General features: G+C 37.2%; 51 protein-coding genes, 1 other RNA gene, 2 riboswitches and 2 other annotated features (2 of these 56 running past the window's edge). Of the genes, 9 read left to right on the top strand and 43 right to left on the bottom strand.

From position 1 onward, the window contains the following. From alaS to ACFVT8_RS02150, 4 genes are all read right to left on the bottom strand, one after another. Window positions 1-2,272 carry the 5' portion of an alanine--tRNA ligase gene (alaS, locus tag ACFVT8_RS02165; protein ID WP_387082154.1) on the bottom strand. Its footprint begins 389 nt before the window's first position, so 2,272 of the gene's 2,661 nt are visible here — the first part of the coding sequence; the start codon lies at window positions 2,270-2,272; its stop codon lies off the left edge, out of view. A gap of 110 nt (window positions 2,273-2,382) precedes the next feature. After that, window positions 2,383-2,596, bottom strand: a binding site (T-box leader). 109 nt (window positions 2,597-2,705) lie between these two features. After that, window positions 2,706-3,659 carry a magnesium transporter CorA family protein gene (locus ACFVT8_RS02160; RefSeq protein ID WP_387082155.1) on the bottom strand — a complete coding sequence of 318 codons (954 nt, stop codon included), beginning with the start codon at window positions 3,657-3,659 and terminating at the stop codon, window positions 2,706-2,708. Between the two features lie 42 nt (window positions 3,660-3,701). Continuing rightward, the gene (locus ACFVT8_RS02155; RefSeq protein WP_387082156.1) at window positions 3,702-4,652 is read right to left on the bottom strand and encodes a magnesium transporter CorA family protein; all 951 of its coding nucleotides are present in this window, start codon (window positions 4,650-4,652) and stop codon (window positions 3,702-3,704) included. A 21-nt stretch (window positions 4,653-4,673) separates the two neighbouring features. Beyond that, a complete protein-coding gene (locus ACFVT8_RS02150; RefSeq protein ID WP_387082157.1) occupies window positions 4,674-5,603 on the bottom strand; it encodes a magnesium transporter CorA family protein in 930 nt (309 codons plus the stop codon). Between the two features lie 229 nt (window positions 5,604-5,832). Further along, window positions 5,833-6,007, bottom strand: a riboswitch (M-box (ykoK) riboswitch). Between the two features lie 643 nt (window positions 6,008-6,650). After that, a riboswitch (M-box (ykoK) riboswitch) is annotated at window positions 6,651-6,824 on the top strand. 366 nt (window positions 6,825-7,190) lie between these two features. Here ACFVT8_RS02150 and ACFVT8_RS02145 point away from each other — a divergent pair. Together ACFVT8_RS02145 and ACFVT8_RS02140 are read left to right on the top strand one after the other, a co-directional pair. After that, window positions 7,191-7,895 carry an MgtC/SapB family protein gene (locus ACFVT8_RS02145; RefSeq protein ID WP_387082551.1) on the top strand — a complete coding sequence of 235 codons (705 nt, stop codon included), beginning with the start codon at window positions 7,191-7,193 and terminating at the stop codon, window positions 7,893-7,895. A gap of 18 nt (window positions 7,896-7,913) precedes the next feature. Further along, window positions 7,914-8,687, top strand: a complete 774-nt coding sequence (locus tag ACFVT8_RS02140) for a magnesium transporter (protein ID WP_387082158.1) — start codon at window positions 7,914-7,916, stop codon at window positions 8,685-8,687. 75 nt (window positions 8,688-8,762) lie between these two features. Here ACFVT8_RS02140 and hpaB read toward each other — a convergent pair whose 3' ends face one another. After that, entirely contained in the window at window positions 8,763-10,199 is a 1,437-nt protein-coding gene (gene hpaB, locus ACFVT8_RS02135) for a 4-hydroxyphenylacetate 3-monooxygenase, oxygenase component (protein WP_387082159.1), read from the bottom strand. Window positions 10,200-10,542: 343 nt separating this feature from the next. Here hpaB and ACFVT8_RS02130 point away from each other — a divergent pair, with 343 nt between their 5' ends. Next, window positions 10,543-10,731 carry a hypothetical protein gene (locus ACFVT8_RS02130; RefSeq protein ID WP_387082160.1) on the top strand — a complete coding sequence of 63 codons (189 nt, stop codon included), beginning with the start codon at window positions 10,543-10,545 and terminating at the stop codon, window positions 10,729-10,731. Between the two features lie 56 nt (window positions 10,732-10,787). On the opposite strand, the gene ACFVT8_RS02125 is transcribed toward ACFVT8_RS02130, so the two are convergent. Further along, window positions 10,788-12,524 carry a polysaccharide deacetylase family protein gene (locus ACFVT8_RS02125; RefSeq protein WP_387082161.1) on the bottom strand — a complete coding sequence of 579 codons (1,737 nt, stop codon included), beginning with the start codon at window positions 12,522-12,524 and terminating at the stop codon, window positions 10,788-10,790. Window positions 12,525-12,600: 76 nt separating this feature from the next. Beyond that, the gene (recD2, locus tag ACFVT8_RS02120) at window positions 12,601-15,033 is read right to left on the bottom strand and encodes an SF1B family DNA helicase RecD2 (protein WP_387082162.1); all 2,433 of its coding nucleotides are present in this window, start codon (window positions 15,031-15,033) and stop codon (window positions 12,601-12,603) included. A 188-nt stretch (window positions 15,034-15,221) separates the two neighbouring features. Here recD2 and hisA point away from each other — a divergent pair, with 188 nt between their 5' ends. Beyond that, window positions 15,222-15,989: a phosphoribosylformimino-5-aminoimidazole carboxamide ribotide isomerase gene (gene hisA, locus ACFVT8_RS02115; RefSeq protein WP_387082163.1), complete on the top strand. Its 768-nt coding sequence runs from the start codon at window positions 15,222-15,224 to the stop codon at window positions 15,987-15,989. Continuing rightward, a complete protein-coding gene (locus tag ACFVT8_RS02110; protein WP_387082164.1) occupies window positions 15,986-16,279 on the top strand; it encodes a hypothetical protein in 294 nt (97 codons plus the stop codon). The genes hisA and ACFVT8_RS02110 overlap by 4 nt, the downstream gene beginning before the upstream one ends. A gap of 192 nt (window positions 16,280-16,471) precedes the next feature. On the opposite strand, the gene ACFVT8_RS02105 is transcribed toward ACFVT8_RS02110, so the two are convergent. After that, window positions 16,472-16,990: a DUF3841 domain-containing protein gene (locus ACFVT8_RS02105; protein ID WP_387082165.1), complete on the bottom strand. Its 519-nt coding sequence runs from the start codon at window positions 16,988-16,990 to the stop codon at window positions 16,472-16,474. Between the two features lie 225 nt (window positions 16,991-17,215). Here ACFVT8_RS02105 and ACFVT8_RS02100 point away from each other — a divergent pair, with 225 nt between their 5' ends. Beyond that, complete coding sequence (locus ACFVT8_RS02100) at window positions 17,216-17,968, top strand: GTP pyrophosphokinase (RefSeq protein ID WP_387082166.1); 753 nt, start codon at window positions 17,216-17,218, stop codon at window positions 17,966-17,968. A gap of 559 nt (window positions 17,969-18,527) precedes the next feature. Here the strand turns inward: ACFVT8_RS02100 and ACFVT8_RS02095 are convergent. The 4 genes from ACFVT8_RS02095 to cymR all read right to left on the bottom strand — a co-directional run bounded on the left by ACFVT8_RS02095 (window position 18,528) and on the right by cymR (window position 22,342). Further along, complete coding sequence (locus tag ACFVT8_RS02095; RefSeq protein ID WP_387082167.1) at window positions 18,528-19,187, bottom strand: tetratricopeptide repeat protein; 660 nt, start codon at window positions 19,185-19,187, stop codon at window positions 18,528-18,530. Between the two features lie 82 nt (window positions 19,188-19,269). Further along, entirely contained in the window at window positions 19,270-20,394 is a 1,125-nt protein-coding gene (mnmA, locus tag ACFVT8_RS02090) for a tRNA 2-thiouridine(34) synthase MnmA (protein ID WP_387082168.1), read from the bottom strand. Between the two features lie 300 nt (window positions 20,395-20,694). Next, a complete protein-coding gene (locus ACFVT8_RS02085) occupies window positions 20,695-21,843 on the bottom strand; it encodes a cysteine desulfurase family protein (RefSeq protein ID WP_387082169.1) in 1,149 nt (382 codons plus the stop codon). Between the two features lie 79 nt (window positions 21,844-21,922). After that, window positions 21,923-22,342 carry a cysteine metabolism transcriptional regulator CymR gene (cymR, locus tag ACFVT8_RS02080; protein WP_053484768.1) on the bottom strand — a complete coding sequence of 140 codons (420 nt, stop codon included), beginning with the start codon at window positions 22,340-22,342 and terminating at the stop codon, window positions 21,923-21,925. 202 nt (window positions 22,343-22,544) lie between these two features. Here cymR and ACFVT8_RS02075 point away from each other — a divergent pair, with 202 nt between their 5' ends. After that, the gene (locus tag ACFVT8_RS02075) at window positions 22,545-23,834 is read left to right on the top strand and encodes a replication-associated recombination protein A (RefSeq protein ID WP_387082170.1); all 1,290 of its coding nucleotides are present in this window, start codon (window positions 22,545-22,547) and stop codon (window positions 23,832-23,834) included. Between the two features lie 102 nt (window positions 23,835-23,936). Here ACFVT8_RS02075 and ACFVT8_RS02070 read toward each other — a convergent pair whose 3' ends face one another. The 19 genes from ACFVT8_RS02070 to hisS all read right to left on the bottom strand — a co-directional run bounded on the left by ACFVT8_RS02070 (window position 23,937) and on the right by hisS (window position 40,895). Next, a complete protein-coding gene (locus tag ACFVT8_RS02070; RefSeq protein ID WP_387082171.1) occupies window positions 23,937-24,653 on the bottom strand; it encodes a hypothetical protein in 717 nt (238 codons plus the stop codon). 424 nt (window positions 24,654-25,077) lie between these two features. After that, window positions 25,078-25,638, bottom strand: a complete 561-nt coding sequence (locus ACFVT8_RS02065) for a hypothetical protein (protein ID WP_387082172.1) — start codon at window positions 25,636-25,638, stop codon at window positions 25,078-25,080. Window positions 25,639-25,810: 172 nt separating this feature from the next. After that, the gene (locus ACFVT8_RS02060; protein WP_387082173.1) at window positions 25,811-26,200 is read right to left on the bottom strand and encodes a hypothetical protein; all 390 of its coding nucleotides are present in this window, start codon (window positions 26,198-26,200) and stop codon (window positions 25,811-25,813) included. A 390-nt stretch (window positions 26,201-26,590) separates the two neighbouring features. Beyond that, the gene (locus ACFVT8_RS02055; protein WP_387082174.1) at window positions 26,591-27,352 is read right to left on the bottom strand and encodes a tRNA threonylcarbamoyladenosine dehydratase; all 762 of its coding nucleotides are present in this window, start codon (window positions 27,350-27,352) and stop codon (window positions 26,591-26,593) included. A 333-nt stretch (window positions 27,353-27,685) separates the two neighbouring features. After that, window positions 27,686-28,660, bottom strand: coding sequence for an N-acetylglucosamine kinase (locus ACFVT8_RS02050; protein WP_387082175.1), 975 nt, complete (start codon window positions 28,658-28,660; stop codon window positions 27,686-27,688). Window positions 28,661-28,802: 142 nt separating this feature from the next. Next, a complete protein-coding gene (locus ACFVT8_RS02045; RefSeq protein WP_387082176.1) occupies window positions 28,803-29,885 on the bottom strand; it encodes a DUF871 domain-containing protein in 1,083 nt (360 codons plus the stop codon). Between the two features lie 25 nt (window positions 29,886-29,910). Continuing rightward, a complete protein-coding gene (locus ACFVT8_RS02040; protein ID WP_387082177.1) occupies window positions 29,911-31,239 on the bottom strand; it encodes a PTS sugar transporter subunit IIC in 1,329 nt (442 codons plus the stop codon). A 45-nt stretch (window positions 31,240-31,284) separates the two neighbouring features. After that, window positions 31,285-31,605, bottom strand: coding sequence for a PTS lactose/cellobiose transporter subunit IIA (locus ACFVT8_RS02035; protein ID WP_049667708.1), 321 nt, complete (start codon window positions 31,603-31,605; stop codon window positions 31,285-31,287). Window positions 31,606-31,618: 13 nt separating this feature from the next. Next, on the bottom strand, window positions 31,619-31,930 hold the full coding sequence (locus ACFVT8_RS02030) for a PTS sugar transporter subunit IIB (protein WP_387082178.1): 312 nt from the start codon (window positions 31,928-31,930) through the stop codon (window positions 31,619-31,621). Between the two features lie 318 nt (window positions 31,931-32,248). Next, window positions 32,249-33,424, bottom strand: a complete 1,176-nt coding sequence (locus ACFVT8_RS02025; RefSeq protein ID WP_387082179.1) for a GNAT family N-acetyltransferase — start codon at window positions 33,422-33,424, stop codon at window positions 32,249-32,251. Window positions 33,425-33,461: 37 nt separating this feature from the next. After that, window positions 33,462-33,731 (bottom strand): HPr family phosphocarrier protein, encoded by a 270-nt coding sequence (locus ACFVT8_RS02020; RefSeq protein WP_387082180.1) that lies wholly within the window; start codon window positions 33,729-33,731, stop codon window positions 33,462-33,464. 17 nt (window positions 33,732-33,748) lie between these two features. Next, on the bottom strand, window positions 33,749-34,468 hold the full coding sequence (locus ACFVT8_RS02015) for a sugar isomerase domain-containing protein (RefSeq protein WP_387082552.1): 720 nt from the start codon (window positions 34,466-34,468) through the stop codon (window positions 33,749-33,751). A gap of 4 nt (window positions 34,469-34,472) precedes the next feature. Further along, complete coding sequence (locus ACFVT8_RS02010) at window positions 34,473-35,195, bottom strand: GntR family transcriptional regulator (protein WP_387082553.1); 723 nt, start codon at window positions 35,193-35,195, stop codon at window positions 34,473-34,475. A 31-nt stretch (window positions 35,196-35,226) separates the two neighbouring features. Beyond that, window positions 35,227-36,384, bottom strand: coding sequence for an N-acetylglucosamine-6-phosphate deacetylase (gene nagA / locus ACFVT8_RS02005; RefSeq protein WP_387082181.1), 1,158 nt, complete (start codon window positions 36,382-36,384; stop codon window positions 35,227-35,229). 394 nt (window positions 36,385-36,778) lie between these two features. Next, window positions 36,779-36,952: a GrpB family protein gene (locus tag ACFVT8_RS02000; protein WP_387082182.1), complete on the bottom strand. Its 174-nt coding sequence runs from the start codon at window positions 36,950-36,952 to the stop codon at window positions 36,779-36,781. 32 nt (window positions 36,953-36,984) lie between these two features. After that, entirely contained in the window at window positions 36,985-37,149 is a 165-nt protein-coding gene (locus ACFVT8_RS01995) for a GrpB family protein (RefSeq protein WP_387082183.1), read from the bottom strand. Window positions 37,150-37,269: 120 nt separating this feature from the next. Continuing rightward, window positions 37,270-37,469, bottom strand: a non-coding RNA gene (gene ssrS / locus ACFVT8_RS01990) — 6S RNA. 139 nt (window positions 37,470-37,608) lie between these two features. Beyond that, window positions 37,609-39,378: an aspartate--tRNA ligase gene (aspS, locus tag ACFVT8_RS01985; RefSeq protein WP_387082184.1), complete on the bottom strand. Its 1,770-nt coding sequence runs from the start codon at window positions 39,376-39,378 to the stop codon at window positions 37,609-37,611. 254 nt (window positions 39,379-39,632) lie between these two features. Next, entirely contained in the window at window positions 39,633-40,895 is a 1,263-nt protein-coding gene (hisS, locus tag ACFVT8_RS01980) for a histidine--tRNA ligase (RefSeq protein ID WP_387082185.1), read from the bottom strand. 94 nt (window positions 40,896-40,989) lie between these two features. After that, window positions 40,990-41,231, bottom strand: a binding site (T-box leader). Between the two features lie 162 nt (window positions 41,232-41,393). Between hisS and ACFVT8_RS01975 the strand changes: the two genes are divergently transcribed. Next, complete coding sequence (locus tag ACFVT8_RS01975; protein ID WP_387082186.1) at window positions 41,394-42,980, top strand: N-acetylmuramoyl-L-alanine amidase family protein; 1,587 nt, start codon at window positions 41,394-41,396, stop codon at window positions 42,978-42,980. 250 nt (window positions 42,981-43,230) lie between these two features. On the opposite strand, the gene ACFVT8_RS01970 is transcribed toward ACFVT8_RS01975, so the two are convergent. From ACFVT8_RS01970 to ACFVT8_RS01945, 6 genes are all read right to left on the bottom strand, one after another. Next, window positions 43,231-43,446, bottom strand: coding sequence for a DUF2642 domain-containing protein (locus ACFVT8_RS01970; RefSeq protein WP_387082187.1), 216 nt, complete (start codon window positions 43,444-43,446; stop codon window positions 43,231-43,233). A 73-nt stretch (window positions 43,447-43,519) separates the two neighbouring features. After that, a complete protein-coding gene (dtd, locus tag ACFVT8_RS01965; RefSeq protein WP_387082188.1) occupies window positions 43,520-43,960 on the bottom strand; it encodes a D-aminoacyl-tRNA deacylase in 441 nt (146 codons plus the stop codon). Window positions 43,961-44,046: 86 nt separating this feature from the next. Continuing rightward, the gene (locus ACFVT8_RS01960; RefSeq protein WP_387082189.1) at window positions 44,047-46,242 is read right to left on the bottom strand and encodes a RelA/SpoT family protein; all 2,196 of its coding nucleotides are present in this window, start codon (window positions 46,240-46,242) and stop codon (window positions 44,047-44,049) included. Window positions 46,243-46,457: 215 nt separating this feature from the next. Beyond that, window positions 46,458-47,366, bottom strand: coding sequence for a pseudouridine-5'-phosphate glycosidase (locus ACFVT8_RS01955; RefSeq protein WP_387082190.1), 909 nt, complete (start codon window positions 47,364-47,366; stop codon window positions 46,458-46,460). Window positions 47,367-47,370: 4 nt separating this feature from the next. Continuing rightward, a complete protein-coding gene (locus ACFVT8_RS01950) occupies window positions 47,371-48,462 on the bottom strand; it encodes a carbohydrate kinase (RefSeq protein ID WP_387082191.1) in 1,092 nt (363 codons plus the stop codon). Window positions 48,463-48,822: 360 nt separating this feature from the next. Next, on the bottom strand, window positions 48,823-50,079 hold the full coding sequence (locus ACFVT8_RS01945) for an MFS transporter (RefSeq protein WP_387082192.1): 1,257 nt from the start codon (window positions 50,077-50,079) through the stop codon (window positions 48,823-48,825). 240 nt (window positions 50,080-50,319) lie between these two features. Between ACFVT8_RS01945 and ACFVT8_RS01940 the strand changes: the two genes are divergently transcribed. Continuing rightward, window positions 50,320-50,760 carry a MarR family winged helix-turn-helix transcriptional regulator gene (locus ACFVT8_RS01940; protein ID WP_387082193.1) on the top strand — a complete coding sequence of 147 codons (441 nt, stop codon included), beginning with the start codon at window positions 50,320-50,322 and terminating at the stop codon, window positions 50,758-50,760. A gap of 756 nt (window positions 50,761-51,516) precedes the next feature. Here ACFVT8_RS01940 and ACFVT8_RS01935 read toward each other — a convergent pair. The 6 genes from ACFVT8_RS01935 to trpC form a co-directional block, all read right to left on the bottom strand. Continuing rightward, window positions 51,517-52,029, bottom strand: a complete 513-nt coding sequence (locus ACFVT8_RS01935) for an adenine phosphoribosyltransferase (protein WP_053484790.1) — start codon at window positions 52,027-52,029, stop codon at window positions 51,517-51,519. Window positions 52,030-52,062: 33 nt separating this feature from the next. Further along, complete coding sequence (gene recJ, locus ACFVT8_RS01930; RefSeq protein WP_387082194.1) at window positions 52,063-54,381, bottom strand: single-stranded-DNA-specific exonuclease RecJ; 2,319 nt, start codon at window positions 54,379-54,381, stop codon at window positions 52,063-52,065. A gap of 442 nt (window positions 54,382-54,823) precedes the next feature. After that, complete coding sequence (gene trpA, locus ACFVT8_RS01925; RefSeq protein ID WP_387082195.1) at window positions 54,824-55,615, bottom strand: tryptophan synthase subunit alpha; 792 nt, start codon at window positions 55,613-55,615, stop codon at window positions 54,824-54,826. After that, window positions 55,615-56,823: a tryptophan synthase subunit beta gene (gene trpB / locus ACFVT8_RS01920; RefSeq protein ID WP_387082196.1), complete on the bottom strand. Its 1,209-nt coding sequence runs from the start codon at window positions 56,821-56,823 to the stop codon at window positions 55,615-55,617. Before trpB ends, trpA begins: the two co-directional genes overlap by 1 nt. Next, entirely contained in the window at window positions 56,823-57,437 is a 615-nt protein-coding gene (locus ACFVT8_RS01915) for a phosphoribosylanthranilate isomerase (protein ID WP_387082197.1), read from the bottom strand. Before ACFVT8_RS01915 ends, trpB begins: the two co-directional genes overlap by 1 nt. Beyond that, window positions 57,434-57,671: the 3' portion of an indole-3-glycerol phosphate synthase TrpC gene (trpC, locus tag ACFVT8_RS01910; protein ID WP_387082198.1), read on the bottom strand. 554 nt of this gene lie beyond the right edge of the window; the window shows 238 of its 792 coding nt (coding positions 555-792); its start codon lies off the right edge, out of view — the gene reads right to left on this strand; it ends in the stop codon at window positions 57,434-57,436. The genes ACFVT8_RS01915 and trpC overlap by 4 nt, the downstream gene beginning before the upstream one ends.

The raw sequence follows: 57,671 nt of genomic DNA, 5'->3' as shown, positions 1-57,671 counted from the left end.
CATTTTCGCGTTGTAAATCTTTGTAGTCAGCTTGTAATGCTTGGACTTTTGTCACAATATCTTTTGGATTTGCTTTTAATAATGCTGCTGCTTCGTTTAATAGAGCTTCTTCCTCTTTTACTGCTTCATAAGCAACTTTACCTGTCACAGCCTCGATACGACGTGTACCTGCACCGATACCACCTTCTGAAACAATTTTGAAGAATCCAATTTCAGAAGAACGTTTTACGTGAATACCACCGCAAAGCTCAATAGAGTAGTCACCAATCGAAACAACGCGAACGATATCGCCATATTTCTCACCGAATAGTGCCATTGCTCCCATAGCTTTCGCTTCATCGATGCCTTTTTCTTCAATAACGACCTCTATATCATCCCACACTTTTTCATTTACAATACGTTCAATTTGTTGTAATTCCTCTTTTGTCACTTGTCCGAAGTGAGAGAAGTCAAAACGTAAACGATCAGGACCTACATATGATCCGGCTTGGCTAACATGGTCACCTAGTACATCTTTTAGCGCACGTTGCATAATATGTGTTGCTGTATGGTTTTTAATAATTAAATTACGTTCTTCACGGTTAACTACTGCTTTTACAGCATCTTCAACATGCATTTCGCCCGATTCTACAAGTACAGTATGAAGCGGCTGACCATTTGGAGCTTTTTGCACATCTTTTACAATAGCAGTAAAGCTATCATTAGAAATAACACCGCTATCCGCAATTTGACCACCCATTTCAGCATAGAATGGTGTTTTAGCTAAAATAACTAATGCTTCTTGCCCTTCAGATGCTACCTTTGATACTTGGCCGTTGACAATGATCGCTGCAATTTCTGTATTTGTCGTTAATGTATCATAACCTACAAATTCACTCGCAACCGTCAAGTTTGCTAGCACTTCGTTTTGTACTTGCATAGAATCTACGTCTTGACGAGCTGCACGTGCGCGTTCACGTTGTTCTTCCATTGCTGCTTCAAAGCCTTCATGATCTACCTTCATGCCTACTTCTTCCGCATACTCTTCAGTTAATTCGATTGGGAAACCGTAAGTATCGTATAAACGGAATGCATCTGCACCTGGAATATAGTCATGGCCAGCTGCTTTTTGAGCTTCTACTACTTCGTTAAAGATAGCAAGACCACCGTCTAATGTTTCATGGAAGCGAATTTCTTCATTTTTAATAACACGTTGGATAAACTCGCATTTTTCCGTTACTTCTGGGTAGAAATCATTCATAATTTCACCAACAGTTGGTACTAATTCAAACATAAATGGCTTTTCAATGCCGATTTGTTTTGCATAGCGCACTGCACGACGTAGTAAACGACGTAATACATAACCACGACCTTCGTTTGAAGGAAGAGCACCATCACCAATGGCAAACGCTACTGTACGAATATGGTCCGCGATAACTTTAAATGGTGTATTGATATCTTCTTCTGAACCGAAGATTTCACTTAACGCTACTTCACCTGGACGTTTATATTTGCGATTTGCTAATTGCTCGATTTTTTCAATAATAGGCATGAATAAATCAGTATCAAAGTTCGTTGGAACATTTTGAACAACTGATACGATACGCTCTAGGCCCATACCAGTATCAATATTTTGTTTTGGAAGTGGCGTATATGTGCCATCAGGATTATGATTGAATTGAGAGAACACTAAGTTCCAAATTTCAAGATAGCGTTCATTTTCACCGCCTGGATACATTTCTGGATCATTTTCATCTGAACCGTATTCTTCCCCACGGTCATAAAAAATTTCTGAGTTAGGACCGGATGGACCTTCACCGATATCCCAGAAGTTCCCCTCAAGTCGGATTAAACGCTCTTCTGGAATACCAATTTCGTTATGCCAAACGTCATACGCTTCTTGGTCTTCGGGATGAATAGTAATAGATAAAAGCTCTGGATCAAAGCCCATCCATTTTTTATCCGTTAGGAATTCCCAAGCGAAATGAATAGCTTCTTTTTTGAAGTAATCTCCAATCGAGAAATTACCTAGCATTTCAAAAAACGTATGGTGTCGAGCCGTTTTACCTACGTTTTCAATATCATTTGTACGAATTGATTTTTGGGCATTTGTAATACGTGGATTGTCAGGAATGATACGACCATCGAAATATGGTTTAAGTGTTGCAACACCTGAGTTAATCCAAAGTAATGATGGGTCATTGATTGGCACAAGTGGTGCTGATGGCTCATGATGATGACCTTTTTCTTTAAAGAATTCTAAATACATGCGGCGAATTTCTACTGCTTTCATATGAAAAGTTCCTCCCAATATGTTTTGTAAAATACGAAATGAGTCCGCAAATCAATATTGCTTCGGCGTAAACTTTCGCGCAGATAGACATAAAAAAGCCCTCATCCCAAAAAAGGGACGAGGACTTGTGTTTGTCTCGCGGTACCACCCTAGTTGTAAGTAAAAATATACTTACCTCTTTAGCACTTGTAACGTAAGTGAACGGCAGTGGTTAACTGCACTCTGGAGTAGCTTTCGGCATTTGTTATTGTGAGGATTTTTTCAGCCTAGAAATCCCTTTCTTTTACACACACAAATACGTACTTTTTCCATCATCGTTTTTTACTATTTTCTAACGAGAATTATAAAAAAAATATTTCCTTCTGTCAATTCGCACTATAATTGCTAATCATAACTAAGCTCATTAAAAATAAGTATATTCTCTCCTACTATGCTACCGAGAGAAATAATTTTTTTTGTAAAAAACGAAAGTAGAAAATCCTGTTAACAAGACCATTATGACGATTACTACCCAAAATGCACTAGATGCATTTTGGAAAGGTAGAGGCACATTCATCCCATAAATGCTGGCAATTAACATAGGCACAGATAATATGATTGTAAATGAAGCAAGTAATTTAAGTACTTGACTAACATTGTTTTGTATTACGTTACCATATGCATCCATAATATTATTTAAATTTGTTTGGTTAATTTCCGTCACTTCATATGCTTGTTCTATTTCAATAAACACGTCATCTAAAATACTTGCATCATCTTCATCTAATTTTAGGTTGTTACCCTGTAATATTTTTTGCATAGTAAATTTCATCTGTTTCAGTGATGTTACCATATATATAAGACTTTCATTCAAGTATAGTAGTGTGTATAACTCACTATTACGATATGACTTGGCAAGTTCTTTTTCTGCTAATGAGATTTCCCTTTCAATTGTAGCTAAAAAACGAATATATGCTCGAGCTGTTATACTTAATATATTTAAAGTGTTGCGCGTTTTCATATGTGTCTCACAGAGAGTTAATTTGCCATTAAACAAATCCTTCATAAAAGGTAACTCTTCCCTACAAATCGTTATCATATGATTTTTTGTGTGTATGATACCCATTGGAATCGTCCGATACTTCACGTCTTGATCAGAACTTTCGACATCTAATTGATCGTATGGGACATGAATAACCATCAAGACCGCTCCGTTACGCTCTTCAATTCGTGGGCGTTCTTCTATATCAAGTGAATCAGTTAAAAAATCGGTTGGAATAGCAAGAGCGGTCACTACACGTTCAATTTCACTGGATGTTGGTGCTTCAAGATGAAGCCAACTGTTATACCCAATATTAGATGTCTTCTCAAGTTTACCCTCGGAATTACTTTTGTATATTAAAAGCATTTTGCTAAACATCCTTTCTATCTACGGTGTTATATGAAAATATTAAAAACGTAAAAATTTCGTTTTGTAAAATACGTAGACAAGACCTCCACTGATTCCAAGCATAAGTCCAATAACAACTAAGAACATAATCGGTTGATCTTCATAGGGCAATGGAACGTTCATCGAGAAAATACTTCCTATTATAGTCGGAATCATTAGGACAAGCGTAAGTGTAGTCAGTATTTTCAAAACACTATTTAGATTGTTATGAGTGATTGCTGCATACGCATCCATAAGACCACTTAAACTAAGACTTCGTATTTCCGTTACTTCCGCTGCTTGTTCAAGATCTACTAGCGCATTATGCAACATTTGTTGATCTTCTTCATATAGCTTTATATCTTGCCCTTTGGAAAGGTGTAAAAAAACATTGCGCATAGCTCGTAAAGATGTCGAAAAATATACCAAACTTTTATTAATATGAATTAGACCAAAAAGCTCTCGGTTGTTATGTGATTCTTTTAATTCTTGCTGCAATCGTCCAACCTGCGTTTTTATGCGCTTGAGAATATCAAGATACGATTGAGCTATCGCTTCAAATAGCAGCAATGTTATTCGAGTCTTCATATGCGTTTGAAAAGTTCCATACTTTCCTGAAAATACGTCTCTACATAATGGATTGTCTTGTTTTGTGACAATCACTAAATGATCTTTTACATGGATGATGCCGATTGGGATCGTACGATAAGGAATCTCTTCGTACAAACGTTCCTCATTCATGACAACAGGAGAATTAAGAATGATAACCATTGACGAATCTTCTTTTTCAATCCGAGGTCGCTCATTGTTGTCTAAGGAATCACGAATGAAATCTTCCGGAATATTAAGTTTATTTGAAATTTGAGAAATTTCAGCATCTGTCGGATTCACAAGATAGAGTAACGTGTTATGAACAATGTCAGATACTTGTTGTAATTGGCCTATTGAGTTACTTTGATAAATTGTAAGCATCTTTTCTCCTCGCTTTCTCTGCTAAAATAGCCGTTTTTTGTAAAAAATCCAACCTGTCAACAAGCTAATGACTGTAGAAATTGACATTAGTACTGCTAATGCATATGCACCATCTTGCTTTGGTAACGGGAAATTCATCCCATAAATTGTTGCGACCATCGTCGGAAACGTCAAGATAATCGTAAATGCAGTTAAAATTTTCACTACGACACTAAGGTTAATTTCAATCGCAGCGGAATATGCATCCATCATATTGCTTAAATTTTCGTTGTAAATTTTTGATGTATCAAGAGCTTGTTGCATCTCATTAAAAGCGTCTTGCATCCGTTTTTCATCTTCTTCATTCAGTTCAAGTAATCTTGACAATTTCCTCATCATCACAAGATTTACTGTTAATGCCTTTATGAAATAAACAAGGCTCTTATTGATATTGAGTAAAGTAAACACTTCACTGTTCTTAATTGATTTTTGTATTAATTTTTCAGATACAATAACTTTTTGATTAATATCATCAAGGCATCGTAAACAATAACGGGCCGAAACAAGCAACAATTGTAAAATAAAAGATACGTTTATATGATTATTAAAATTCTTCTCGAGAATTTTGCTAATTTCCTGTAAAATCGGATGATTAACACGACAAATTATTACAATTACTTCACTTGTTTGAATAATACCAATTGGAATTGTCCTATATGGTATTGTTTCACCATTCGGCATTTTTAACGGTACATTGACAATCAGTAATAAATCATTTCCGCTTTTTTCTATTCGTGATCGTTCATCAATATCAAGGGAGTCACTAATAAAGTCAGTTGGTACTCCAAGGTGATTAGCAACATACTGTATATCCTCTTCTGACGGTTCAACGAGATATACGCAGCTATCCTGAACGATCTTAGGCTGTTCTTCCAGTAGTCCTTTTTTGCTTTTTTTGTAGATTTTAAGCATTGAATCGTCCTCCTAATCTGCTGAATTAAAACAGATTTAAGTTTTTTACTCCTACTATCTCCATCGGCCGGACTCGGACTCTCCATTTTGACCCCCTCCTTTCTCTAAAAACGAACAATCATACTCCACTAAAGTGTATTAAAGTTCCTTTTTTGAAAATAAAAAAACCTCCAGGAGTCCTGGAGATTTAAAAAAGTGCATAAAAAAATAAATAAGACAAAAAACACTTTCGTTTCCCCCTAACTCGAGTTTTAGCACTATACACCGTAAAGAAATAAATTCATCTCTTAGCCACCTTATGAAAAGCCTTAATTCGGCAATTCCTGTTCTACCCATGGGTATCTTTCGATATTTCTGGGCAGTGGCCTATGTTTGTATAGGAGCCTCACCTAACGAGGTTTTATTTAATTTCCTCGCAATCGTAAGCCGTATTTTTTAATTTGTCAAGAGTAAAAAAATGTTTTTCAGGTTTTTTTATTGCGAATTTCCATAAAAAAACCGAGTAGTCTTCCCCAATTTTTTTGCTGTTGTTTACGAAGAAATTTTTCTCCATTAAACTTTTCTCTGTTCTTTTAAGCTATTTATTTCAAGTGGAAAATTGATAAGAAACATTAATAAATATTCCAGTAGACTTTGCTCCACAACGAAAACAGAGCGACAGAAGCACTTGCTGCTCTCCAATCTCTATGTACTTTCATAAGCACTTTTTTAATCAAGAATATATTTTTTGTTTAGCAGTTTTTCACAAAAAACATACAAAGACTTAACAACTGTTACAGAAGCTAATTCATTACTTTTTAATTTGATAAACCACTTCCCAAAAATCGGATTTGAAGTCCTTTGTTGTAAAAATTTATTGTAACGGGGATTAGGAGGAATTCTAAAGCATTCCTTCCAGTCATCATCCTCCCAGACGTTACGAAAATCCCCTACTTTATGATGATGCGTCGAAAATACACTATTTCCACTGATACCATTTTAAGATTTTTATTTTTGGAACAGTTGTTGACAACCAAAATTATTCGGAGTACAATACACCTGAAAACAATATGTCCTCGTTAGGTGAGGCTCCTATGTAAACATAGGCCACTGCCCAGCAATATCGAAAGATACCCATGGGTAGAACAGGAATTGCCGAATTAAGGCTTTTCATAAGGTGGCTAAGAAATGAATTTATTTCTTTACGGTGCATAGTGCTAAAACTCGATTAAGGGGAATCGAACGTACTTTTTATTTTTTCGTGCGCTTTTCATCCCCCTCTAAATCGTTAGAGGGGTTTTTATTTTATTTGACTATAAAAGGGGGAACATGTGATGGATAGTTATTCGATATGGCATTTCATATTTTTAAAAAATTCGAATATGGTAAAAGGCAGCGTTTTTGCGTTCTGTCCGCGTATGTCCCTTTCTTCAAATCTTCAATTATGAATTTTTTCGCAAATTGGAGTTTATTAAGATAGGTTTATTTGTTGTGTACGTTGAACAAGATACATTCTAAGCAAGAAGCTCCCTTTTTTACGGGAGCTTTTTTATATTTTTTATTTTAGTGCATTCTATAAAAAGAACTGAAGAGGTGATTACGATGATAATGACAGTGGAAATGATAATCAAGTTAAGCCTAGCTTTACTATTCGGATTATTGATTGGGATTGATAGACAAATTAAACAAAAACAACTTGGCATAAGACCTAGTATGGTCATCTGTATTGCCAGCTGTTTATTAACAATTGTATCCATAGAAGCATTCGGAAAATTTGGAGGTGCCAATCACCCGAATATGGATCCGATGCGACTTGCTGCGCAGATTGTAAGTGGAGTTGGTTTCATTGGTGCTGGTGTTATTTTACGAAGAAGTAACGAGGTGATTTCTGGTCTTACTTCTGCTGCACTAATCTGGTCAGCATCTGCCCTTGGAATTTCTATCGGGGCGGGGTTTTATCTAGAAGCAACATGCGCTGTCATTCTTTTGATAGCGGCAGTCAATATCGTGCCCTTTTTCATTAAAACATTAGGTCTATCAACACTTAACCGCCAAGAAATTTCATTAAAGATTATCGTGGAATCGAATTATCGTATGACAGAATTAATTAAAATGATTAAGCATAAAGGGCAAGATGGATCTTCAAAAAAATATGAGTATAAAATTCGACATTTCAAGCTCAAAGATATTGATAACGATCACCAATTAATTGACTTAATTCTTTCGGTACCAGAAGACCAATATACGACGGAGATTTATTATTATGTCAAAAAGATTGATCATGTCTTGAGTGTTGAAATTGAGAATTTGTAATTGAAAGGAGCGTCAATAGTGATTAGACTACATCAATATAAATATAAAGAAGAGTACACATACTACATGCTGCAATCTTTAAAGTCTGGAAAAAAAGATTCTTTTCGAAAGGATTTTCTAGATCTACACCCTATGGATCAAGCAACATTTTTTATAGAACTTAATGAAGAAAGACGCTGCACAATTTATTCTTTTTTAACTCCTTGTGAATTTGGAGAAATTTTTAGCGAGCTAGAACCAGCCATGCAGAAAAAATGTATTATAGAGCTTGACCGTCCATTTGCAGTGGAGATGTTAAATGACTTACCTCCAGATGACGCCACAGATTTTTTTGGACTACTATCATATAAAGAAGCCGATTATTATTTAGAGCGAATGGAAAAAGATGAAGCAGCTGATATTAAGCAATTACTTCAATACAAAAAAGGATCAGTGGGAGCCTTGATGACAACAGACGTAGTAATAGTTGCAAAAGATGACTTAGTAATTGATGTGTTTGAACGCCTAAAGCATAGTGAAGTAGATGCAGAAACTTTTTATTATTTATACGTTACTGATACCAATAAACAATTGCTTGGAGTCGTGTCATTACGAGAACTAATAATTTCCCCATCAGAGTGTCGAATTGGTGAAATTATGAACTCTGGAATCATTTCAGTGTCTGCCCATACAAATCAGTCCGAGGTAACCCAAATCATTCGTAAATATGGTCTTTTAGCAGTCCCTGTCGTAACAGAGAACTATGAACTCCTTGGAATCGTTACTTTTGATGATGTGCTGACTTATCTATAAAGATAGTAATATTTTTTTATAATCAATGAGAAGTAACAGTTTAAATTAATCGTTTAAACTGTTACTTCCTTAAAACTAATTATTATTTTTTAAAAAGTTTTCTACCCGATTAACTAATTCTCCCCTATTATAAGAATTATAAAGTGCGCTGGCTAAACGAACTGGGTCTCCAAAGAAAAAGCGCTCATACAGTGTTTGTCTTGTGCCAAAGCTGCTCATCGTTAAATCCCAAGCAAGGCGGTATTTTTTGACGCGCTCCTTTCCACCATCCTGAAAAGACTGTAAATAATGCTCAAGGTCGCCGTCATCCGCAGTAAATGCTTTTTCACTTGGAATAGACATTAATCCGCTTGCGCCAAGTAACTGGATAATTTCTGTAAAGGTCGGATATACTTTAGGGAACATCTGAATAGCTACTTGTACTGTTGGAAGATCAGGTCTTATAAAACCAAATTCATCTCTTTTTGCTTCTATTTCAGACTTTAACAGTAAGGCCTTCATCGTTTCTAATGTCACGATGATATCAACAACCTTTTGATGCACATGTTGATATTCACCGATATTTATCGTATTTATAATTGACTGTACAACACCTAAGACAAATTCTGTTTTAGCAATTTGACGTGTAAGAACTTGATGTAAACCATATGTTTGAAAACCACTTACGTTCAAAAAGTTATTGGCAACTTCCACATTCTCATAATAAAAGACGCGTTCCCACGGTACTAAAACATTATCAAAAACAACTATTGCATCCATTTCCTCGTAACGACTACTTAATGGATAATCAAAAACCGATTCCCCGCCGACAAATGATTGTCTACATAAAAACTTTAAACCTTTTGTATTACTTGGTATTGAGAAAGCAAAGCCTTTACCTTCATCAAAACCATTTGTTGATATAACAAGGAGTTCATCTGTAATTCCTCCCTGTGTCGCTAGTAATCTCGCACCTTTTATTACTAACCCCTCACTCGTTTTATCTACAATTTTAGCAGCAATTGTAACATCCTCATCTTCATAATAAAATTTTTGACGGTTTACTTGTGGCTCGATAAATGTATGTGTCATAGTCAAATCGTTCTCACGAGCATACTCATAAAATTTTAACAAATGCTGAGGGAAACAATTCGGCTTATCTTTCAAATATTCCGCTATGGATGCCATAGCCATTAATGTCGTATTCATATAATCCGGACTTCTCCCCATAAGGCCATGATTGGATAATGCCCACTCACGTATTGCATTTCGTCTTTTCACGAGATCCTCGACTGACAGCGCTTGAAGAAAAGACATACCTACACGGTTATTACTTGTTGGTGAAACATATGTCATCTTCTCAAGTAACGCCTCTTCATTTTGTAAATCAAAAAGTCTTGCCTGACTCTGCATTATTCCCTTAAATGCTGGATGCTCCGACACCTTCCCTGTGACAACTTTCCCATCAATCGAAATATATGTTTTTAAAGCGTCAATGCGGTCAATATATTGCTGTCCTGTAATTACTGGCATGCAGTCACCCCTAAACGTTACAAATGTTTTATACTTTTTCAGTATATGAAATTTCCTAATATTAGGTTCCACTTCATCCAACTGTATTACAACAAAACCTCGAATTATCCATACTGTACTACTTTATAAACACAGTTAGAAATCCATCTTCATTGCACGATTTTTCAGTCACTTTAGATAAAAACGGTTTCAATTAGCACTTTTTTAACGAGTTCAATTTTGTGACACATTCATAAAAAAGCCCTCCTCGACTAGTACAGAATTGCTAGATTTTTTATATATGCAGGTGTAAGATAGCTTCGTAAACAAAACAAAAACAACTTTTTAATAAAGGGGAATATATATGAATAAACGAATCATCTCGTACGTGGCGGAAATGGAAGCTGCTTTAATGAATAAAATGGAGGATCATAATGAAGAGAATCTTTTATTTTCTATTGCTTCAGATATGATTGCCAAAGAAAAAGATCAATTTAAAAATGTTTGCCAAGCATATGAAGTAGTTAAACATCACTTAGTTGGTATCCACTAATTAAATAAAACATACAACAAAACCCGATCAATTCGAAATTGATCGGGTTTTGTATATTACTGAGCATATGGTAGGACCATTTTTTGGAATTGCATAAATGTTGTTTGTTGATTACTGGACAAGCGTTTAATTTGATATACATCATCGTACGGATTGTTATAGCCAAGCTTCGTTGAAAATGCCATTGTGAATCCAGCTTCCTTTACCGCATTAATGATGTTGGTATTATATTGCCCAAACGGATAAGCAAAAGCTTTAGCCTTTGGAATAATTGCTGTACTACGTTGTAAATCCTGAACAACCTCATGATATGGGATTAGGAGCATTTTTCCTTTATTCCCTACTAAGTCGTGTAAATTGTAAGTGTGTGATCCATACGCAAAAACATCTTGCATATTTGTCATGTCCTGACGTGAAATCGCCTGTAAATCATTATAATTAAAAATTTGACCATCATTCGAATTTTCATTACGGTACGTAATTAAAAATTGTGTAGCTTTAAAGCCATTGTTTTTAAGTACTGGATATGCATATTCACGCGTCGACAATAGGCCATCATCAAAAGTTAAAACAATTGAGTAGGCGGGCAGTGTAATTTCATTGCGCATGAAACGTAATAATTCATCTGCAGAAATGGTTTCGTAGTTTTCACTTTTTAAATACTGCATTTCTTTTGCAAATTGAACATCTGTCATCGTAGTACTTACATTTTTGAAACGTCCAAGCTCATGCTCTTTTAGAAAATGATGATACATCATTACGGGAACGCCACGGTCAATAGCTACTTTAGATCTATGGATATATCCTTCACGACCGCCAAGTACTGTTACGTACCAATCCCCTTCTTTCCGCAATATCGGATAACGGCGATTTGTATCTAGTTTAGCAAATGGCTGTAACGCTTTTGTCGTTTTGTCATAAATTTCACTGTTTGCAGAAATAGGGATGAAATACTCATTTTTCATGGTATTGTCCTTACCAACATTTTTATAGGAAGGAGTATTTAAAAATTTCACCTTTGATTTTTCTGCATAAACATATGATTTTCCCCAACGAACTTGAACATATGTTGGATCCATTGATTCTACAACCTCTAGCTGTTGCCCTTTCATTAACGTAGCAATAGCCATTTCTTTTTCACGGCGGAAATCATAAAGAATTACATTTTCTAATGCCTCTATATAACCATTTTGCTTAATAGGAGGAGTTGTAGTTGGTTTTTCAACAGGCTTTGTAGTATTCGTATTTGTTGTATTTTGACCTTTTTCTTCCACAACAAGATTACTATGTACATACCCTAAGCGTCCGTTCACAGCAATTCCATACCAACTACCCATTCTGCTATATATTGGGAAGCGAACTCCCTCTGACAATGTGGCAAATTGAACAAGTTTATTGCCAGTATTATCGTAAATCGGTGCAACGCTTTTTGGGACAATATAGTCCTTTATTTTAGCAACAGCTGGAACTGTATTTTTATAGTTTTTTGCTGAAACAACTTTTGTATAACGTTTTTCAACATAACCATAATAACCACCCCAACGAATTTGCCACCAATTGGCTCCATAATCTTTTGTTACTTCAAAAGTTTGCCCTGCTGATAATGTTCCCACCTGAACTAGTGAGCCAGAACGATTATCAAAGACAGTTGCTTCCTCATTCACTTGGATGACGGTATTAGTTGCATATGCTTTTTCTGCAAAAGGTAAGACCATCATGAACAGAAGCAATACTAGCATGCGTTTCACTATATTCACCTCAAAAAAATTTTTATTATCTTTTACTTCAATCATTAGACGATTTTCCAACCAAAAAAAGTTTATTGGTTGAAATAATTTCTTAAATCATATTTAAATTTATGAAATTAACTCACTCATCTAAATAATCATACGGTGAGACCCCATCCATTCCAATCAATGGATGGATATATGGTTCTGTTTCTACCGTTAACTTGAAATCAATGGACTGTTTTTCATTTTGTAAATCTTCGTTTGATGGAACAGTTTCTGCTTCTACAACTTCCTCTGCAACATTCATTGGATTGAGCCTTGCACGTAGAGAGGTAAAGCGCTGTAAATCATCCGTTCGCTGTAAACCATCTGCTAACACATCAGGTTCCCCACATAAAATCAAGAAATTTTTTGCACGCGTAATACCTGTATATAACAAATTACGACGCAGCATTTTAGAATAGCCTCGTACTACAGGCATTATAACTGTTTGGAATTCAGAGCCTTGCGATTTATGAATTGAACAACAGTAAGCAAGTGTCAATTGATTGAGGTCACTACGTTGATAAGTTACTTCGATACCGTCGAATGACACAACAAGTAAATCTTGTTTCTCAATTGTTTCCTTTGCCTTAATAATACTGATTACCTCACCCATATCACCGTTAAAAACATTGCTCTCTGGTTGATTAACAAGCTGTAAGACTTTATCCTTTATGCGATATGTGACATCACCAAAGACGAGCTCTTTTCTAGTGCCAGTATCGTTTGGATTAATAAGTTCCTGAATCATTTTATTTAAATTGTCTATTCCAGCTGGACCTTTGTACATTGGTGCTAACACTTGGATATTACGGATTTCTTGACCTTTCGTAACCGCACTTTTTACAACCTGTGTAACAACGCTTGCTACCTGATCTGAGGAGGCTTTAATAAATGAACGGTCAGACGTCTTTAATGTTAGATCATTTGTGATATTACCACGTTTAATTTGATGAGCAAGTTCAATAATTGTTGAACCCTCTGCTTGTCGATAAACATCTGTTAATTCGACAGTAGGTATTTGCCCAGAAGCCAATAAATCCTTTAATACCTGTCCTGGTCCTACTGGCGGAAGCTGGTCTTGATCGCCAACAAATACAACTTGCACATCCTCATGCAAAGATTTTAATAATTGATGTGCGAGCCAAGTATCGACCATCGACATTTCGTCTACAATAATGAGTTTTCCTGTAACCTCACGTTCAGTTTCTTCCTCTTTCTCCTGACCAGTAAAACCTAGCAATCGATGAATTGTCATTGCTGGAAGTTCTGTTGATTCCGATAAACGCTTGGCAGCACGTCCTGTTGGAGCACATAAAATAATCGGGAAAGGTTCTTCCTTTTGTGCGTATTCCTTCGGGTTTAATGATAGTCCGTGTAGCTTTGCATACACCTCTACTACACCCCGAACAACAGTTGTTTTACCTGTACCGGGGCCACCAGTTAAAATCATCACAGCTGAGTTTAGAGCTTGTTCAACAGCATTCGCTTGTGTTTCAGCATATGTGACATTAAGCATCTCCTCTGTTTCACCAATCGCTTTGCGTATCTCAGCCTTACTAAAATGTTCAGCCTTATTGTTACGTTCGATTAAAGCTAATATTTTTGAGGCAATTCCCACTTCTGAAAAATATAGTGATGGTAAATATAATCTCGTTTCTTCCCCACAAATTTTACTTTCCTCTCGCAATTCGATGCAAGCTTTAGAAATGGTCTCAAAAGGAATTTCCTCTCGTTGGCTTTGCTCAAGCATATCTTTTACTAATGGTAAAACATGTTCTGCATCTAAATACACATGCCCATCCGATAAAGCTGCTGTATTTAGAGTATGTAAAATCGCCGCCTTAATACGGTCCGGATGATTGCCAGTAATCCCTAATTTCGAACCTAGCTCGTCGGCACGAAAGAAACCTACACCCTCCACATCTTCAATAAGGCGGTATGGATTTTCAGTTAATAATTCAACGGCCTCTGTTCGGTATGTTTGGTAAATCTTCATACCGAGCTGTGGTCCGAAACCCCATTCATTCAGTTGAATCATCACTCGTTCTAAGCCTAGATTTTGTTCAATCGTACGATGGATAACCTCTTTTTTTTCAGCAGATAGTCGAGGTACAGCATCGAGCGCATTTGGGTCCTCTAAAATAAGACGTAACGCATTTGCCCCTAGTTTCTCTACGATTGTTTCAGCAGTTTTTTTTCCGATTCCAACAAACAAGTCACTCGATAAGTAATGAATAATTCCTTGCTCTGTTGCTGGCACTTCCTTTGTAAACGTCTCAATTTGAAATTGTACACCATATTTTGGATGTTGTCTCAATAATCCTGTAAAACGATATTGTTCATCCATCTGTAACGGTGGAAAATATCCAACAACTATTATTTCCTTATCCTCATACTGTAAGTTGGTCTCTTGAATTTTCACACGAACTATCGAATACATATTTTGCGCATTATGGAAAATAGAGACGATTGGACGTCCGAGTATAAAAAATTTATTTTGTTCAAATAAATCAAGATTCTCTGCCATTTCGGTTCGTCCTTTCGTGTTCATTTCAATCATTATATTTTACCACACCATAATGTGAAAAATCGTTTAAAAAGAGAATTCACTAAATTCTTTTAAAATTGCATTGATAAATAACATTTCACGGTTATAATCAACCTTTACATGCTATGATATATATGAATTTGTTGCACGGAAGGATTGTGAAACTATTGGAATTTAGACCTTGCATCGATTTACACGATGGCAAAGTAAAACAAATTGTTGGCAGTACACTAGGTCATAAAGATCAAGAAGTTATAGAGAACTTTGTTTCAAATCATGACTCTAGTTATTATGCAAAAATGTTTGCCACGGATCAATTAACAGGTGGTCACGTCATTATGCTAGGTGATGGTAATGAAGAAGCCGCATTAGCAGCACTAGCAGCTTATCCGCAAGGGTTGCAGGTTGGGGGTGGCATCACTACGGGAAATGCAAAAAAGTATATTGATGCTGGAGCTTCCCATGTTATTGTAACATCATTTATTTTCAATGATGGCAAACTCCATTTAGATCGACTAAAGCAATTAGTACAGATTATCGGTAAACAGCATCTTGTCATCGATTTAAGCTGTCGTATGCGCGATGGAAAATGGTTTGTTGTTACTGATAAATGGACAAAGTTTAGTGATTTTGAAGTAAACGCTGAGTCTATTGCATTTATCGAAAATTTCTGTGATGAACTACTTATTCATGCTGTTGATGTGGAAGGAAAAAAGGGCGGTATGCAGGAAAGCTTAGTGCAAGATTTAGCCACTTGGACAACTATTCCAGCAACATATGCTGGTGGGGTTCGATCTTTAGACGACTTAAAGAAATTTAATAATATCTCAAATGGTAAACTTCATGTGACAATCGGTAGCGCTCTTTCAATTTTTGGTGGAGATTTATCTTATTCAGATGTGGTCCATTATTGCAAAAAAGGCGGGGTATTATGAAGTTAATATATAAGGAATATGTTTTCCCATTTCAAGAAACAAATTTAGAACGTATTATAGACGATAAATATTTCAAGATAAATACGAAGGATCATTCTCTTTCGTTACATATACAGCTAGATGATGAACAAATGCTACTTGAGTTTTCAAAATCTTTAAAGGCAACATGCGGCTTCTTACGTGAGCAAGAAACAGAGCCTTATATTGGCATTTATATCGATTTACAAATATTCGTTGATGAATTTAATAAACGATACAACTTAAATGCTGAGATTACCGTTGATAACTAAGGGGACTAAACACCCCTTTTTTTTAATTTTAGGCTATTTTCTCTAAGATCGTTGCTATTAAAACAAAAAGCCAATTTAATTTAATATTCCGTGAATCAAAATATAACAAAGCCCGCGTTAGTTTAAGTAAAATCCTTCTCAATCTCCCTTAAAAATAATTGAGGTAACTTCCTATCAGACACACCCAACTAGTTATTTAGCTGTAAAATGCTCAAACTTCAATATCTGTTCTTTGTGAATGACTGCTGTAACACCTTGAACAATTTGGCTATTCCCGTTCCACATCTCTGATCTTAGTATTTTTTGTAAGTCAAAAATTCTTTCCCAACTTTGTTCCTTTGTGATATTTAATTTACCTTGTTCAAATAACTCATCTTCTTCATCTGTTATTGGACAAAACCAGTCATTTAATACACAATGCCAAGCATCAAAATCAGATAAAAGAACTTTATTATCGGGTACTTCAACTGTCAAACATACAGCATCTGTTCTTTTACTAAAGTGTCCTTCATCATTCAAATTTGGTTTTTTTGTCCAAAGCCAAATTGGAAATGAACCGTCATTGTTAATCTTTCTATCCATTTGTTTAATCATCCATTTATATGAAGGTAGGAAATCTTCCCATACAAAAACTTCCTTCCCTGTCAGAACCCCTTGTTCATTTATTTGATTAAATGCTTCAATTGTTTGATTGGTAAAGTAAACACCCATATATCAATCTCCTTGCTTTATATATTTTGAATTTTATATCAAAAAAAACAAACTTCACGAAAACAGCCTAATTTGACAATGTAAAATAATTAAACAAGAATACAATACATAGATTCAGAGCACTTATTTCTATTTAATCGCTATTTTTGTTAAGCTAATATTGAATATTACATATTTAGTTACTTAGTTGTGAACTGACAACTAAAAGAAAGGATTTTATGAAGTATGAAAAATGAACTTGAAGCAACCACTATAAAAACTCTACAAACAGATTTAACACGCTTCTTTTTAAACTATAAATTTGCTTTGCAGGAAATTGAAACGAAAATAAATATTTTACAGGAAGAGTTTAAGTTAATCCATGAATATAACCCGATTGAGCATCTATCAACTCGAGTGAAGTCACCAAAAAGTATATTATTGAAGGTCAAAAAAAAGAATATTGAGCCATCCATTGAAGCAATTCGTGAAAACATTCGTGATATTGCAGGTGTCCGAATTACATGTTCCTTTGTGGAAGATATATATAAAGTGAGTGCGATGATACAGGCACAAAATGATATTGAAGTTGTGGATGTAAAGGATTATATTGCATATCCAAAAGGAAATGGCTATCAAAGCTTGCATCTTATTATAAAAATCCCAATTTTTATGTCTGATCGTATGGAGAAGGTCTTTGTCGAAATTCAAATTCGTACAATTGCAATGGACTTCTGGGCCAGCCTTGAACATAAAATCTATTACAAATACAACAAGGAAGTACCTGAACATATCCGTTTTGAATTGAAGGAAGCTGCCATTCAAGTAGCTGAACTGGATCGAAAAATGGAACGATTGAATGAAGAAATCAATATTTTAAAAGCGAACGAAGCAGAATCATCATTTTTAGATGCTACTCCGATTGCTCATTTAGCACAATATTTATATCAACTACCATTTGATTATCCTTCAGAGGATGATGAAGATTATAATAAATAAGGATGCTGAACTAGTTTCGGCATCCATTCAACTAATTGAAAAACTAATAAATTAAGCTCCCATTTAAATAAAGTATTATAATACTATTTTTATTAAGCTTGTCTATACATATTAATGCTGAGGAGCTGTTGATTTTTCACGGAGAGTGGCGACTCCTGCGGGATTAGCTTGAGCTGAAAGCCCCGCAGGAACGTAGTGACGAGGAGAATAATCAATTATGCCTTGGCATAATTGCGTCCGGAATCGGCTTTGTGCTTAGGCCTGCGTGATGCAGGTCAGTTAGCCGTTATCGCATGGATGCGATGATTTTAGGCTAACATCCTTTAAGAACTCCTTTCCGATTCTGTGACATCCGCCGGAGGCTTTAACTTCTTCTAGCGGGTGTTTGGACACCTGCTGAAATAAGTTGAAGCCAAGCCCGCAGAAAGCGCCAACTCGGAGTGAAAATCAACCTTTTGTTTATTGATACACTTTAATATATATGTTCTCTTGAAGACAATTTAAAAAGATGCCAACGTTATTTTGGCATCCTTTCAGTGTTTAAGAGATTTTAAATTTTTTAGTTAAATCGCTGCGCAATCATATCATAAATATAACGTGCTTGGTCGTATTCTGGCTGTAATGTAAAGGCTTGTTTTAGATGGTACATGGCATCTTCTGTTTGCTCAGTTGATACCGCATATAATACACCTAAATTATAATGTGCATCTGCGTTATTCCAATCTTGTTCGATTAAATAATCTAATTCCTTTTTACCTTCTTCAAACATTTCTAGTGCACATAGCACGATTGCATAAGCTAGACGAATTTGTGTATCTTCTGGTGCAAGCTCTGAAGCTCGTTGTAAATATGGCAGTGCAAGTTTCGAATTTTCCATTCGCTCAAAGCATTTGCCCATCATATAATACACATCTGCGCCTTCAATTTTATGTTTTAGTGCTTGTTCATAAAGCTTTACTGCTTCCGCATATCGGTCCGCATTAAAATATAGATTTGCTAAACCATAATAAGCAGTTGCTGCCGTTTCATCAACAGTGATTGCTTTTTGGAAAAAACGCTCTGCACGTTCAGTATCCTCTAAGACCGCTAAGAGATTTCCGAAATTTACATAACCAATTGGGTTTTCAGGCTCTGCTTCAATTGCTTGTGTAAAAAGTTGTGCAGCATCCTCGTAGCGCTTTTCTTGAAACGCTTGAATGCCCTGCTCGTTAAAATTCATTGTTCTTCTTCACCTCTATGTAGCGAAAGACTGCTTAAATTCTATACGCTTTAGGAAAGAGTATAAGCAGTCTTAGCGCAAATTAACCTACATATGTTAGTTTTTCATTATTTTTAAAGACTTCGTCGATTGTACCGCCACCTAAACATTCTTCACCGTCATATAATACAACAGCTTGTCCAGGTGTAATCGCACGTACTGGCTCAGCAAACGTAATATGTGTACGTCCATCCTCTAAAATTTCCACTTCTACTGGTGTATCTGTTTGACGATAACGGAATTTTGCTGTGCATGAAAATTTCCCGGGCAATTTTTTTGTCGAAGTATAGCTCATTTTCACAGCAGTCAGTGAAGTTGAAAATAGCGAATCATTATTGAAGCCTTGTCCAACTAGTAACACATTGCGCTCCAAATCTTTCCCTAATACGAACCAAGGTTCACCGTCGCCACCAATTCCAAGACCATGACGTTGACCAAGCGTATAGTACATTAATCCGTCATGTTGGCCCATTACGACACCATCCATTGTCTCCATTTTACCAGGTTGAGCTGGTAAATATTGACTTAAGAATTCTTTGAAATTACGCTCTCCAATAAAGCATATTCCTGTTGAATCTTTTTTCTTCGCTGTCGCTAACCCAGCTTCCTCCGCAATTTTACGGACTTCCTTTTTCTCAATATGTCCAATTGGGAACATTACATGCGACAATTGTTCCTGCGATAATTGGTTTAAGAAATACGTTTGATCTTTATTATTGTCAATGCCTCGAAGCATTTGAACTTCGCCATCGCCACTACGATCAACTCGAGCATAGTGACCCGTCGCTAAATAATCAGCACCAAGATCCATCGCATGCTCTAAAAACGCTTTAAATTTAATTTCCTTATTACACATAACATCAGGATTTGGCGTGCGCCCTGCTTTATACTCTTCTAAAAAGTATGTGAAAACTTTATCCCAATATTGCTTTTCAAAATTCACTGCATAGTATGGAATCCCTATTTGATTACACACTTTAATAACATCATCATAATCTTCTGTTGCTGTACAAACGCCATTTTCGTCTGTATCATCCCAGTTTTTCATAAATATCCCGATTACTTCATATCCTTGTTGTTTTAGTAAATATGCAGCAACCGAAGAATCTACCCCACCTGACATGCCGACAACAACACGAATTTGTGAGGGGTCACGAGTTTCTTTCATTTTGGTCACCTTTTCTTTTATTCAATTTCATTAAATATATAATTTTTGGATTATCATCAAAACGAATGGTTGATTTCCGTAGTATACGTATTAACGAAAGTCATCCACAACTTTTGGTGATGAACCTGATTTTTAACAGATGTGTTGATTGATCCTATTTTTACATATTCGAATTAATTCGAAGAGACTGATTTTCGCTACGAGCTACAATCATTTAAAAGAAATATATTAGAAAAATAGCAACAAAGCTTAATAATAAACCTGTTTTTTTCTAATCAACACGCCTGAATTTTTAACGAATTATTTTTTTGCTAGTCTTTTTACAATCGCTGCTGTTTTTTCAGCCGCCTGTTGTACATCAGCTTCTGTTAAACCTTGACCGAAGCTAAAGCGAATCGAGTTACGTAATTCCTCTACTCCTTGTCCAAACATCGCAACTAAAACGTGTGATGGATCAATGGCGCCAGCAGTGCACGCTGAACCACTTGATGCGCAAATACCTGCCATATCAAGATTTACTAGGAATGACTCTACTTCCATACTAGAAAAGCTTACATTTAAAACGTGTGGAAGCGTATTTTCTAAATCTCCATTCACATGAAATGCTAGATTTTCCTTCGTGAAAATATCCAGCATAATTTGCTTAAAGCGATTGTATAGTGCACGCTTCTCTTCTCGCAACTCATTTGCAATTTCCACTGCAGTAGCAAAACCAATTACTGCTGGCACATTTTCAGTACCTGCACGACGTTTTTTCTCGTGCGCTCCCCCTAATGCATAACTAGTAAATGGTGTACCTGCTTTTTGGTAAAGGAAGCCAATACCTTTAGGACCATTAATCTTATGTGCAGAAACACTTAGTAAATCAACTTGTAAATCAGCAACATTAATTGACTCTAAACCATATGCCTGAACAGCATCTGTATGGAAAATAGCCTTATGTTCACGTAACAAGTCACCAATTTCAGCAATCGGTTGAATCGTACCAACTTCATTATTACCGTACATAATCGTCACTAAAATTGTATCCTCACGTAATGCATTTCGCACATCTTCTACAGAAACACGTCCATTCGCATCAACCGGCAAATATGTCACATCAAAGCCATCTCGCTCAAGCTTTTCACAAGTATGTAACACAGCGTGATGTTCAATTTGTGTGGTAATGATATGCTTCCCTTCAGTAGCTCGTGCATAAACAGTGCCAAAAATAGCCGTATTATCCGCCTCTGTTCCGCCACTTGTTATAATAATTTCCCCAGGTTGAGCACCAATTGATCGGGCAAGTATTTCACGTGCATCATCTAAATATTTGCGCGCCTCTCGACCTATCCCATGAATACTTGATGCATTACCATAAACCTGTTGCATTGCTGTAGTCATAGCGTTTATTACTTTGTCATTCATTGGTGAAGACGCTGCATGATCGAGATAAATATATGAATTCATGTTGAAAACTCCTTTGTACGAAAAGCGCTAAAGATTTGTCTCCCTGCCTCCAGGTAGGGAGCTGTGCTTTAGCCTAATTTTAAATATAGAACATATAGCCCTCAGCTACATTTTCTTCAGTATATTGTGCTAGATCCTCAATTGTAGTCGTATCTAATACATTTTTCACCGCATCACGAATGCGGAGCCATAACTCTCGCTGAGGTGCTTCTTCATTTTCAATACCTTCTACTGGTTGAATTGGACCCTCTAACACACTAATAACATTAGCCGCTGAAATTTCACTTGGTGGGTTTGCTAGCATATACCCACCATATGCACCGCGTACACTTTTCACTAAGCCAGAATTACGTAATGGTGAAACCAACTGCTCTAAGTATGCCTCAGAAAGCTCTTTTTCAGCAGCGATTTTGCGTAGTGGAATAGGTCCTTCTCCATAATGCTTTGCTAATTCAATCATAATCGTTAGCCCATAACGGCCCTTTGTAGAAATTTTCATTTTATCACCCTCAAATAGTCTAGTCAAAAATACTACAAACAGTATATCATAATCTCCTCTCGAAGAACTTGGAAATACTCTCAGGAGGTTATGATATACTATTAATTGCGCCTTAGTATAGTTAGGCGAATTACTATTAACGCTTCATTATAAGCAAAAAAATACATCATAATTGAAAATCAGTTGAAAGGGGGATTTTTTTATGCATAACGAACCACTCGCTTATCGCATGCGGCCTTTAACCCTTGAAGAGATTGTAGGACACCAAGATTTTATCGGTCCTAATACCGCTCTTTATAAAATGATTCAAAATGGGCATGTTCCATCCATGCTACTATACGGTGAACCAGGTATCGGTAAAACGTCAATAGCGAATGCTATAGCAGGAAGCTCGAAACTTCCCTTTTTCGCATTGAATGCTACTCGCGCTGGTAAAAAGGACGTTGAGGATATTGTACAGGAAGCTCGAATATCTGGGAAAGTCCTTCTTTTTTTAGATGAAATTCATCGTTTTAATAAATTACAGCAAGATGCATTGTTGCCACATGTTGAAAACGGTTCAATCGTGTTAATCGGAGCGACGACGGAAAATCCGTACCATGATGTTAATCCAGCTATTCGCTCACGTTGCGGAGAAATATATCAACTAAAACGTTTAACGATAAAAAATATAATCGAACTTATAAAAAAAGCACTAACTGATGATAAACGTGGACTAGGTAAACATCATTTAATATTAACAGATCATCAAATCGAGCAAATTGCTGAAGCAGCTAATGGTGACGCAAGGAAGGCTTTAACTTTGCTTGAATCGATTTATTATGCGAGTGATGAAGTAGACGGTCAAACAATTGCTGCTGATCATATCATTAAACATTTGATCGGCAGAATTGGCGTCTATGGTGATAAAAAAGGATCTCATTTTTATAATTTGCTATCTGCATTACAAAAATCAGTTCGTGGAAGTGATACGAATGCAGCATTGTATTATTTAGCTCATTTATTGGAAACAGGTGATTTAGTAGCTGTTAGTCGACGTTTACTCGTTATGGCTTATGAAGATATAGGCCTTGCCGATCCAGATGTAGGACCTCATATGCTTGCGGCTGTACAAGCGGCTGAGCGTTTAGGGCTACCCGAGGCGCGTATTCCGCTTGCAAGTGCTGTTATTGAAATGTGCCTTGCATCCAAATCTAATTCTGCAATTATAGCTATCGATGCCGCCATTGCTAGCATTCATGAAGGCAAAACAGGTGATATTCCACATCATCTACGCGATGCTCATTATGAAGGGGCAAAAGATTTAGGTCATGTAGGTTATCAATATCCCCATAACAGCCCTATTGGAACATTCGGTGGTTGGGTCGACCAGCAATATTTGCCTGATGAGCTTGTGGGTACTGAATTTTATAAACCTGTTATTGCGGGTGAAGAAAAACGAATGGCAGGAATCTACGAAAAGCTTAAATCTTTTCATGAGAATGAAAAGTAATATCGTTTTATTTTTTCATGAAAATAGGGCACTTCAATTTTAGAAGCGCCTTATTTTTTATCATATTATTTCCCCTAAAAAACAGGACTAACTGCTTAGTAATCATCTTGTAAAGGTTGTCTTATTTGTTGAATAGCGGTTATTGTAAAATCGGTTCAATGTATCTTCCACGTTTCTCATCGACGGTAAGTTAGTCATTTCTTTCTGCTCCATTTCTTTTTCGATCTCATGTAAATGATGTAGAAAATTGTAGGTTTGATAAAGCAGACTAGCAAATTCTTGGGAGTTCTCGCGTACTTCAAAGCGAATTGCTTTTACAGCAATTGCTTGACCGATTGATTGCTCTCTTGATGGAGAGGTTTGATCATCCACATTATCATCTGTAGTTCTATACAATAATTTTAATGCCTCATAAACTTCCTTGTTATCACTAAACCGTTCCTTTATCCACTGCAAGACAAATTGTACTAGGACAATGGCATAAATAAGTGAGAGATATTCATCTCCGAAAGTTTTTTTCGACAAACGTTTAAAGTATTCCTCTTGTGTCACTAGTTCGAATATGATTAAACGAATTGGGTACAGGAGCGCATGTTCACTATTGATATATAATTTTTCTCGATCTTTATACATAGTCAACCAAAAATCCTTCACTAATGAGATAGTCTTTCTAGTCGAGAAAGCTAATTGACATTGGATAAGCTCATGTTTAAGTGTTGGTTGTATAATCTGCTGGAATAAAAGTTCCTCATCCTCACTTACTAATAAGAGTGGTTTTTCTAATTTTGACAAATCGATTTTGCTACCGTTTATTAACATTGCATAGCCCCCTCCCCAAAAATTCCTACACTTATGAATAAACATTAATCATCGCCATAACGTAGAGTTGATTTCTGTTGCAATTAACACTCCAATTTATACGTTTTAACAAAAGATGAGCCATAAACCTCTCACGTATATTTTCAATTTTTTAACTATATTTCGACAAAAATTTATAAATCCCTTTTAAGAAAAAAGTCCTTTTTAAAATTTCGTACAACAAAATTTTAACACTACTATTACAGTCTTCTCACAATAATCTATTAATAAGAACAAAAAAATCTGCAAAACTTTAAGAACTGGAAATCCACTCCTCCTCACAAAAAGTACTGTAAGAATTGGTGGATCAACCGCAAAAAGTAAGCAGATTCTAGACTGTTATTTTATTTTATAAAAGTGATGATAAATCACAATCACGCATAAATTATTTCGTAATTTCATTATCAACAAATACTTTAAATTGTTGTAAGCATTGTTTGACTGCACCTTTTTGTTCAAGTACTGCATTTCGTAGTGATGTTGTTTTCTCTTCATCCTCTACAACTTTACTATAAAGTGCAAAAATTGCTGATAATAATTGTTCATTCTCTTCCTGATCAATGCTAGGTAAAGAATAGGCAGCAATCGTTAATAATTGCTCAACTTTTTCAGGTGTTTTTTGTAACTCATTGGATGAATAATAAGTTGATGCTGCTAAAAAGTAGCAAAGCTTTGCACAACAATCTATAAACAAATGCCAATATGTATTGGCACTTGGTAATTCACCCGCTCGATTGTCTAAATACTCTTTATAAAACGTTGTAGCTTGTGTATATAAAGGATTTAGTTCTCTCATAGCCTTTGGATAATTATTAGATGTATCCAAATAATCAAATACAATATCATTCATTTTTTCTTGAAGCTTTACAATGTCTAAATGATCACGAATTACTTGAATTTCCATTTTACCACTCTCCGATGTTGTCATTTGTTTTCTAAACGTCATTCCTACTCCCCTAAGCAGTACTGCACATTCTAAACAAACTGATTTGTTATCTATTGGAATTATTAAAATTATAGCAATAAACCAAATAAAGAAGTGGTCACATGAAAAAAATAAGGCAATTTAGTGAATAAATAGCATTTTTGAGCACGTAAGGCGAACAATTTTGGTAAAATTATATTCTTTGTACATAATCATCAAATAAAGATTGCTCTTTCGTTCGATCAACAATTTCAATAATACTTCCTAGTGCATATTTTTTTATTCTTTTTTGTGGCATATAAAAATAGGCAGTGTTTGTAATTAACCACTCACTAAGCGTTAGATCACTATCCGGCTGTTGATTTGTCAATATATGTTTATGTCGAAGTATATCTGCCATTTTGTAAAAACCCTCTGATAGTTCGTAAGCCGAAACATCAAAATTAAAAATAGGGCTAACAACCTGGCCAACATCAAAAATGTGTATTGTTTGCCCTTCTTCATCGATAGCTAATTCTACTGTGCTAATTTCATCGAATAGATTTAAGCCCCTATATTCCATTTGATAGATTTTCTCCATCATAAAACGCCTCCTCTTATAGGTTCTACAGCAAATGTTGGAGGAGTCATAATATAAAACTGTCCAAACATCTCAAATTGTATAGATACCTAGTAAATATCGTAGACCCCTTTTTTACAACTATCCTATTGTAGCATAGAAAAAGCAGCTGTCTTTAATTGAGACAGCCACTTCCATAAAATTGCTCATCACCATTGCTAAGGGTGACTTCTGTTCCGTCTGGGTGATAATTCCCAAGGAGACGCGCGCTTTTTATTTTATCGAGAAATTATTTGAGTTTATCGATAAATATTGTTAATTTATCGATGAAAGTTTCAAATTTATTGCCTAACTTTTTGAATTTATTGCCCAACTTTTTATATTTATCGACATAACAGATTTTTCAAAGTCATTTTAGCCTTGTACACGTGTAATTTTCACATCTTTTAAGATTGTATTCACAACCCAGCTAGCAGCAATTAAGCCTGCCACTGAAGGAACGAAGGCATTGGAAGATGGAGGCATTTTCGCTTTACGGATAGCTGCATCAGGTTTTCCGACATGCTCTACTACATCTGGACGAACAACAATAGGACTTTCATCCGAGAACACAACCGTTACTCCTTTATGAATACCATCTTTACGTAATTTTGTACGGATTACTTTAGCTAGTGGGTCCGTATGCGTTTTAGAAATATCTGCAATTTTGAAACGAGTTGGATCCATTTTATTAGCTGCACCCATACTAGATATCATTGGAATTTTACGCTTTAGACATTCCTTCATAATATGAATTTTATACATCACTGTATCACTCGCATCAATGACATAGTCTATGCCTTGTGCGAAAAATTCCTCATATGTTTCCTCCGTGTAGAACATGTGCATATCAATTACTTCACATTCTGGATTAATGTCAGCAATACGCTCTTTCATGACACCTGACTTAGATTTTCCGACCGTTGAAAGATAGGCAACTAATTGACGATTAACATTCGTAATATCAACATTATCCTTATCTACTAAAATAATGCGCCCAATACCACTTCGTGCACATGCCTCAGCAGCGAATGAACCAACACCGCCTACACCAAGAATGGCTACCGTTGTATTTTTTAATTTTTCGAGCCCCTCTGTTCCTATTGCGAGCTCATTACGTGAAAATTGATGTAACATCCTTACACTCTCCGTCTATTGAAATTTTTATCACGCTTTAATGGGCAATAATGTACAGTACCCGTTAAAGCTCTATTGGTGATCAGCGGTGGATAAAGCATTCCACTAATCACATTATTAGTAAACCTAGTTAAATACTAAGATAAAATCAAACCTATCTTACATTTTATCACGATATTCATCAAGTAAAAATTATAACTAAAAAAATTAAGTATTCCTAATCAAATACTTTTTATCTATGTAAAGGTCTTTCAAAATCGATATCTGACACTATTCAAAGCATTTGGGGCAATTGGATAAAGTATAATTCAATTGCCCTTAGTCTTATCACTTTCATTGCGGTTCATAATTTTTGGAGAAAGATTTCGTAAAATCTGAGCTGAGCTGAACGTTTTTTTGCTTAAAAGCCGCAATTACCGCTCCACCAATTGGTTGTAAAACTGGTGTCAAAAATTGCAATGGTATTTCATCAGCTTGTGCGAATTGCTGTAATTTCGGTAAAAAATAGTCTTCATTATTAAAAACACCACCCACTAATACAACAGGAACTTTCCCTTCCTCCCAAGTCATATGAGCGTAACATGCTTTTATCGCCACATAATATTTCTCACAAGCATCCGCAATGATCTGGATAGCAACACGGTCTCCTTTTTCTGCCTCAACAAAAACATATTTACTTAACGGTGCAATCACTGTCCGAGGATGCTCCTCTCCATATATACACTCAATTAATTGTGGCACATTTTCCACAGAAAAATAACGCAATACTACATCTGTCAAAGCTGTAGGGTCTCCTCTTCCGTCATAACTTTGAAAAATAGCCTTCAGCATTTGGACCCCTAAATCATAGCCACTGCCCTCATCATCAAAAAGATAACCCCAGCCCCCTACTCTATGAAAATGTTGCTCACGATCGTAGCCCATTGTAATAGCGCCTGTCCCTGCAATTTGCACAATACCCGCATGCCCAAGCGTACCTGCATAAAGTGCAATTAGAGCATCATTATCAACAATCACTAGTGCTGTTTTAGGAACGTATAGACGTACTATCGATTCTACAACTTTCTCTGCCTGTAGCTCCTTGACCCCAGCCATGCCAGCAAAACAACTGTCTATGGCAGCAAATACTTGAGGATTCTGTTGCTGTAAATTTTGTAGTATATCATGAATCGTTGACTTAAAATATCGAACACCCATTGCTGTTGGGTTACTCCGAGTCGTTACTACTTTGGCATAAATATTGCCTAGCTCATCACAAATCACTGCTGATGTTTTCGTTCCACCACCGTCAATCGCTAATACATACATAATCTTCGCTCCTTTCTTCTTAGTTAATTTCTCCTTGGTTTAATTTTAGCTGTTGTTTCACTGTCGCTACAGAAAAAATAGCGAAAATCAAGAAAAAGGGATTGAGCACTATAAACTAATGGCTTAATCCCTTCTTCTATAATCATTTTGTAAAGCCAAATGATGCCCACGGCTGAATATTTGCTAATAAGAATTGCTCTTCTTCTACAACCCTTGCAACAACATTTGTTGATCCGGCATTCGGCATTTCCTTTAAAACAATTTGAAGCTCACCCTTATAACGAACATCTAAATTATTATCGATTGTCACATCCCCCATTTTTAATGGGTTGCTATCGTGTGCAGGGAAGTCACCATTTTTATATTTAACACGAGATTGCGTACTACGGATAACATAATCCGAAACATCGCCACGATTAAAATGTGGCTCCTTAAAAAGGATGGCCTCTTCTAAAACAGACGTTTCAACAGACTGCTCAACCTTCAGCTCTAGCTTATGGCGATTTAATTGGCCTAATGCACGTATTTCTTCCTCGGAAGCATACATATTGCCAATAATACAATCATCTATTAAGCCAGTGTGCCATAAATCCTTTGCTTGCACAGTAATTGGTAGATGACGATGCTCTTCTAATGTTGGCAAGCCATGCTCGGTTTCTTCCCAAGGTCCAAACATAGCATGCTGTGATGAAATCATCGCTGCTGTTCGAATATGATTTGCTTTAAATAGTTGAGATGTTTGTAAAAAATGTTGACGTGATAGACCTGTAAAACGTCTCGGATAAAAATTATGACAGCCAATAATATTATCTTTATTCGGTTGATAGGATAATATGTTTTCAACATATTTAGTACCGTTACTAATATTTAATTCTATTTTTAAATTACTTGAATCGAGAGACATAAACGCTTCTTCTTGGCCAGAAAAACCCATATCTAAGCGCAATGCCGCTAAATGATAATGCTCCTTAAAGTAACCGATATCTTTATACGTTAAGTCTAAATCTTCAAAAACAGCCGGTGCAATATCGGCTGAAATTTCAAAGCCAAGCTGCTGCGCAAATTTATTGATGTGCTGTAATTTTTGTCGTTCCTGATCGTTATTTAACGACATAAGACAAGTAAATATTCGATCAAAACCATTGTCATGAGCAAGCTGAACATATCGCTTCATATCGTCTAGTGTACTATGCTGAGGATATAGTGAAATCCCTAATCTTTTCAATTTAAATACCTCCGTTAGCTCACAATTACACTTCTACTTTTTGACTCTCTAATTTTGTATTTTGCTGTTCGTTTTGAGACTCCGCTTCAGCAGCCCGTAGTTCATTCTGCTTTGCCATGCGGTTTGCCATTGAAATGAACGGTAAATAAATACATACTGCGACTACAATTAAGACAATACTAAGGACAGCGCCTTGCCAAGATTGAGTTGCTAAGAATCCATTAATAACCGGTGGCGTTGTCCATGGTGGTGAAACAGTAGCTGCCGGCACAAAGCCCCACTTCGTTGCAAAGAAAGCAATTGTTACGTTCACCATTGGTGTTAAAATAAACGGAACAAATAACACTGGGTTTAATACGATTGGAAGACCGAAAAGTAACGGTTCATTAATATTAAAAAGCCCTGGTGCCGCCGACAATTTTCCGACGGTATTATATTGCTTGTTCTTTTTAGCAAAAAGGAAAATAGCAATAATAAGTGCTATTGTTGTCCCGGAACCACCCATATTGATGAAGGCATCAAAGAATGGTTTATTTACGATGTAAGGTGCTACTTCACCAGATGAAATCGCTTTTACATTCGCTTCAATAGCTGGTAAATTTATTGTTTGCATAAATGGTTCGATAATGTTTGCACCATGAACACCAAGTGTCCATAAAAACGTAGGAATGAATGCTAAAAGTAAAGCCGCAATCCATGAATTCGTTAAGCCCATAAATGGCTCTTGAACTGCTGAGTAGAATGAACCGACAATATCAGGAATATCAAAGCCTGCCGAAATAATTGTACGAGCTAGAGCAAATAAACCAATTGTAATAATAGCAGGTAATAATGCGGCGAAAGATTTTGAAACAGCCGGTGGTACTCCATTCGGCATTTTAATTAACAGCTTAGGATTGCCAGTCAATTTGCAAAATAATTCAGTTGACAGCAACGCAATAATAATGGCAATAAATATACCACCTGTACCTGTCGTTAACCCTGTTAATCCACCTTCACCAAAGGTACCGAACGTCAAATAAGTTGAAAAGCTGATTACACCGGCAGAAAGTCCGTCCTTGTCGTAACTTTTCGCAAGATTGTAAGCAATTGTAAAAGCTAATAACAGAGAGATAATTCCAAATGTTGCTCCCCAAACATTGCCGCCCCACTGTGTCCAAGTTTCATGCTTCCAGATGGCATCGAGTGCATTTTGATAGAATTTGATAGGCAAATTATTAACAAGAACCGCAAGTGACCCAACAATTGTCAATGGCATGATTGTAATAAATCCATCTCGAATGGCAACTAAATGACGCTGATTCCCTACTCTAGCTGCGACTGGCACAAATTTTTCTTCTAAAAAACGGAACATTTCACACACTCCCTTTACTTTTTATTGTGACATCAAAGCTTGATGCTATTCCCCTTTGATTCGTTCATACAACTCAATCATTTCAGTTGCTAAATCACGAAACGTAATGGCATTCATTAAATGATCCTGCGCGTGAATTAACAACATTGACACTTCTACTTTTTCTCCCCTTGCCTCTTGTGACAGTAGAGCTGTCTGAGAATGATGCGCTTCAATCAATGCATCATTAGCTAACTGTATTTTTTCCTTAGCTTCTTGAATCTGTCCATTTTTTGCTAGCTGGATAGCCTCCATACACTCACTTCTCGTATTACCACTATGCACAATCAGTCCCATAATGGATTCCATCAAAACTGTTTCTTCCACTGTCGCTGCCCCCTTAGCCAATTAACTGTAACGCTTGCTTTAAAACATTTTCGCCATTCATCATGCCGTAATCCGCCATGTTAATGACATCAATAGGAAAATTCATTGCCTGGTATTTTTTTTCAAATGTCCCTTTTAAGTAACGGACTTGTGGACCCAGTAGCAGCACATCAGCCGTTTTAGTAGTTAATACTTTGTCAACCTCACCTTCAGCAATCGCATAAATATCTGCCTCAATGTTTTGTTCTTGTGCAGCTTTTTGCATCTTTGACACTAGTAAACTAGTACTCATTCCAGCAACACACACTAGCATAATGTTTTTCATAAAAACACTCCTTTTCATGATAAAGTTCGTCTTATTAGCTAACTTTAATTTTTGTAATTTCCAACTATGAAATCGCTTTCTTAAATAGAGAATAGCACCTATTGGTATATACCACAATACACTTTTTACACAATTTACTTACTAAGGAAATATCATCAAAAACTGGGCTATATCGTTATTACAGACCATTGAAAGGATTCTTCCAACTGGTATAGTCCAGAAAAAAACTTAAAAAAATTTAAATTTTCCGAAATTAAACGGCCGAGAGTTCCTCATTCATATCCTCTATTGAATAAATGTCTCTCATACATTGTTAAGTTAAAAATATTCATAGAAAGCTGGCTTATTAGAGGGTAACGCTAACTGCCATCGATCAATGATCTCTCCAGCCAATTGTTTATTTGCATATATGACCGCATCTTTTACAGAAAGATAGCCAACCATCATCGCTGAAAAAAGATTAATTGGTAATGTTAACATATGCATTTCCGGGATAGAATTTGTCTCAATTATCGAGACATCTCCATTTTTATTTATTTTATATACGTGCTCATTCCAACTACAAAATGCATCTTCAATTTGAATATATAACGGCTCCTGAATATCGCCCCACGGATAATACTGCATAAACCTCGAAGCGTCTACTATTCTTACCATCACATCCTGAACGATTTCCTTTTTAAACTGTGGTTCTTTAAAATAGAAGCCAAACGGACGATCGTTAGAAGTAACTCCCTTAATGCTACTTACACTCGCCGCATGAGACGTTATAAAACGCCAAATTGCTTGTTCTGCCTGTAAATCTTCAGCTATAAAATCCTGAATCTCAAACGTTCCATCTTGAATAATATAACGAATATAACCTGCAATTTGATCAGCCTTAAAATAAGCTGCAAAATGACTATCAGGCATCCTTCTCTCTATTCTTTTCCACCAAGCATCATCTCGTAGCATACTTCCATTATTGAAAAGCGCCTGTGCATTATGAAAGTCCTTAATCGCCTGAAAAAGATCACGCTCTGGCCATTCAAAGCTCATACGTTTTACTACGTCCAATTGCTTACCCAAAAAAGGAAACATTGATTGCGGAATCGTGTAATATAGCTTCTCAAAAAATAATTCCCATCCAAAATAACGATAAAAGGATACAGAAAATGGTGCTAACACAGAAATACTTTGCCCATTCTCTTGCATTTTCTTCAGGGCCTCTGTCATAAGCTTTTTGATAATCCCCTGCTGCCGATACTCAGGATAGGTTGCAACAAAGCCAATTCCGCCCATATCATACTTTTCGCCATGGATTGTCATATTAAGTGGCAATATTAATAGCTGTCCAACTACTTTATGTTCATCGTAAGCACCCAATGTTGTGCTATGCTCAACCCAATAATGAAAATCCTCTCGGCGCGCACCAGCATATTTATTAGGAAAACAATAATCTCTTAATTGATGAACCTGCTTATAATCTTCTGGTGGAATTATTTTTATTTCCATATGCAAAATCACCTCCTTCCAACACTGCCTTTTATTTTTAGCATTCCTCTCCAATTCCTTTAGAAACAATCACTTCTGTTACCGTTTGAAAAAGCTTCTCAGCATCGGGTCCATCTGCTGAAATTTCTACAATGCTTCCTGGTGCTACTCCTTGTGCCATAACACCCATAATTGATTTTAAATTAACCGATTTCTCTTTATACGTTAACTGAACATCACACTCAAATGGTGTGACTGCTGTTACAAGTAAAGCTGCGGGTCTAGCATGTAGACCCTCCGGTGCCGTTATTTTATAATTTTTCTTCATAGATATCCCTCCGCTTGTTATTTAAAGTTAATTCGATGTTGATAGTAGGCGATCATAGCCTCATTATGAGACGAATCCGAGTCAACATTATTGCTTTTAAAAACTGGTAATACTTCGTCAGATATGGCCATGATCTCAATAACTTCACTAAATAATACATTTAAAATAATTGAACCAATAACTGTAGAGGATGGCGCATACTGTATTTCATTATGATGCAGCAAACCATCTCCTATTGGTATATGCGTATCGATAACTATATCTACTACATCCTCTAAGCGCTGTCCACTTTGATGGCGGGTTGGCTGTTCGCAATAAGCAAGAGATTGCAGAGACATGACCAGCACTCCTGCTTCTTTTGCTAAATAAGCTACATCAATAGGTGCTTGATTTCTCCCGGATGTTGAAATAACAATGCAAACATCATTTTCATGAAAATCAAAATGATCTTTATATTGTTCAATGATAGTCGGGTCCTTCTCATTTTCAGATGACGTCATTGCTCCTGCGTGTAATGTTAACGGTTCTATAATGATAGGACGTACAGGTACAAGCCCTCCCGCCCGATAATAACCGTCCTGTGCTAAAAGATGAGAATGGCCACATCCAAATAATTGGACAATTCCCCCGCGTTGAAGCCTTTGTACAATTAATTGTGCGGCTTCTTTTATTTGGGCATATTCTTGCTCCTTCACGACCTGCATTAGCTTTTGAATTTCTAGAAAATATGCATCCATAGAATCACCTTTTAATTTCACTAATGAATTTGTATCGATCAGCTCGATAAGTACTTCGCACAAGCTCAAATGGAACTCCATCTGATAAATAACTTGTACGTTTAATAATTAACACTGGTGCAGTATGATTGATTTGCAAAAATTTACTATCTTCTTTTGGAACAATAGCTGCTTCCATTTGCTGAATTGCATTTCCGATTTTTTGATGGAACTTTGCTTCGATTAACGCATACAATGACCCCATTATTTTCTTTTCATCTAATTCTGGATATACTTTAACTGGAATATATGTTCTTTCGATTGCCATTGGTTTGGAATCTGCGCTACGAATTCGTACAACAAAGAATACCTCTTCGCCTGGCTCTAACATCAAATCTCCAGCAATATCAACTGTTGGTACTATTTTCTCAAAGCGTAAAACTTTACTGCTCGGTTCCATCCCTCTAGCCCGCATATCCTCTGTGAAACTTGTTAATCCTTTTAGCGGTTGTTCTAATTTTGGATTAGCGACATATGTACCTCTCCCTTTTTCACGATACAGCAAACCGCTATTTACTAAATTTGTGATTGATTGACGAACGGTCATTCTACTAACATCAAACTGCGTAGAAAGTTCTCGCTCAGAAGGTATATTTTCACCGATTTTATATTCTTCTAAATAAATCCGTTGTTTTATGATTTCTTCTATTTGTATATAGATAGGTATATGAGAATTTTTATCTAACAAGTGTTGCACCATCCTTATCGCCTCTTTACTTTCATTTCTCAAATACAACTTTACCCCGACAAATAGTTTTTTGTACATTTAAATTTTCATCTAGTAATACAAAATCTGCATCATAGCCTTCTTCTATCCGACCTTTAGTTGCAAGCTGTAATTGCTTAGCAGCATTCGCAGAAGACATTGCAACAATTTCTCGCAATGAGCAATTGGTAATTGCTTTCATATTTTTCACTGCCTGCTCCATCGTTAGCACACTTCCAGCTAAAGCCCCATTAGATAAATGAGCCCCATCCTTAGAAACATGAACGGTTTGACCTCCTAAATCATAGTCACCGTAATGTAAGCCTTTGGCGCGCATCGCATCGGTAATTAAGATAATGCCCTTTGCACCTTTCATACGATACGCTAGCTTCACAGCTTGAGGATGACTATGCACAAAATCTGCGATAATTTCTGTCTTTACCTGATCCTCTAAAAGTACTGCACCAACGACACCTGGATTGCGATGATGGAAAGGGCTCATCTGGTTATATAAATGCGTAGCCTGCCTTACTCCCATTGCAACTGCCTTATCTACTTCTTCAATTGAAGCATCAGAATGGCCAATAGAAGCAATAACATTTAAATCCTTTAACGATTCAATAAACGTAAAACCTCCCTCTATCTCAGGTGCAATTGTTACTTGTTTTATGCGTCGCTTACTTAAGTTCTGCCAGGATTCAAATTGCTCAGTGGACGGTAAAATAATGTACTCTATTGGCTGAGCACCTGCCCGTTTTTTCGATACAAATGGCCCTTCTACATGTATACCTAATAAACTTGCCTCATCATCATTACTTTCAAATTGACCAACATTAGTTAAAGCGCTTTCAATTGCTTCTATAGATTGCGTCATTGTAGTAGCAAGGAAGCCTGTAACGCCTTCCTGTACTAACGAGCGCGCCATTTCATGTAATGCTAATTGCGTAGCATCCATCACATCATGCCCAGCAGAGCCATGTATATGCATATCAATATAGCCAGGTAGCAGTATCCAATTTTTATCTTTGCCATCTATATAATGCTCTGCATTATCATTTAAGTTATTACTTATTTTAATAATCCTACCATTGTCAATGAGTAGGTCGCCTTTAAAAGGTTCTTCATCATGATTAACTATCGTAACATTGGAAATTAAAAGCGTATTCTTCAATAGATCACCCCCTAAGCGTTTTTTGAGGACCTTGACTGAAGCTAACAGGCAAACTTTTAATCGGTATAGTTGTCTATACCAATTATATGATGCTTTCCCAAAAATAAAAAGTAATTTTTTCATATTTTCTAAATTTTTAGTTGAATTATCATAACGTGGGGTTGATTTCCGTTCCAGCTGGGCGCTTTGTAGCTGTCGCTTCGCTTTCGCACAGATAACACATTTGTTGCTGTCGCTTCGCTTTCGCGCAGAGCAGAGCTTCCTGGGAGCGTCCAGCCTTCACTCCAATCAACTTATACACAAAGTATAGTTTTTACAAATGCATTTCCAATTAGCGAGAATGCGTTAATTATCATTCAATTTCTTTGTTCTTTTGGCAATTTATATTCACGCTTTATTCATCTCCTGCTAAAGGACTTCTTTTATCAAAAACCGATTGTACAAATTGCTCTTTATACGATGTATATTCATCTATCCCTTGTAAATTGCTGTTAAGGAAATTTAATTTTAACTTCTCATACTCTCTTTTGACACCTTCATTTTCATTTAAATAATCTCTAAAAAACAATAAATCACACCATTTTTCTCCTTGATAATTTACTAAATGAACAAAATGTGTTTTGATTTCGAATCAATATGTTGAATACGATCAAATTGGATATTCGTATGTTTTATAATCTCGGAACGAGCTCGCATAAATTCATTTTTCCATTCACTATCGTATGGCACAATTTTCACTTCATTCTTTTTTAAGCCAAGGATCATCGCCAGTCCTCCTCTATATTTTTAAGTCCCCTTGTAGCTGTTATCTTTCTGAATAACCCATTACTTGCATTAAAAAAAGGAGCTATTTACATGCTCCTTTTTTCTTAATAACTATGTATGACGAATCCCGATTGTGCCGTTATGCCAAGAAACATTCGTTTTGAACCCGCTATTCGCAGGGGGGTGCCCGCTTTGCAGCTTTAAACGTCCCGCTCCGCGTGGGGCTTGTTTGCGACTACAAAATGAAGGCTCCCGTTTCTAATGTGTTCGGTCAAAACTGTTAAGTAAAGCTAGCAATTAGACAAACACATCAGGATTCGTATTACTGTTATAATAGCATGATATTTCTGATAATTCAAACTAATTTCTTTTAAAAAATCTACATTCTTGTGAAAACGCAAAAAATACCTAGATTCCCAACAGTTATTGCTAGGAAATCCAGGTATTTAGAAGTACTAATTATTTTCTGAATGGTTTGATGGCTAAACTTAACTCGCTCAATTGATCAGGAGACACTTCACTCGGTGCGTTTGTCATTAAGCAACTAGCGCTTGCTGTTTTCGGGAATGCAATTGTATCACGTAAGTTAGTGCGGCCTGCAAGTAGCATTACGAAGCGGTCAAGACCGAATGCAAGACCTCCATGTGGTGGTACACCATATTCAAATGCTTCTAATAAGTAGCCAAATTGAGCTCTTGCTTCTTCTTCTGTGAAACCAAGTAAATTAAACATTTTTTCTTGTAATTCACGTTCATAAATACGTAATGAACCTCCACCAAGCTCATAACCGTTTAATACGATATCGTATGCTTGAGCACGGACAGCTGATGGATTAGTTTCCATTAACTGAATATCTTCTTCAAATGGACGTGTGAATGGATGGTGTGCTGCTTTGTAGCGACCATCTTCTTCAGAGTACTCTAATAATGGCCAATCTGTAATCCATAGGAATGCAAATTGTGATTCATCTATTAAACCTAAGTCTTGGCCTAATTTCGTACGAAGTGCACCTAGAGATGCTGCTACAACAGAAGCAATATCAGCTACAAATACTAAAATATCGCCAACTTCAGCTTTCATACGTTCGATTAATGAAGCTGCTAATGCTTCGTCAAAGAATTTTGCAATTGGTCCGTTTAAGCCTTCTTCTGTTACTTTTAACCAAGCAAGACCTTTTGCTCCATAAATACCAACGAATTTTGTTAGCTCGTCCATGTCTTTACGTGAGTATTTATCTGCAGCACCTTTAATATTGATACTCTTTACTTGCTTACCTTGTGCTACTGTATCAGCAAATACTTTGAAATTACAGCCATCAAAAATATCATTTAATGCGACTAGCTCTAAGCCGAAACGTACGTCAGGTTTATCTGAGCCGTAACGATCCATAGCTTCTTGATATTTCATACGTTGGAATGGAGCAGGGATATCAATACCTTTTACTTCTTTCATAACTGCTTGGATTAAGCGTTCGTTCATTTCAATAATTTCTTCTTGCGTTAAAAAGCTTGTTTCAATGTCAACTTGTGTAAACTCTGGTTGACGGTCTGCACGTAAGTCTTCATCACGGAAACAACGTGCGATTTGGAAGTATTTTTCGAAACCAGACACCATTAATAATTGCTTAAATAGCTGAGGTGATTGTGGTAATGCATAAAATTCGCCTTCATGAACACGTGATGGTACTAAATAATCACGAGCTCCTTCTGGAGATGATTTTGTTAAAATCGGTGTCTCTACTTCTAAGAAGCCTTCGTTTTGTAAGAAGTTACGAATTGTACGAGTAACGTCTGAACGCATTTTGAATGTATCAAACATAACCGGACGACGTAGGTCAAGATAACGATATTTTAAACGTAAATCTTCAGATACGTCAGTGCGATCTTCGATTTGGAATGGTGTTGTTTTTGCTGTATTAATGACGATTAACTTTGTCGCTTCTACTTCAATTTTACCGTTTGGTACATTTGGGTTAATTTGATCTTCTGAACGAAGAATAACTGTCCCTTCCACTTCGATTACGTACTCACTACGCACTTTATCAGCTAGTGCGTGTGCTTCTGCAGCATCAGGGCTGAAGACAACTTGTGTAATTCCAGTACGGTCACGTAAATCAATGAAAATTAAACCACCAAGGTCGCGGCGACGTTGTACCCAACCTTTTAATACGACTTCTTCGCCTTTTAATGCTTCTGAAAGTTCATTACTAGCATGTGTTCTTGTTGCCATTTATTTAATTCCTCCAAAATTTATTTAGCTCATCACCATTACTTAAGGTTGATTTATCCTCATGACATACGTTTTCACAAAATGTCATCTCCAACTTTCGGTGATGAACTGTTTATTTTACTTATGTAGCATACAGTTCCTACTAGTAGCGAATTGATGCCAAGGAAAATTAGATATCAGTTCAAAATTATCTGTCCAAAATGATGTAGATATTTGATCATATGGACAGATAATCCTATATGGATATAAAGGGTTTATTGTTTTAGGTAGTTCACTAATTCTGAGAACGCTACTTTTTGTTGTTCACCTGACTCCATATTCTTAACAGTAGCTACTTGCTCTTCAAGCTCTGTTTCGCCTAAAACAATCGTATATTTTGCACCTAAACGGTCCGCGGATTTCATTTGAGCTTTCATTTTGCGATCTAAATAATCCATCTCCGTAGAAATGCCCTTTGCACGGAAGGTACTTGTTAATTCAACCGTTTTTAGCTTCGCTTCTTCGCCCATAGCAATCATATAGACATCAAGTCCTGATGCTGTGTCTAATTCAACACCCTCAGCTTCAAGTGCAAGCAACAAACGCTCAATACTTAATGCGAAACCGATACCTGGTACTTCCGGTCCACCAATTTCTTGTACAAGGCCATTATAGCGACCCCCACCACAAAGTGTAGTAATTGCTCCAAAGCCAGAAGCCGTTGACATAATTTCAAATGTCGTATGATTGTAATAATCAAGACCCCTTACAAGATTTGGATCGACTTCATACGAAATTCCAAGTGTATCTAAATACGTTTTAACTTGAGCGAAATATGCTGCTGATTCCTCTGTTAAGAAATCAGTTAATGCCGGTGCAGATTGCATTAATGGGTGCTCACGGTCTACTTTACAGTCCAAAATGCGTAGTGGATTTTTTTGCAAACGATTTTGGCAATCCGAACAAAACTCATGAATATGTGGTTCGAAGTGTTGTAGAAGTGCTGTACGGTGTGTATCACGTGTTTCTTTATCGCCAAGTGAATTAATGACTAATTTTAAATCCTTTAAACCTGCTGATTCGTAAACATCCATTGCTAGTGCAATAACTTCCGCATCAATAGCTGGATCAGCTGAGCCAATTGCTTCTACTCCAAATTGAACAAATTGACGGTAGCGTCCTGCTTGTTGACGTTCATAACGGAACATTGGTCCTAAATATGAAAGCTTTACTGGTTGATCAGGTGCACCAAACATTTTGTGCTCAACATAAGCGCGAACTACTCCAGCTGTATTCTCCGGACGTAATGTTAACGAACGGCCACCGCGATCTTCAAATGTATACATTTCCTTTTGAACAACATCTGTTGTTTCACCGACACCACGTGCAAATAAATCTGTTTGCTCAAAAATTGGTGTGCGAATTTCATTGTAGCGATAGACACGACAGATATCACGGATAACCGCTTCTATCTTTTGCCATTTTTCTGATTGCCCCGGCAAAATATCTTGTGTCCCTCGTGGCACTTTAAAACTCATATAAAAACCTCCTTTATAAATTGCTTATGAGCAAGCTCTTCTGGACTTCTCTCATTTTTCGGTCCATAAAAAAAGCCCTCGCCCCCTGCATAATGCAAGGGACGAGAGCTGTATAAGCTTCCGCGGTTCCACCCTAGTTGACGCATCAAATACATGCGTCCTCCTCCTGATCGGATAACGGCCGATTCCGTTTTTTCCTACTAAGCATTACTTTTCAGAAAAAAGCCTCTCAAGTGTTATTCACGAAATACATTTTTGTAGGAAAGATTTCAGCCTAGGTCTTCCCCTCTCTTCTCCAATAGAGGTATACGCTACTTGCTTGGTCATAAGCGATTAATCATTTTTTGATTACCCTTTATGTTAGTCACAACAAAAGGCAATGTCAACTGTTTTTGTTTTTTTTACATTACATTCGTGAAAATAACAAATTCCATTACCTTTTTCCCACGAATTCTATTATAAAAGCATGGTAAAATAGCACAAGATAGGAGGAATCTGATGAGGACAAAACTTTTAAATATTATAATCATCTTCGTGCTAGTGCTAATGATTGCGATTCCAAGCATGAATAATCAAAGAGCACTAGCCGACACCAGTGATTTAAAAGTAGCTGGAACGATTCTTCATTTACGTGAGGGACCTGGACTGTCTTATCCAATCATTACGACATTAGATGAGGGTGATCCGTTAACCTCTATTAGCCGCGAAGGCGATTGGATTCAAGTAAAAACAGGCGATTACGAAGGTTGGGTAGCATCCTGGCTAACAGCTTCAACAAACGATAAACAAACGATTGATAAAACCTTGATTTCACAGGTCGATCGTCTAAATATTCGTACTGAGCCTGACGTATCTTCAGCAGTTCTTGGACAATTATCAATAGGCAACCAAGCAAAACTTATTGAAAAAAATGACGAATGGGCGAAAATAGATTGGAACGGACTAGTAGGTTGGGTATCTACTGACTATGTTACAATCAATGACCAAACTGAAAAAAAGACTAAAGCAGAGGCTAAAACTGAGGAACCTAAAGTTGAAGTTTCCACAAAAAAAGTCAACAAAGATACAACATTTACAGTTTTAGTAGATGTACTTAATGTGCGCCAAAAGTCAGACTTAAATACGCCAAAAATAGGAACTGTTTCAAAAGGACAAGCCTTTAAAGTGCTGTCACAAGAGCATAACTGGGTACAAATTCAATATAACGATAAAAAAGCAGGCTGGGTTTATAGCTTTTATGGCACTTTTTCAAATATAGAAAATACGGCATCAAAATCTTCTTCTTCCTCAGAGCTTGAATCTGTCACAATCATTTATAATGGGACTAACCTACGGACAGATGCAACAACAACTGCTGATGTTGTTGAACGTGTGGATGCTGGTGAGACCTACCCTATAGTAGGAGCTAAAAATGACTTTTATGAAATACAAGTAGATGACAAAACTGCATTTGTGGCTAATTGGGTCGTTACTACTACTTCATCTAGCAAAGCTGCTACTACGATTAAAAAAGAAAAGTCTGAACCACGCAAGAAAGGCACTTTAAATGGACTGACTATTGTCGTAGATGCTGGACATGGTGGAAATGATCACGGCACTACAGGACAACGTGGAACAAATGAGAAGGAAATTACATTGAAAACGGCATCTCTTCTTGCTTCAAAGTTGAGTGCTGCTGGGGCAAATGTTGTTATGACAAGAGAATCTGATGAATATGTTGCACTCCGTAAACGTGTATCAATTGCGCACCAAAATGAAGCAGATGCTTTTATCAGTATTCATTATGATGCAACAGACGATAGCTCCGTTAATGGTTTCACCTCATATTATATGAACAGTAATCAACAAGATCTTGCAGAGGCAATAAATAATGGACTCTCAAATAAAATCGATTTAAAGGATCGCGGGACTCAACAAGGAAATTATTTAGTTCTACGGGAAAATCGTCAAAAAGCTGTACTCATTGAGCTAGGCTACTTAAGTAATGGTAGTGAAGAACGTATTATTACAACCGCTAAATTCCGAGAACAAGCTACTCTCGGCATCTACCAAGGTATTTTAAATTACTTTAACAAAAATCAATAAAGATCAATTAATAAGCTGCAATGGAAAGTAGATTTGTACTTCCCTTGCAGCTTATTTTATTTTTACTAGTCCACTACGAGATTGTTTTATATATGACTCTATTATTAAAGAAGTTATAAGTTAATGGAAACTGAACCAATTCTAAGTTATGGTGTTTACCTTCAGTACTTACTGTCAATCATTATACACATGCTAAAATGAAAAAAGGCCTCCAACTCACATTACAAGAGTATAGAGGTCCTTTATGCGCTTATTTTTTTCTTGTTGCTAACGTAACCCATACAATTTCCTTCATACGAATGAAAAAAGGTGTACGGTTAACCTCTACAACAATATCATCAGGTAATACAGAGATTAATTTTCCTTGCTGGATATTTTTCTTAGTTTGCACTACAATTGCCTGACCAATCATCATGTTAAGAGTTTCGTATAAATATGGATTTGATATGCTTCCTGCTTGCGTCATATTTAATGCACTTCCTTCCTACAAAACTAACCATACTATTTAATGTATGAAGGAATCATAGGAAATGTACCATTTATTTGGACTCAAGAAGTATTGTTATAGGGCCATCATTTGTAAGTGCAACATCCATCATTGCACCAAATATTCCTGTCTCCACATGTAAACCGTGTTCACGTAAGGCATTATTAAAAGCCTCCCATAACGGTTCCGCAACTTCTGGTCTTGCTGCACTTGTAAAACTTGGACGATTCCCTTTTTTTGCATCCCCATACAATGTAAATTGCGAGACGGATAAAATAGCACCTCCATGCTCTAAAATGGAATGATTCATTTTTCCATCAGCATCTTCCCAAAGGCGGAGATTAGCTACTTTTTTTGCTAAATAATCAACATCCCCTTGCGTGTCCTCGTGTGTAATGCCCACTAGAAGAACATAACCGCTATCAATAGCTCCCGTTACTTTTCCGTCAACCGCAACAGAGGCTGCTTTACTACGCTGTAAAACTACTTTCATTCTTTAAAACCTCAATTCTCGATTTGAATGCACCAGAAGGTCCACTTTCGGTACATAATAACGTTGTTACTGTCTAAACATCCCAGCTAGTTAATAACACGTTGTACTGAATATATATCAGGTGTTTGTTTAATACGTTCCACTACTTTATGCAAATGCGAAATATTTGATATTGAAATCGTTAAATGAATCGTTGCCATTTTATCGCGATCTGCACGACCACTCACTGCTAAAATATTCGTTTTCGTTTCACTTACAATTTGCATGATTTCATTTAAAATACCTGGTCTGTCGAATGCTGAAACTTCAATATCAACAGGATATTCTTTTTTCTCCGGAGTAAGTCCGTTTTCCCATTCAACTTCTATTAAGCGCTCCTGCTCATCATCAACTTGAATATTTGGACAGTCTGCACGGTGTACTGAAACACCTCTACCTTTCGTAATGAAGCCTACAATTTCATCTCCAGGAACTGGCGTACAGCAACGTGAAAGTCGAATAAGCATATTGTCAATATCTTTTACGATAACGCCTGATTCCGTACGTTTTTGTGGAATAGGGTTTTTCATTTTTTGTTCTATTTTCTCAAGCGCTTCTTCCTGTTCACGCTCTTTGCGACGTTTTTCCGCAAGACGATTAACAACTTGCTGTGCTGTAATTCCATTCACGCCTACAGCTGCATAAATATCTTCTTCATTTGTATAGTTAAATTTTTCACATACACGCTTCAAGTTTTCCACTGACATTGTTTCTTTTACATCGAAATCTTGTGCACGGATTTCCTTCTCTATCATCTCTTTACCTTTGATGATATTTTCCTCACGAAGGTGACGTTTGAAAAACTGCTTTATTTTATTTTTTGCCTGTGAGGATTGAGCTATTTTCAGCCAATCACGACTCGGACCAAAAGATTGCTTAGAAGTTAAAATTTCAATAATATCTCCCGTTTTTAACGGTGTATCAAGCGGTACCATTTTACCATTGATTTTTGCGCCAATTGTACGATTTCCAACTTCTGAGTGCACACGGTATGCGAAGTCGATTGGTACAGAGCCTGCTGGTAATTCAATGACATCCCCTTCAGGAGTGAAGACATAGACCATATCAGAGAATAAATCAAACTTTAACGATTCCATAAATTCTTCAGCATTAGAAGATTCGTTTTGGAATTCTAAAATTTCTCGGAACCACGTTAATTTTTGGTCGACATTTTGTTTTTCATTATCAACTTTTTTACCTTCCTTATAAGCCCAATGCGCTGCAATCCCGTACTCGGCAATTTTATGCATTTCCTTCGTACGAATTTGGACTTCTAATGGGTCACCATAAGGACCAATTACTGTTGTATGCAGTGATTGATATAGGTTTTGTTTTGGCATAGCAATATAATCTTTAAAACGCCCAGGCATCGGCTTCCATAATGTATGCACAATCCCAAGTACGGCATAGCAATCTTTAATACTATCGACAAGTACACGAATGGCTAATAAATCATAAATTTCGTTGAATTGTTTCTTTTGTAACACCATCTTACGATAAATACTATAAATATGTTTTGGGCGACCATAAATATCCGCTTCAATTTCAACCTCTGTAAGCTGTGACTTCATCTCAGCCATTACATTGTCTAAATATGCTTCACGCTCATCACGTTTTTTCTTCATAAGACTGACAATGCGATAATATTGCTGTGGATTTAAATAACGAAGTGCTGTATCCTCAAGCTCCCATTTAACAGTCGAAATCCCAAGACGATGCGCAAGTGGTGCAAAAATTTCAAGCGTTTCTTTAGAAATACGGCGTTGTTTTTCTGCAGGTAAATGCTTTAACGTGCGCATATTATGTAGACGGTCTGCCAGTTTAATCAAAATGACACGAATATCCTGCGCCATAGCTACAAACATTTTTCGATGATTTTCTGCTTGTTGCGCTTCTTTAGATAAATATTTAATTTTCCCCAGCTTTGTTACACCGTCTACAAGCATAGCAACCTCTTCGCCGAATTCACGAACCAAATCGTCGCGCGTAAAATCCGTATCCTCGACAACATCATGTAAAAAACCAGCTGCAACTGTTTCAGGATCCATTTGTAATTCAGCTAAAATTCCAGCTACTTGCACAGGGTGAATAATATACGGTTCACCTGAACTTCGGAATTGCTCAATATGGGCATCCCTTGCTAATTCATATGCTTTTTTCACGAATGCGACATTTTCATCATTCATGTAGGATTTGACTAACTCAAAAACGTCCTCGGGAGTCAAAATTTGCTCTTTCGCCATAACATGTCCACCTTGCTCGTCAAATTTTTCAGATTAGATATAAACTTAATTGTATAAAATATTATGGGCTATTGTAAAGTAACTGTGTCATTTTGTTTAGTTATTCTCGTGAACAATGTGAAAAATGGAAAAAACATTCTCAGAAATGAACAAAAAGACCCTATGCGAATGCAATAATCGCATAGGGTCTCTCTTCTCGTATCATAATTGTTAGCTTATTTATTATACGCTACAGCAATTTTTGTACCAACTACTGCATTATTTTTTACTAATGCAATATTGGCTTCAAGGCTTTTACCTTCTGTTAATTCTTTAACTTTTCCAAGTAAGAACGGTGTCACGTTTTTACCTTGAATACCGTTTTCTTCTGCTTCTACTAGAGCTTTTTCAATGATTCCTGTAATGAATGAATGCTCAAGCGCGTCAGACTCTGGAATTGGGTTAGCAATGACAGCTCCGCCTTTTAAGCCTAATTGCCATTTTGCACGTAGCATTTCAGCCACTTCCTCTGGTGTATCAATCTTGAAGTTTACATCAAATCCACTTTGACGTGTATAGAATGCTGGTAGTTCATCTGTACCGTATCCAACGACTGGCACACCTTTTGTTTCAAGATATTCTAAAGTTAAACCAATATCTAAAATAGACTTAGCGCCCGCACAAATTACAGCAACATTTGTTTGTGCTAATTCTTCTAAATCTGCTGAAATATCCATTGTTGTTTCGGCACCACGGTGTACCCCGCCGATACCACCAGTTACAAAAATTTCAATACCAGCTAGCTCCGCACAAATCATTGTTGCAGCTACAGTTGTAGCTCCTAATTTTTTTGATGCTAAAAGATAGCCTAAGTCGCGACGAGATGCTTTTGCTACGCCTTGTGCATTACCGAACATTTCAAGTTCTTCATCTGATAAACCAATTTTAATTTTACCATCGATTAATGCAATTGTTGCTGGTACTCCACCATTATCACGAACAATTTGTTCTACTTCACGTGCTGTTTGTACATTTTGTGGATATGGCATTCCGTGAGAAATAATTGTTGATTCTAATGCTACGATTGGTAAGCCTTTTGCTTGTCCTGCTTTTACTTCTTCTGATAATACGATGAATTCTTTCATGTTGTTATTCCTCCATTTCATTGTTTAACAAATCAACTGATAGCTCAGGTCTTACTGTATATGGGGATGCAAGCGTATTTTTGGCATTCGTTAAGCCTGCATCAATACATGTTGCAAAGGATTGCCCAGTAAGCCAGCTGTGTATTACAGCACTGACAAAGGCGTCTCCTGCACCTGTTACATCTTCAATTTTTTCTATAGTTTTAGCTGCAAAATGACTTGGCTTCGTTGTAGTAGAAGCTGCATATACACCCTTGCTACCCGCTGTAATAATTACATGTTCAGCACCTATTGTTAGAAGTTGCTGTAAAGCCTTTTCGTAGTGCGCTGAGTTTTCGATTTTATGACCTACAATCGTCTCAGCTTCATCTGTGTTACAAATAAACCATGTAACCCCTTGTAACGTATCCGGTAATCGATTCATTTTTGGCGAAGATACCGGTACGATGACAAATGGAATGTCACGGGCAATCGCAACCTGCTGTATGTAAGCAACTGTTTCTTTTGGACAGTTTAAGTCCATAATAAAGCAGCCCGCATTCATCAGCATTGCCTCATGTTTTTTTAGCAAACTTGGCAATAAAAGATCATATACTTCCATATTTGCTACTGCTAGCGCTAGCTCGCCCTGCTCATCCATAATCGCAGTATAGGAACCAGTCGAAGCGTCAGCTAACTGCTCCACATAACGTAAATTCATAAATGGCTCTGAAGCTTCTTGGATCACTTGCCAATCAGCATCTTTACCGGCAGTAGTCAGCAATGTTACCTGATGATTTAATCTACCTAAATTTTCAGCAATGTTTCGGCCAACACCACCTACACTAAATGAAGAGCTAGCAGGATTGGAAGTACCTAATTGGACATTCCCCTTCACATGAAATTTTCGGTCAAGATTGGCTCCACCGATACAAATAATTTCATTTTCCTCTGGCAAAATATAAGCACGACCTACAATTTTCCCCTGCTTCGTTAAGCTCGACACTAAATTAGCAAGGACTGGTCGAGATAGATTCATCTTATCTGCCATCTCTTGCTGAGACATAAACGGATTCTGGCGAATTAATGCAAGGACCGCCTGTTCTCTTTCATTCATAGCATCACCTTTTGTTATATTTGTTTACATTATAAACTTTTGTTTGATCGATGTCAAAATTTTTTTAAACAAAAAAGTTGAAACCGATTTGATATTGGCTTCAACTTCATATTGTGCTTCAATGAAATTAAGGTGTCTTGTTAAATAAAGTATGGCTTTTCAGCATAAAAAAAGGGGGGGATTTCCGTTAGCGGAACGGCGGAATTTCGGCTTTTTGCGGCGTTCTTTGCTAGGTTAGCGGCGCAATTTTATGTTTTAGCGGCGTTCCTCCTATGGTTAGCGGCGCAACTCACACTTTTAGCGGTGAATTCCAATACAAACTGGACAAGTCGTATCCACAGGAAAGCGTTAACCTAGTTATCAAGTATTGGCTTGATTAGGTGTTTGTTTTTTTACGATGATGACAAATAAACTTGCCAATGCACAGAACATCCCAGCAAGGAAAAAGGCCCAAGTATAGGAATTAAAAAACTTATAGATAAGGCCGCCACCATAAGCAGCAACTGCAGCTCCTGCTTGATGTGATGCGAAAATCCAACCATAAATAATGCTACTTTTATTTGTACCAAAAATTTGTCTAGAAATACTAATCGTTGGAGGTACTGTAGCAATCCAATCTAATCCATAAAATATTGTAAAGATTGTCAATAAAGTGAGCGACCCTTGCATTAATGCATACGGGAGCAAAAGTAGAGATGTTCCTCTTAAAAGATAATACCAAAACAATAACCATCGATTATCAAAACGGTCGGACAACCATCCTGATAAAGTGGTGCCAACGAGATTAAACACTCCCATAAAAGCAAGAAAGGATGCAGCGGTTACTAAAGGAACACCAAAGCTAATACAGTAAGAAACGAAATGAGTACCAACTAACCCACTAGTTGAAAGTCCACAAATAAAAAAGCTTCCTGCTAATAACCAAAATTCTTTCTTCTTTATAGCCTCAAATAAACCATTAAAAGCAATACTAATCGGATTTTTCTTATGATTCTCTTGTTGCATTTCTAGATTTTCTTCCATCCCATAAGGAAGAATTCCAATATCCTGTGGTTTATTTTTAATAAATATAGAAATAGTGATGAACATGATAATACTTAAAATGAGAATTAATCCAATCGCCCATCGCCAAGAATAATGCTCAATAATAATTGCTAATATAGGAAGGAGAATTAACTGCCCTGTTGCAGTACTCGCCGTTAATATCCCTACCGCCAACCCTCTGCTTTTCACAAACCAATTATTGGCTACATAAGGACTTAACACAGTTAAAAAGAGGCTCGCTCCTAAGCCAATAATACAGCCCCATATAATAATTAATTGCCAGGACTGTGTCATGAAAAGCGTAAGCATCATGCCTATGAATAATGTAGCCATCGCACCTAGCATCATTTTCTTTAATCCAACTATTTCTAGTAATGCCGCCATAAACGGGCCTGAAAAACCATATAAAAATAGACTCACTGCAAAAGCTAAGGCAATTAAAGATCTATCCCAATTAAATTCTTTTTCAAAGGAGTCTATAAATACCCCTGATGATGACATTGTAATCCCTGCAACAATAATTGAGAAAAAGGTTACGATTAAAATAAACCAGCTATAATGTATACGCTTCATATTGACACCTTCATTTCTTGAAAGATTTTTTTAAAATACTCCTAAATGAAAAAGATTACAGCCCAATATATGTATATGCATATATTAATGGGGTAAATACCTTACCTTCAAAAAGCATGTATATACATATATAATCTTAGTAATCTCATTTATTACTGTCAAGAAACATTTTCCATCTTAACAAAATACATCAATAGGGCTACTATAATATTGAATCCACTCGAAAAGGAGTACGGAGCAATGAAGAATATAGATTACACACAAATATGTGTATGTGCAAACCTTCGAAAAAAAACACGAGTCGTGACACAATTGTATGATAAATTATTACAGCCTACTGGCTTAAAAGTTACACAATACTCAATGCTAGCAAATATCGATCATCAACAATCAGTTTCCATTAGTCGACTAGGAGAAATTTTGCTGCTCGATCAAACAACCATTACACGCAATATTAACTTGTTAAAGCAAAATGGCTATGTAGATTTAACGAGAGATCCACAAGATGCTCGAGCAAAGGTCATTACACTAACTGATAAAGGGGTCGAAAAATTAAACGAGGCTGCTCCAATTTGGCAAGATATCCAAGAAAGAATTATCAATGATATCGGCTTAGAGAAATACAATGATTTTTATGAAACATTGAAAACTATGCAAAAAATAATTCAATCTTATGAATAAATAAACAGGCTTAAATAAAGAATCCATTTTGATATTGATTAATCAGAATGGATTCTGCATGTTGATTATGTTAATTAATTTAGGTGTCAATTAAGTTTAGCTCTTCGGCAAAACGAAGGGTTAATTTCCGTTCCGGCTAGGCGCTTTCCTGGGGGCGCCCGCTGAGCCGCTTCACTCGCGTTGCTCGCTCCAGGGTCTCATCTGTGACGCTGATCCCCGAGGAGTCGCCTAGCCTCCGCTCCAATCAACTTATTCACATAGCATACATCTTTTGCTATGTTATTTGAATTTATAGTGAAGATATGTAAAAAACCGCGACAGTAATTGCAAATATACAATCGCTGCGATGTTATAAATCTATTCTGTTCGATTATATGATGAGAAGTCATTCCTAGCATAATTCCCCTTTTGACAAGATAATTGCTTTCCCACCTACCATAACTCTTGGATTATTTTTATTATTAATTTTGTAATGATGTTAGAAGGTCTGCCCAAACTATGCCCTTGAAAGAACGAGTACTCTTGATCAAATTCATTTAGTATGTTTATGAAAAGATAATAAGTTAATGCCCCATTCGAAGTACCTGCTCACTTCAAAAGCAAGTGTGCCAGCGAGTGTTCTCATAAAATATGTATTATTATCTTTAATAGCAAATAAAAAACGCCACAAAAATGTGACGCTTTTCATTCTGTTGAAGAACTATTATACCAATGAACTCCAATCAACCAATTCATTTAGCAAGAATCCATTATTTATTAATATTGAATAAGTGTTTTTATGTTAATGTCGCCAAGTTTTGCACGTCCGTTTAGCTCTGTTAACTCGATCAGGAATGCACAGCCAACAACTTGACCACCTAATTGTTCAATTAAACGTACAGTCGCTTCAACTGTACCACCTGTCGCAAGTAAATCATCACAGATTAATACTTTTTGACCTGGTTTAATTGCGTCTTTGTGCATTGTAAGTGTATCTTTACCGTACTCAAGCCCGTAGTCAGCACTTATCACTTCACGTGGTAACTTTCCTGGCTTACGAACAGGCGCAAAACCAATTTCAAGCGCATAAGCAACTGGACATCCGATAATGAAGCCACGAGCCTCAGGACCTACTATAATTTCAGCACCTAATTCTTTTGCGTAACTTACGATTTGATCTGTTGCATATTTGTATGCAGGACCGTTATCCATAATTGTTGTAATATCTTTGAAGCTGATGCCCTCTTTCGGCCAATTTTCAACCGTTGTTACGTATTGCTTTAAATCCATGTTATTGTTCCTCCTACGAAACTTTTTCGTATATTAATGTAATCGTTCATCAAACCATTGTTTTAATTCTATATAAGGGGCATACACAAGCTTTTGCTCCATTTCAATCTGTTCTGAACGTTGTTTGTAAGACGGTGCCTCTGTAAGTGCCTGTTTTGGTGCATTTACGTTGACAGTCGTCAGTCCACTCTCCATTTTAACAAAACCAAGCTCAAAAAACACCTGTGTCATAAATTTTAATGCATCTAATGGCCAACCTGTATGCTTCGCTAATTCAGCCAAATGCATATTCAGTGGAAAGGCAGGGCGATTTTTTAAAAACTTATAATACCAGGAGAATTGTTCACGCGTTGGCAATCCATTGAAATACTGTGAATCCGGCATGTAAAAGTGTGCATAAATACGGGAAGGTGCTGTTTTTTGTAATACATTTTCTAACATTTGAACATTTTGTGGCAAATCTAGTAGCACGATATAATTGCTTTTTTCTACATTTGAAAGCGCAGGATCCACTGCTAGGATTGGTACACCAATTAGTGATTGGTAATAGGTCACCGTTTCTGTACGGAAGGCGATGAATGTTGCTTCCTCTTTTGGGACCGTATTTAACCAGCGGGATGTTTGACGAATACCACGAATATCAAATAATTGCCATTCAGTCGTTTGGACATCTTCTATCATAAATTGTGCTTTTTTACGTCCTTGCCATTCGTTAATTTGTAAGTCCCCTGTAAATGATACTTTTATTCCATATGTTAGCTCGTCGTGTAAATGTCCTTTATTGAAACCGACACCATCCAATTTTTCATAGCCATCTGTCAATTCCATTTTTATATGATTTTCTGCTGCCCCAATTTTCCGCATAGAGGCAATTTCTACATCTTCGAGCACATAAACAGGCTTCGGAAAATCCGTACCATATGGACCAAGCGTTGAAATTTCTTCAATAGCATCTGCAGAAATTTCATCCATTTTTAGTGGTATATCAATATTGAGTATAGGTGTCAATTGCTCTTCTGATAAACATGCTCTTGCTTGAGTATCTAAGCGTGATCTTAATTCATCAACATGCTCAATAGATAATGTCATCCCCGCTGCCATAGGGTGCCCACCAAAATGAGGTAATATATCTCGATTTTTCGCTAGTTCATTAAATAAATGGAATCCTTCAATACTACGTGCTGAGCCTTTAGCTGTCCCTTTTTCATAGTCTAATGAAAGTACAATTGTTGGACGATAATAAAGCTCCACAAGACGTGATGCGACGATTCCTACTACACCAGCATTCCAGCCTTCTCCAGCAATAACTAAAACGAGTGAATCCCCGATTTTTTTATCTGATTCAATGAGAGCAATCGCCTCATCTGTAATACTCTTTACAATATCTTTGCGCTCACTATTACACGTATTAAGCTGTTTCGCTAATGCCATTGCTTTAGCATTATCTTCAGCCATTAATAGCTCTACACCTGGTGCCGCTTCTCCGAGTCGCCCAACCGCATTTAAGCGTGGGCCAAAGTAAAAACCGATTGTTTCTTCGTTAATTTTAGCTTGCTCTGCACTCGCCACTTCACACATTGCTTGTACCCAAGGGCTGAGTGAACGGCGCATTTCTTCTATTCCCCTTTTTACTAGGTAGCGGTTTTCATCAACTAATGGTACTAAATCCGCGACTGTCCCCACAGCTACATATTCAATTAAATGCGTTGGTAGCTCTCCATATAGAGCATGCGCTAACTTAAAAGCTACACCCACACCTGCAAGCTCACCGAATGGATAATGTCCTTCTGGTATACGAGGATGTAAAATAATATCGGCAGGTGGTAATTCATCGCCTGGTTCATGGTGATCTGTAACGATAACATCCATACCTAGTTCCTTCGCGACACGAATCGGTTCAATGCCTGAAATACCATTATCAACTGTTATAATTAGCTGAACGCCTTCTTCATGTGCTTCACGAAATAGCGCTTCATTCGGTCCATAGCCGTGAATAAAACGATTCGGTATTTTAAACGATACATCGGCACCGAGATCAAGCAACACATTCAGCATTACTGTCGTGCTTGAGACACCATCTGCGTCGTAATCGCCAAATACAAGGATTTTCTCTCCGTTTTCAAGCGCTTGCTCAATACGTGCTACAGCTTCTGCCATACCATGCATTAAAAACGGATCATGGATACTTGCTTCTGTCATATTTAATAAGCTCTCTGCGTCAGCAATTGTTTCGCAGCCTCGTGCTGCTAAAATTTTCGCTGCAATCGCCGAAAGTTGTAGGTCATTTTGTAATGTTTGGACAAGCTTAGCGTCTGGGCGCTCTACCTGCCATCTCTTTTTAGATAGAATCATCTTTTCACTTCCTTACGTAGGCTATTATACCGAAAATCTAGCCTATCCGCACTATCTGTCAGAATGATAGTTTTATCCATCAGAAGGAGAGAAGTTAGAGCGAAAGAAAGAACCGGCAAAGTGATGGAAAGAGATCAGAGTTACGGATAGAACAGCCAAAGTCGTGGTTAGAACAGCCAAAATTATGGATAGAAACGGCAAAGCGACGGATAGAACAGCCGAAATGACGGATAGAATCATCAAAGCGACGGATAGAACAGCCGAAGTGACGGATAGAATCATCAAAGCGACGGATAGAACAGCCGAAGTGACGGATAGAATCATCAAAGCGACGGATAGAACAGCCGAAATGACGGATAGAATCATCAAAGCGACGGATAGAACAGCCGAAGTCGTAGTTAGAACCGTCAATGTCAGTCTCAAAAGAAAAAAGCCTACTCCATTAAAGAGTAGACTTCTCAAGCACACCTTTTGAAGCAGCAACCAATGCTTCGACCTTCTCTAAATTACCTTCATGCAATGCTGTCACGATCGCACTGCCAACGATTACACCATCACTAAGTGCCCCCATGCTTACCACTTGCTCGGGCGTTGAAATTCCAAAGCCAGCTAGTACCGGTATTTGGCTTGCTTCACGTAAGCGAGCAAAATGGTCATTTAAATCATTAGCAAAGGTCGTGCGAGCCCCTGTGATTCCATTGACTGTCACAGCATAGACAAAGCCTTGACTGGCAGCCGCAATACGCGCAATTCGCTCTGGAGGACTTGTTAACGAGACAAGTTGAACGATGTCTATACCATGAGGATTTAATGTGTCACGTAAAACAGCACTTTCCTCAAGTGGTACATCAGGAACGATTAATCCTTTAACGCCCCCTGCCACACAATCGTTTGCAAAAGCCTCTAACCCATAAGCTAAAACAGGATTAAAATAAGTCATAACAACTAACGGAACTTGAATTTCTTCTTTGAATGCTGCTAAAGCTGCTAACACTTTACGTAATGTCACACCTTCTGCTAAAGCCCGTTCACCTGCTTGCTCTATCGTTGGCCCATCCGCTACAGGATCCGTGAATGGTATACCTACTTCAATGGCCGTTACACCCATTTGCTGTAGCTTTATGATCGTCGGCTTCAAAGTTCCCAGACCCCCATCGCCCGCCATAATATATGGTATAAATGCTTTATTCCCAGCGATTTTCGTTTGTTCAATTGCCTGCTGTATTGTTGTCATTACACATCTCCTCCTAATGCTTTACGAACAGTATGAACATCCTTATCTCCTCGGCCGGATAAGCACACAACAATGATGTCATCTGTAGACATTGTCTTCGCAAGTTTTGCTGTATAGGCAATGGCATGAGAGCTTTCTAGTGCAGGTAGTATGCCTTCTGTTCTACACAGTAACTGCAAACCCTCAAGTGCTTCACTATCTGTAATCGAATCAAATGTAACTCGCCCAATATCATGTAAATAACAATGCTCTGGGCCCTTCCCTGGATAATCTAGACCGGCTGAAATAGAATGTGCTTCTTGTACAAAGCCATTTTCATCTTGTAATAAATACATGTATGCACCGTGTAAAACGCCTAGTTGTCCATCAGCAATTGCTGCTGCATGCTTTCCTGTCTCAATGCCGCTGCCTGCAGCCTCTACTCCGTATAGCGCTACAGCTGCATCGTCGACAAAAGGATGGAACATACCGATTGCATTACTACCTCCACCTATACAAGCAACGATTGCATCTGGTAAACGTCCTTCCTTAGATAAAATCTGCTCTCTAGTTTCAACACCAATTACACGCTGGAAATCCCTTACGATTTTCGGGAATGGGTGTGGTCCTAAAGCTGATCCTAAAATATAATGGGTATCTTCAACATTTGTCACCCAATAGCGCAGTGCTGCATTAACAGCATCCTTCAATGTTTTTGAACCTGTTTCTACAGACTCCACTTTTGTACCGAGTAACTCCATGCGAAACACATTCAACTGTTGACGTTTTATATCCTCGGCCCCCATAAATACAACACATTCTAGATTCAATAATGCACATGCAGTTGCCGTGGCCACGCCATGCTGCCCTGCACCTGTTTCTGCCACTATTTTCTTTTTCCCCATTCGTTTGGCAAGAAGCGCTTGACCAATGGCATTATTAATCTTATGGGCTCCAGTATGATTTAAATCTTCACGCTTTAAATAAACCTTTGCGCCACCTAGCTCTTTTGTTAAATTTTCTGCGTAATACAATGGCGTCTCACGGCCGACATATTGTTGTAAATAATAAGCCAGATCATCAGTAAAAGTTTGATCATTCATTGCCTCATCATATGCCGTTTCTAATTCCAACAAAGCTGTCATTAATGTTTCCGGAACAAATTGTCCTCCAAATTTTCCGTAACGCCCTTCCTTCGTAGGTACACTATTTGCAATTGAATTCGCCATTATGCTCTCCCCTTCTTTACTGCTTGTATAAATGCGGTTATTTTTGCTATGTCTTTCACACCGTCTGTCTCCACACCACTCGATACATCTACCATGAATGGCGACACCAGCGACACCGCTTCTTCAATATTTTCAGCTTGTAAACCACCTGCTAAAATTAACTTTTCTCGCGGAATCCCTACCATCTCTAGGAGGGTCCAATCAAACGTATGACCACTTCCTCCTTTAAAATCTGTGCCTGGTGCATCAAATAAGTAGTAATCTACATTATAGTTAGCTGCCATCTGAACATCTTTAGAACCTCTAACGGACAAAGCTTTTATTGCTGGATAGCCTTGCTGACGAATAAACTCCGGAGATTCTTCCCCGTGGTATTGCACATAATCTAATGGCACGCTTTCTACCGCTGTGCGTAATTCCTCTGCACTTGGATTAACAAAAACGCCAATTTTTAAAACGTCCTCTGGCACATGTTTGGCTAATTGCTGTGCCTGTTCAACCGTCACTCGTCGTTTACTTGGTGCAAAGACAAAACCAATTGCATTTGCTCCTGCCTCTAGTGCTGCCTGCACATGCTGTTGTTCCTTTAATCCACAAATTTTCACCTTCGTCATACAGATGCCCCCACCTTATTGACCTGTAAACTTTTTAGAGCAGTACTTGCATCGCCACTACGCATTAATGACTCACCTACAAGTACGCCACTAGCTCCCATGGCCGCCACCGCTTTAGCGTCTTCTTGCGTCCAAATCCCACTTTCACTTACTAATACTTTCTCTTCTTCGAACGGAAAAGCTTCAGCAATTTCACGTGTCCGTTCTAGGCTCACCTCAAAGGTACGTAAATCA

Origin of the sequence: Lysinibacillus sp. NPDC058147 (assembly GCF_042884205.1) — a bacterium.
Taxonomy (GTDB): domain Bacteria; phylum Bacillota; class Bacilli; order Bacillales_A; family Planococcaceae; genus Lysinibacillus.
Note: the sequence above shows the minus strand (reverse complement) of the source record. Positions and strands in the feature narration are given on the sequence as shown.

Excerpts from the sequence above, each read along its gene's own strand:
- aspS (WP_387082184.1), bottom strand. The coding sequence starts at position 39,378 with ATGGCAACAAGAACACATGCTAGTAATGAACTTTCAGAAGCATTAAAA.
- recJ (WP_387082194.1), bottom strand. The coding sequence starts at position 54,381 with ATGATTCTATCTAAAAAGAGATGGCAGGTAGAGCGCCCAGACGCTAAG.
- ACFVT8_RS02105 (WP_387082165.1), bottom strand. The coding sequence starts at position 16,990 with ATGGGTGTTTACTTTACCAATCAAACAATTGAAGCATTTAATCAAATA.
- ACFVT8_RS02100 (WP_387082166.1), top strand. The coding sequence starts at position 17,216 with ATGAAAAATGAACTTGAAGCAACCACTATAAAAACTCTACAAACAGAT.
- ACFVT8_RS02015 (WP_387082552.1), bottom strand. The coding sequence starts at position 34,468 with ATGGATGCATATTTTCTAGAAATTCAAAAGCTAATGCAGGTCGTGAAG.
- ACFVT8_RS01995 (WP_387082183.1), bottom strand. The coding sequence starts at position 37,149 with ATGATCCTTGGCTTAAAAAAGAATGAAGTGAAAATTGTGCCATACGAT.
- ACFVT8_RS01950 (WP_387082191.1), bottom strand. The coding sequence starts at position 48,462 with ATGAATGAAAGAGAACAGGCGGTCCTTGCATTAATTCGCCAGAATCCG.
- ACFVT8_RS02075 (WP_387082170.1), top strand. The coding sequence starts at position 22,545 with ATGCATAACGAACCACTCGCTTATCGCATGCGGCCTTTAACCCTTGAA.
- ACFVT8_RS02110 (WP_387082164.1), top strand. The coding sequence starts at position 15,986 with ATGAAGTTAATATATAAGGAATATGTTTTCCCATTTCAAGAAACAAAT.
- ACFVT8_RS02085 (WP_387082169.1), bottom strand. The coding sequence starts at position 21,843 with ATGAATTCATATATTTATCTCGATCATGCAGCGTCTTCACCAATGAAT.
- ACFVT8_RS01935 (WP_053484790.1), bottom strand. The coding sequence starts at position 52,029 with ATGGATTTAAAGCAATACGTAACAACGGTTGAAAATTGGCCGAAAGAG.
- trpA (WP_387082195.1), bottom strand. The coding sequence starts at position 55,615 with ATGACAACAATACAGCAGGCAATTGAACAAACGAAAATCGCTGGGAAT.
- trpB (WP_387082196.1), bottom strand. The coding sequence starts at position 56,823 with ATGGCGAATTCAATTGCAAATAGTGTACCTACGAAGGAAGGGCGTTAC.
- ACFVT8_RS02065 (WP_387082172.1), bottom strand. The coding sequence starts at position 25,638 with ATGACGTTTAGAAAACAAATGACAACATCGGAGAGTGGTAAAATGGAA.
- ACFVT8_RS02150 (WP_387082157.1), bottom strand. The coding sequence starts at position 5,603 with ATGCTTAAAATCTACAAAAAAAGCAAAAAAGGACTACTGGAAGAACAG.
- ACFVT8_RS02070 (WP_387082171.1), bottom strand. The coding sequence starts at position 24,653 with ATGTTAATAAACGGTAGCAAAATCGATTTGTCAAAATTAGAAAAACCA.
- ACFVT8_RS01940 (WP_387082193.1), top strand. The coding sequence starts at position 50,320 with ATGAAGAATATAGATTACACACAAATATGTGTATGTGCAAACCTTCGA.
- recD2 (WP_387082162.1), bottom strand. The coding sequence starts at position 15,033 with ATGGCAGAGAATCTTGATTTATTTGAACAAAATAAATTTTTTATACTC.
- ACFVT8_RS02020 (WP_387082180.1), bottom strand. The coding sequence starts at position 33,731 with ATGAAGAAAAATTATAAAATAACGGCACCGGAGGGTCTACATGCTAGA.
- ACFVT8_RS02130 (WP_387082160.1), top strand. The coding sequence starts at position 10,543 with ATGAATAAACGAATCATCTCGTACGTGGCGGAAATGGAAGCTGCTTTA.
- ACFVT8_RS01975 (WP_387082186.1), top strand. The coding sequence starts at position 41,394 with ATGAGGACAAAACTTTTAAATATTATAATCATCTTCGTGCTAGTGCTA.
- ACFVT8_RS02095 (WP_387082167.1), bottom strand. The coding sequence starts at position 19,187 with ATGAATTTTAACGAGCAGGGCATTCAAGCGTTTCAAGAAAAGCGCTAC.
- hpaB (WP_387082159.1), bottom strand. The coding sequence starts at position 10,199 with ATGCCAGTAATTACAGGACAGCAATATATTGACCGCATTGACGCTTTA.
- ACFVT8_RS01915 (WP_387082197.1), bottom strand. The coding sequence starts at position 57,437 with ATGACGAAGGTGAAAATTTGTGGATTAAAGGAACAACAGCATGTGCAG.
- ACFVT8_RS01945 (WP_387082192.1), bottom strand. The coding sequence starts at position 50,079 with ATGAAGCGTATACATTATAGCTGGTTTATTTTAATCGTAACCTTTTTC.
- ACFVT8_RS02155 (WP_387082156.1), bottom strand. The coding sequence starts at position 4,652 with ATGCTTACAATTTATCAAAGTAACTCAATAGGCCAATTACAACAAGTA.
- ACFVT8_RS02025 (WP_387082179.1), bottom strand. The coding sequence starts at position 33,424 with ATGGAAATAAAAATAATTCCACCAGAAGATTATAAGCAGGTTCATCAA.
- ACFVT8_RS02145 (WP_387082551.1), top strand. The coding sequence starts at position 7,191 with ATGACAGTGGAAATGATAATCAAGTTAAGCCTAGCTTTACTATTCGGA.
- ACFVT8_RS02050 (WP_387082175.1), bottom strand. The coding sequence starts at position 28,660 with ATGTATGTATTAGCGATTGACGGTGGTGGAACGAAAACATCAGCAGTG.
- ACFVT8_RS02040 (WP_387082177.1), bottom strand. The coding sequence starts at position 31,239 with ATGTTCCGTTTTTTAGAAGAAAAATTTGTGCCAGTCGCAGCTAGAGTA.
- hisS (WP_387082185.1), bottom strand. The coding sequence starts at position 40,895 with ATGAGTTTTAAAGTGCCACGAGGGACACAAGATATTTTGCCGGGGCAA.
- ACFVT8_RS02125 (WP_387082161.1), bottom strand. The coding sequence starts at position 12,524 with ATGATTGAAGTAAAAGATAATAAAAATTTTTTTGAGGTGAATATAGTG.
- dtd (WP_387082188.1), bottom strand. The coding sequence starts at position 43,960 with ATGAAAGTAGTTTTACAGCGTAGTAAAGCAGCCTCTGTTGCGGTTGAC.
- ACFVT8_RS01955 (WP_387082190.1), bottom strand. The coding sequence starts at position 47,366 with ATGAAAGAATTCATCGTATTATCAGAAGAAGTAAAAGCAGGACAAGCA.
- ACFVT8_RS02030 (WP_387082178.1), bottom strand. The coding sequence starts at position 31,930 with ATGAAAAACATTATGCTAGTGTGTGTTGCTGGAATGAGTACTAGTTTA.
- ACFVT8_RS02055 (WP_387082174.1), bottom strand. The coding sequence starts at position 27,352 with ATGTTACATCAATTTTCACGTAATGAGCTCGCAATAGGAACAGAGGGG.
- cymR (WP_053484768.1), bottom strand. The coding sequence starts at position 22,342 with ATGAAAATTTCTACAAAGGGCCGTTATGGGCTAACGATTATGATTGAA.
- ACFVT8_RS01970 (WP_387082187.1), bottom strand. The coding sequence starts at position 43,446 with ATGACGCAAGCAGGAAGCATATCAAATCCATATTTATACGAAACTCTT.
- ACFVT8_RS02160 (WP_387082155.1), bottom strand. The coding sequence starts at position 3,659 with ATGCTTTTAATATACAAAAGTAATTCCGAGGGTAAACTTGAGAAGACA.
- ACFVT8_RS01960 (WP_387082189.1), bottom strand. The coding sequence starts at position 46,242 with ATGGCGAAAGAGCAAATTTTGACTCCCGAGGACGTTTTTGAGTTAGTC.
- mnmA (WP_387082168.1), bottom strand. The coding sequence starts at position 20,394 with ATGAAAGAAACTCGTGACCCCTCACAAATTCGTGTTGTTGTCGGCATG.
- ACFVT8_RS02060 (WP_387082173.1), bottom strand. The coding sequence starts at position 26,200 with ATGATGGAGAAAATCTATCAAATGGAATATAGGGGCTTAAATCTATTC.